Genomic DNA, 57,671 nt, shown 5'->3' on the forward strand with positions numbered 1-57,671 from the left:
CGGATGCTACTTCGGAGAAGCCGAACCACATCGCTGAGCACAAGGACATCAACGATAAGGATCAGACTGTGACCTCTGAGGGTTCTGAGAAGACCCCGAAGATTTCCACTAATGCTGACTTCGCTGATGGTTCCCACGAGGTTGTTGCTGGTGCCAAGGTTGTTGATGAGGTTTCCTATGAGGGTCTGGTTCCGGGTAGGGAATACACCCTGAAGGCTGAGCTGATTAGCAAGGAGGACGGCGAGTCTGTTCTGGGTACCGGTGAGAAGACCTTCAAGCCGGAGGCTTCTAACGGCAAGGTTGAGGTTGAGATCACTGTTAATGATGATGTGACGGAGCCGGTTGAGGCTGCGGTTGCCTTTGAGGAGTTGACCTCTGTCGAGGTTGATAAGAATGGCAAGGAGACTCCGGATGCTACTTCGGAGAAGCCGAACCACATCGCTGAGCACAAGGACATCAACGATAAGGATCAGACTGTGACCTCTCACGAGGTCCACGATCAGGACACGCCAGGCGGTTCCTCCAAGGGCAAGATTCCGTGGTGGCTCATCCTGATTCCGGGCATCGGCTTGGGCAAGATCATCAAGGATCACTTCGACCACAAGGATCATGGCAACCACAACGGTGGCCACGGTGACAACACCGGTAACCATGATGGTGGCAACGGTAAGCACACCGACGGCCACAATGGCGGCAATGGTCACGAGGTCAAGGGCCAGGACGCTCCTAAGGGCGGCAACTCTGACAATGGACACGGCCACGGCATCGAGGTCCAGGGTCAGCAACCTGAAGAGACTGGTAACGCACTGCCATCCAACGCTGACCGCGTTGAGATTAAGTCCGTACCGTCCGGCGCAACCGAGCTTGAGCCGGGTATGCAGGATTACATCAAGTAATCCCTGAGCATCGGTGAGGCGGCCTGCGGGTCGCCCCACTGGGGCTGAGACTTAAACACCAAAAATCCCCTCCAGGGTGTGATTGCACACGCTGGAGGGGATTTGCATATAACCTGCACAGGGTAGACAAATCGAGGAAGTGAAGGAAGCTAGCTATGGGAAAGCACAGGGAGCCAGAGCAGCCGGAGGAAAACGGCGCTTCGCAGTATCCGGCGAGTGGGGAAGAAGGGGGCGTCGGCAAGCGGGGCATGGGCCGTGGCAAGCTGATCGCTATTATCGCGGCCATCATTGTTGTGGCGTTGATCTTGTTGCAGGTAGTGCTGTATTTGGCGCGCGATGATGAGGATGAGGCTGGCTCGGCGCCGGAGACGGTGGCCAGCGAGAGCGCACCGGAGGAATCTGGACCGAAGTCTGATGCTTTCGTGGATGATTCGGGCCAGCAGGAGCACGAGTACGAAGCCGCGCCTGGTGAGTTCAAGGGCTTTGAGGGAATGTCCGTAGGGATTGATGGCGAGTACGCGGCCGTGGATCCCGTACAGGTCACGGACCAGGGCGTGCTGCTTCCGCCACACGACGTCACCCGCGTGGGTTGGTATTCCGCCTCCGCAGTACCGGGTGAGCCGGGCAATGTGGGCTCGAGTGTGATTACCGGCCACATTAACTACCAGGGCCAGGGCACTGGTTATGCGGAGAAGTTCACCAAGCTGAAGAAGGACCAGGAATTTACCGTGGTCATCGACGGCCAAGAGCGCACTTTCCGCGTGACCGAAGCGCCGTATCGTCTGCCCAAGGGTTCCGGATTCCCGGATGTGGTCAACGATAAGGAAGGCGAGAATCGCCTGGTTCTTATTACCTGCGGCGGCCAGTTTGTTGGCGGCGCGCTGGGTTATGAGGACAACATCATTACCGTGGCGGAGCCGGTAGGCGAGCCAGAGCAGCCCGCCGAGCAACCGGCCGGGGAGGCGCCGGCTGAGGCTCCTGCAGCCTAGGCGGAAATGTTTCAGGTGCCCTGTGGAATTGCCCACAGGGCACCTTTGCTTATCCGGCTTACCTGGCATGTAGGTGGTGGGGTTGGGGCCTAAATATGAAATAATTTAGGGCAGTAAACGCCGCTGCCTGCGGCTTAGAAGGAGCATTTTCATGGATAATCCAGGCGAGATCGCCGGTCATATTGGCACGCCGCTGACCAGCAATGCCACCAAGGTATTGCTGCTGGGCTCGGGCGAGCTGGGCAAGCAGCTGGCCATGTCCTTCCAGAACCTGGGCTTGGAGGTCCACGCGGTGGACTCGTATGCGGGCGCGCCGGCGCACCAGGTGGCGCAGTATAGCTACGTCGCCGATATTAAGGACACCGGGCGCATCCTGCAGCTGGCACAGGAGATTCAGCCGCACTTTGTGGTTCCAGAGGTAGAAACCGTTGCGGTAGAAGCCCTGGAGGAGATGGAAGCGCATAGCGACGCCATCGTGGTGCCTTCCGCTCGTGCCTGCGCCATGACGCAAGATCGCCAGTGCGTGCGCGAGGTGGCGGAGAATATCGGGCTGCCGGTTTCGGCATACCGCTTTGCCAGCTCTGTGGAGGAGCTGGAAGAAGCAGTCGGGGAGCTGGGCTTTCCGTGCATTATTAAGCCGGATGTGTCCACCTCCGGTAAGGGCCACATGATTGCCCGCGAGGAGGACGATGTACGGGTGGCCTGGGAGACCGTGCGGCGGGTGTCCTCGGACTCGCAGCGTGTAGTGGCCGAGCGCTTCGTAGATTTTGACTTGGAAGTCACCCTATTGGCCATCCGGTCCATCGACCCGGCCACGGGCAAGTTGGCCACGTGGTTTAGCGAGCCCATTGGTCACCGCCATGAGCGCGGTGACCTCGTGGAGGAGTGGCAGCCGACCGGCATGAGCGAGATTGCGCTGGAAAATGCCCGCTCGGTGGCCGCGCGCATCTCCAATGAGCTGGGCGGGCGCGGCGTGTACTGCGTGGAGCTCTTCGTTGCGGGCGATGACGTGTACTTTTCCTCCGTGTCCCCCCGTCCCGCGGATACGGCGATGCTGACCTGCTATACCCAGCGCTTTTCCGAGTTTGACCTGCATGCGCGCGCGATTTTGGGCTTCCCCATTGACGCCACCCTGGTCACCCCGGGTGCCAGCGTGGTCATCCACGCGGACGAGGAGCCGAATGAGGTGGCCTATACCGGCGTCGCCGCGGCCCTCAGCTATGCGGAGACGGACGTGAAGCTCTTTGGCAAGCCGGGGGCCTACAAGGGCCGCCGCATGGGTTTGGTCTCTTCTACGGCAGAAAATGTGGAAGAAGCGCGCGACCGCGCAGCACTAGCGGCACACAAGATCGAGGTGACCTCCACGCCGGGCCTGCTGGCGCAAGACGGCGCCCGCGGCATCGATCCAGAAACCGAGAATGTTCCCGATATTGAGGTCGTGGAGTACGAGGGCGGCGTGGAGCTCGACCCGAAGCTCGCCTCCGGCGTGGACGACGCCGACTAGTAGCCGGCTAGCTGGCTATGCGGCTAGCCGGCGGGGCGCAGCATCGGCTGGTGGGGGACTCCCTCGTCGTCGAATGGCTCTCCAGTCGGCGTGAAGCCGAAGGAAGCGTAATAGTCCACTAGGCCGGCCTGCGCCTCCAGATAGAGCGGCTGGCCTGGGCGCATGCGCTCGCCAAGGTCTATGGCCGCCTGGAGTAGCTCGCGGCCGAGCCCCGTGCCGCGTGCGGCCGGCGTGAGCGCGAAGCGGCCGATTTGTGCGCCGGTGGTCGGGGCGTTGGTAGGCGTGGCGTCGGAAAGCGCGGCGTCGTCGGCAGGCGCAGCCGGAAAGACGCGGGCCGTGCCGAGCAGCTCGTGGGTTTCCGCGTCCCAGGCCAGTAGGTGCACGGTCTGGGGGTCGGCGTCGGTTGAGTCAATCTCGGCGTACGGGCTGCGCTGCTCGTGCACAAAGACGTCTACCCGCAGCTTGTAGAGCTGGTGGACGTCCAAGGCTGCCAGTTGGCCCAAGGGCGCGGCGGAAATGAAATGCGGCAAGGTCTAGGCCTGCGGACCGGCGTGCTTGACCATTTCGTCCCACTCGACGATCTTGATGCGCTCGCGGCCGTGCGGTTCACCGGCGGCGCGCTCAGCGGCATCCAGGCGGTGCCAGCCTTCCCAGGTGGTCACGGCGATATCGCGGGAGGCCAGGAAGTCTAGGATGTCCTGCGGGTCGCGCTTGGTGGCAGGCTCCAAGTCGCCGGCCTTGTAATCGGCGATGAGCATGGTTGTGGTGTCCTTGGCATCGGACTTGGTATTGCCAATCAGGCCCACCGGGCCGCGCTTAATCCAACCGGTGGTGTAGAGGCCGGGCAGCTTTTCGCCGTCGACATTGGCCAGCACATGGCCGCCGTCGTTTGGCATGGTGGCCTTGGTCTCGTCGAAAGGCACGCCATCGACGGACTGAGGGTAGTAGCCCACGGCGCGGTAGACTGCCTGGACCGGCCACTCGGTGTACTTGCCGGTACCGGTTACGGTGCCATCACCGTTGAGCTCAGTGCGCTCGGTCTTGATCGCGGTAACGTGCCCGTCCTCACCCAGCACCTCTACCGGGGACTCAAAGAAGTGGATGTAGAGCTTGTGCGGGGCATCGCCCGGCTCGCGCATGGCGTAGGACTCCAGCGTCTGGCACACCAGGTCTGTGGATTTGGCGGCGCGGCGTGCCTCCTCAGAGGCGGCGTCATACTCGATGTCCTCGGGGTTGACAATGACCTCGATGGTCGGGGACTCGTCTAGCTCCTTGAGCTCCTTCGGCGTGTACTTGGCCTGTGCCGGGCCGCGGCGGCCGAAGACGTGGACCTCCTTGGCACGGTTTTTCTTGAGTGCTGCGTAGACGTTATCCGGGATCTCGGTAACAAGCAGCTCGTCGGCGGTCTTGGCCAGGATACGGGAGACGTCGAGGGAGACATTGCCCACACCAACTACGGCGACAGATTCTGCAGAGAGATCCCAATCGCGTTCGAAATTGGGGTTGCCGTCATAAAAGCCCACGAATTCGCCGGCGCCATGGTTGCCCTTGAGGTCCTCGCCCGGGATGCCCATGCGCTTATCGGCGGTAGCACCGGTGGCGAAGATGATGGCGTCGTAATATTCGCGCATCTCCTCGACGGTGATGTCCTTGCCCACCTCAATATTGCCCAGGAAGCGGATCTCTTCCTTTTCCATAACGTTGTGCAGGGACTGCACGATGCCCTTAATACGCGGGTGATCCGGTGCCACGCCGTAGCGGATCAAACCGAACGGCGTCGGCATCTTTTCAAAAAGATCGATCTGCACATCGAGGTCGGATTTCACTAGAAGGTCAGAGGCGTAAATGCCTGCCGGGCCGGAGCCGACCACGGCGACGCGCGCTGGGTTAGTCATGTGCTTAGGGTGTCCTTTCTTTCGTTGTGCTGCATATTCTACGCGGTCACTATGCGATAAAAACCACAGCATTACTAACCCCAGTTTAGGGCGGTCACGATGGGGCATAGGAGGGGGTAAATCGCGTACAGTGGAATAGTCACCGCGTGTTAATAACTGTGATGGCTGACATGAAGTTATGACACGCGTTAATTGTGTTCAAGTGACCGTGACTGAAAGGTAAATTGCATGTCTGCATCTCATTCCGCAGTTATTAGCGCTATCGGCCGTGGCTTCGATGGCCTCGATGTGCCCGCCTTGGCTAAAGACCTAGGCGCGGAGCTCATCCGCCTCGAAGACTTCGATGCCACCGTCGCCGCCGTACTTGCTGAGGCTCCCGCCGCTGAGAACATCGTGGCGCAGGGCACCGGCGATATCGCCTTCGATGCCGAAGTAGCTGCCGCCCTTGGCCTGCCGCTGGCCATCATTTCCGGCGCCCCGCAACGCACCGGCGAGCTGGCACAGCACAATGCGGAATCCTTGGGTGCCACCGTTGCTGGCATCTTCACCGACCTGGAAGCGGTTCCGGGCGCACTTGCTGCGCTTGGCGACGTCTCCCCGGTCATGTCCGCAGACCTCTTCCAGAAGCAGCTTATTGATCAGGCCCGCGCCGCCGGTTCGCACATCGTTCTGCCAGAGGGCGACGATGACCGCATCCTCGAAGCCGCTCATGTGCTGCTGCGCGATAAGGTTGCCAAGCTGACCATTCTGGGCAATGAGGCCGATATCAAGGCCCGCGCCGAAGAGCTCAAGCTCGACCTGGCTGGTGCCGAGATCATCAACCACCTCGAGTCCCCGCTGGCAGAGGAGTTCGCCGCCGACTTTGCCGAGCTGCGCAAGAAGAAGGGTGTCACCCTCGAGCAGGCGCGCGAGACGATGCAGGATATCTCCTACTTCGCCACCATGATGGTCCACAAGGGCTTGGCCGATGGCATGGTCTCCGGCGCTGCTCACACCACCGCCCACACCATCAAGCCTTCCTTCCAGATCATCAAGACCAAGCCGAATGCTTCCGTCGTCTCCTCCATCTTCCTGATGGTCATGCGCGGCCGCCTGTGGGCCTTTGGTGACTGCGCCGTCAACCCGAACCCCACCGCCGAGCAGCTGGGTGAGATCGCGATTGTCTCCGCACAGACCGCTTCCCAGTTCGGCATCGACCCGCGCGTGGCCATGCTGTCCTACTCCTCCGGTACTTCCGGTTCCGGCCCGGACGTCGAGCGCGCCGTGGCCGCCGTAGAGGCCGCCAAGAAGCTGGATTCCTCCGTCAAGGTGGATGGTCCGCTGCAGTTCGATGCCGCCTGCGATCCAGGCGTTGCTGCGAAGAAGATGCCGAATTCTGAGGTTGCCGGACAGGCAAATGTTTTCGTCTTCCCGGACTTGGAGGCCGGCAATATTGGCTACAAGACGGCACAGCGCACCGGCGGCGCGCTCGCCGTGGGCCCGATTCTGCAGGGCCTGAACAAGCCGGTTAACGATTTGTCGCGTGGTGCGACCGTTCCGGACATCATCAACACCGTTGCAATCACCGCTATTCAGGCTGGAGAGAAATAAATGTCATACGTTCTGGTCCTTAACTCAGGTTCTTCCTCCGTTAAATTCCAGCTGGTCGATCCCGAATCCGGCGCCACGGATACCCCGTTGGTTTCTGGTTTGGTCGAGCAGGTTGGCGAGCCCCTCGGCGCTGTCACCGTGAAGACCGGTGGCGAGAAGTACAAGGAAGAGCTGGAAATTCCTACTCACTCCTTCGGCCTTGAGCGCGCTTTTGCCATCATGAGTGAGCACAACGTGGGCCCGACCGACGTGGATGTCATCGCCGTTGGCCACCGTGTCGTCCACGGCGGACGCCTCTTCTCCGAGCCGCAGCTCATCGTGGACCAGATCGAGTCCATGATTGAGGACCTCATCCCGCTGGCTCCACTGCACAACCCGGCTAACTTGGACGGCATCCGCGTGGCTCGCAAGATGCTGCCGGATATCCCGCACGTTGCCGTCTTCGATACCGCCTTCTTCAACACCCTGCCGCCGGCAGCCGCGCTGTATGCCATCAATAATGAGGTGGCATCCAAGTACGATATTCGCCGCTACGGCTTCCACGGCACCTCCCACGAGTTCGTCTCTCAGCAGGTTCCAGGCCTGCTGGGCCGCGATCCGATGCACACCCACCAGATCACCCTTCACCTGGGCAACGGTGCCTCCGCTGCAGCCATCCGCAACGGCCGCGCCATTGATACCTCGATGGGCCTGACCCCGCTGGCCGGTTTGGCCATGGGTACCCGTTCTGGCGATATTGACCCAGGCATCATTTTCCACCTTGTCCGCCAAGCGGGCATGAGCGTGGATGAGATTGACAACCTGCTCAATAAGCAGTCCGGTGTCAAGGGCATCTCTGGTGTCAATGACTTCCGTACGCTGCGCGAGCGCATCGACAACGAGGACCAGGACGCGTGGCTGGCCTACAATATCTACATCCACCAGCTGCGCCGCTTCATCGGTTCCTACATGATTTCCCTGGGCCGCGTTGACGCCATCACCTTTACCGCCGGTGTGGGTGAAAACGATACCGAGGTGCGCCAGGACTCCCTGTACAACCTGGATATGTACGGCATCCACTTTGATAAGGAGCGCAACTTGGTCCGCTCCGATCAGCCGCGCATGATTTCCACTGAGGATTCCCCGGTTAAGGTCTTTGTCGTTCCGACCAATGAGGAGCTGGCTATCGCGCAGAAGTCTGCCGAAATCGCCGCTATGGCGCGTGAGGCTGGGCTTTACAAATAGAAAGGTTCCTCCCCGGCCAGCGAAAGCGGCCGAGCAGTGAACAAGGGGGCGTGCGGTAAAGAAGACCGCACGCCCCTTCTTTTGTTTTCTGCGCTGTGCGAGTAGATGAAAGAACGCAAGCTAGAAGGTGGTCACGGGGCGGACCTGGTTGGCAAGGTCCACGAGGGCGTAGCGGTGGCGGCTAAACGGTGCCTGGCGGGCGAGGGCGCGAAGGGTCTCGGACAGGCCGGTGCGCAGGCCGCGTTGGGTGAAGGCGTACTCGAAAAGATCGTTGGGGGAGGCAGCATGGGAAAGATCGGCGTTGCGCAGGAAGTTAAGGCCGGCGGAGATGACGGCGATCTTGATCTGGAGGAAGCGCGGCTCGTTGGTGGGGACCTCTTCGAGGCGTCGGGCAGCGCGGCGGATGCGGGACTCGGAGAGATCGTGGACGATGAGCTGAAGGATCGTCGTCAAGCGGGCCATGCGGTAGTGACGCGAGGCATTAGGAACCTTGTCTAGTACGGTGACGGCGACCTCCACCTCTCCCTCGGAGCGCAGCTGGCGGGCGAGGCCAAAAGAGGAAGACACGGTCGTGGGGTTGGTGGACCACACGATGCCGTAGAGGCGCATGGAGTTAAACCGCAGGGCAGCGGGGTCTTGAGTGACGTGGTTCCAGATTTCTGGCTGGCCCTCAAAGGCGGAGTTGGGGAGATCGGCCAAGGTGGAATGCATATTGGAACAGGCCCGGGCCACCCTGGGATCAATGAGCGAGATTTCGCTGTAGTCCAGTTGCTGCAGGATGAGCTCGTTGATGGCGGCGATGGCGAGTTTGGGTGCCGCCTCGCCCGGAAGGAGATCGAGGACGGCGGAGAAGTATTTCTGGGCGTCGCGGTAGTCATCTAGGAGCAGTTCCGTGATGCCGGCATACCACTGGAAGCGCCAGTCCCGGCCGAGGCGGTCTTCGATGGAGCTGAGCCACTGCCGCGCCTGGCCGGTATAGCCCAGGTCGATCATGGAGCGCACCACGCCGAGTGGGATTTCGGCCGAGTGCTCGTACTCGGGGGTCTGCATGGCCTGGCGGAGGGTTTCGAGGGCTTCTTGTGGCTCCGCGTAGGAAGCACCCTGCAGCAGGCCGGCGCCCACATCGTCGCGGTCTAGCAGCGGGGTGGGCAGGGCGGAGACTACCTCGGGGGCGGTGATCTGGACGGTGCGATCGATGCCGTCAATAAGCTGGTCGGTGCGAAAGACCAAGTGCTTGGTGCCAAAGGTGGTACGTTGCGGCGAAAAGAGCGAGTGCTGGGAAGGATATTGCAGGCCGTCGCGGATGGCAATGACCTCGCGCAGCACGCCGTAGAGCTGGGTGCGCAGCTCCTTGATGGAGGTAAAGCGGCGCTCCGGATCCGGGTCCGTGGCGCGCTGTAGCAGGCGGTATAAGGACAAGAAACGGCGCAGTTCCGGCTCCTCGGTGGGGGTGGGGATACCTGGCAGATAAACGCCGTCTTCGGTAGGAAGCTTGAGGCACAGCGAGGCTAAGGTACGGCCGATGGTGTAGATATCGCTGGCGATGGAAGGCCCCTCGGTGGCGACTTCCGGGGCCTGATAACCCTTGGTGCCGTAGATATAGCCAAAGGCGCCGATGCCGGAGACCGCGCCCAAGTCAATGAGTTTGACCTGGTCCTCGGTGACGATGATGTTATCGGGCTTTAAGTCGTTATAGACCACCCCGCGCGAATGCAGGTACTCCAGCGCGGGCAGGACTTCCAGGATATAAGCGATTGCGATATCGACCGGCAGTAGCTTGTCCGTCTGCTTTTTCCGCCTGTTTTTAAGCGACGGCCCGCCGACGTACTCCATGACAATAAAGCCGCCGGGTACCCGGGGGTCATCGATGAAGTTGAAAATCTTGACGATGCCCGGGTGGGTAATATCCGCGAGGAACTCGCGTTCTGCCACCGCAGCGGCGGTTTCATCGGCCGATTTTTGGGCCTGCATACCTTTGAGGACCACCACTCTTCCAGAAACAAAGTGGTCATTGGCCAGGTAAATCCAGCCCATGCCGCCATGGGCGATGACGCCCAAGATTTCATATTGGCCGGCCACCATGTCACCAGGCTGTAACTGCGGTGGCGGGATCTTTTTACCGGAGGATGCCTCGTGTGGGTCGATCAGGGCGTCGGTCGGCTCGGAGGGGGTGATAAACGGCAGCCGCACCATGCCATCGGCCACGCGGCGCTCGGTGCGGTGGGTGCCACGGCGCTCGCGGAAGGTATCGAGTGCGCGGCGGCGCGAGCGCTGCGAGGAGTCCTCCTGGGCCTGCTGGGCGCGCTGCTGTTCGCGCTTAGCCCGGATATTGTCTAGGTCCGCCAAGAGGCTAGAGATATGGTCCGGGTCGATGGAACCATCGCCATCCTCGTCATCGTCTGCGAAGGGATCGAAGGCTACCGCGGAGGTGCCGGTATCACCGTCTGCTTCATCCTCGTCAGCGAAGGGATCAAAGGCCACCGCCGCGGTTGCTTCCTCGTCTTCGTCCGCAAACGGGTCAAAAGCTACGGCTGCGGTGGCGGGGCCGTCGTCCGAGGGGGCATCGCCTAGCGCATCCGGCTCCTGCGCGGAATTGGTGGCATTGGTGGGCTGGCGGAAGGCACGCTGGGTATCAAGGTTTTCCGGCTCGATGTATTCGAGCTCATCATCGCTAAAGTTCGGGTTATGGCTCATGGTTTAGCCTCCTCCTCGATATACTTTCCGGCCGGCAGCGTGGGCTCTTCTAAGTAGGCACCGAGCCACTCCTCAAAAAGGGAAGACCACGTGCCATCGCGGCGTATGCGCTCTAGCGTGGAATTTATTTGGCGCAGCAGTGGGCGGGTGTCATGCTGCTTGCTGGGCAGGCGCACGGCCACGCCGTAGTTTTCGGTTTCCAGCGGTTCGCCCACGATGGAGGTATAGGAATCCTGGGCGGCCATGCCGGAGAGCAGGGCATCATCGACGACGATGCCATCGGCCTGGTTGAGCTGCAGTGCCATGAGGCAATCGCCCCAGGAACGGGTGACCAAGATATCGGCTTTGGGGGCGTGCTCGCGGATGGTATCGAGTGCGGTGGATTCGCCCACACCGCACAGCGTCTTCCCAGCGGTGTCCTTGATGGATTTGATGCCAGATTTGCTGAGCACCAGCATGCGGGTTTGGGTACGCATATAGGGGATGGAAAAGGCCACCTCCCGCTCTCGCTCCGGGCTAATGGTCATCGTGCGCACAATCATGTCCACCGCGCCGGAATTAAGGGCATCGACTCGGTTGGAGGATTCCACGAAGCGGAAGTCCACCTTATTGGGAGCACCAAAAATATCGCGGGCAACCTCGCGGGCGATATCTACCTCGAAGCCGCGTACTTCACCCGAGGCGGCGTCGCGGTAACTCAGCAAGTTATTGGAACGGTCCACACCCACGATGAGCCGGCCGCGCTTGACGATGTCCGGCACCCGTTCTTTCGCTTTCTTGTCATCTGGGCGGTAGCTGCCTTTAATGTCTTCACCAGAGGCGCGGTGCGCGGGGGTGGTTCCTGCCTTTTCAATCTTTGCCCCATCTGGCAGCGGCGGGCCCGGCTTTGCGTCAAGGGCCTGCTCGGCGGGCGCCTCCAGTGGCGGGGTAGAGCGGACATCGCAGGAAGCCAGAGGCAGCGCGGCGCAGACGCAGGCAAGCGAAGCGAGGACGAGGCGTGGGCGGCGCATTAGAGGTACTCCTGCAATCGGGGACGGATGCCCAGCCACACGGCGATAATGGCGCATAAGGTCAGCAAGAATACGGCCGAGGACACCGCGGTCATGGCGGTCAGGCCGCGTTCCAGGTAGCTGCGCATAGCGACGCGCGCCTGACTAATGAGATCGGAGAGCTCCGCGTCGAGCTCGTCATAGGAACGCGCCGTGGTCATCTCACCGTCCTTGGGCTCGGTGGCCGTGGCCTGGTAGATGGCTTCATCATAGTCGCCGTCTTTCAGCGCGCCCATGAGCTTATCGTGGGTGCCACGCCACTGCTCGGCGGCCGCCCGGGCGCTGTGGATGAGTTCGGGGTCGGTGACCTCCACGTCCTCATCATTGAGGGCATCCTCATAATCCTGCAAGGCCATTTCGATGGAGTTAATCGAGCTGGAAAAGCGCACCATCGTATCCTCCTCGGAGGAACGCAGCACCAGCGCCAGGGTTTCAGAGGTGCGCGCCTGCTGCGCCTCAATACGCGAGGCCGTCAGCGAATCCCATGGGCGCGAGGCTGTCTCAAAGCCCTGGTGGCCGGTGGACCAGGTAGCGAGGTTGGATAGTGCTACCCAAGAAATGGCTAGGAAGAGCAGCACGCTGGCCGTCAAAAAGCCACGATTAAAACGCCGGCGGGTCTGGCGCCACAGCCACCACTGGGCCACAACGAGGAAAAAGAGCGCGGCAAAGAGGCCGGAGAGCGGCACCCACTGCGGCGAAGTGAGCTTTTGCTGCTGCTGGTTTACCTTGGCGGTGGTCAGTTGGAAAAGCTCGGAGGCGGCCGGCAGGATATGCTCGCGCATTAGTGCAGAGGCATTGGACATATAGGAGTTAGCTACCGCATTGCCCGCCCGGTGATTAGAACGGGCCTTTTCCACCATCGCGGTATAGACGGGCAGCTCGCGCTGGATAAAGGTCACCAGCTCGCGCACACGGCCATCTTCCTGTGTGGTACCCAGCACGGATTCGGTGGCTGCCACCGAAGCGGCATCAATAGCTTCGTTATAGCTATCGCGATTTTGCTCTGATTCCACACCGGCCTGTACGAAGCCGGTGGTGGCCACGGTATCGGCCACCGAAAGCGAACTATAAAGGTGGTGCGCCGCATTCGACATCGGTTCGGTAGTGCTTAGCAGCTCGTCCAAATCGGAGTGGCGGGCGGCGGAAGATTGGGACATCGATAAGCCGGCAGCGCCCAGGGCCACGGTGAGGATGAGCGTGACCGTAAAAAGCTTGCCCGGGGTGGTGGAGGCAAAGTAGTAAAAGCGGCGCATCAGGCGCGCCGGGCCTGCGAACCATTGCATGGCGCGGCTGCTGAGCCCGCTGAAGGCCGGGCCGGTGGGCGCGGTGACCTCATCGAGCCAGTGATCGCTCGGGTGAGCGTGCTCGTTGTGCACGCTTTCTGCCCGGACTGCCTGCTCGGTCATTAACTCAGAATAGCGTCCGCAGTGTGCTGGGCGCCACCATATACCCGCGTGTGTGGCTAGGATAGGCAGCATGCATAATCCTCACAGTGGAGACGGCTGGGCGGCAGGTCCTGGCGGCATTCGGGTCTGGGGAAAATTCGGTGCCGCTGGCCTCTTTCTTGTTGCCGGGCGCAAGGTGCTTCTCCAACACCGTGCCGCGTGGACCAATCACGGCGATACATGGGGGATTCCGGGTGGCGCCCGTGATTTTACGGAGACGCCGACCCAGGCCGCGTTGCGCGAAACTCAGGAAGAATGCGCGATTGCGCCCCACGATGTAGAGGTACTCGATGCGCAAGTCACGGCCGGGCCTTATCCCGCAGCGGGGGATCTACCGGGGGAGTGGACCTATACCACCGTGCTCGCGCGCACGCGTACCGGTGTTCCGCTTCCTACTACAGCTAATGAAGAGTCCTATGAGCTGCGCTGGGTGCCTTTCGACGAGGTGGAGACCCTCCCATTATTGGCTGCCTTCCGCCGTTCCTTTCCCACCCTGCGGGAGAGTATGGAGGCATTGAACAGGTAAAGTTGCCAGATTTATGGCACTCTAGTGCCATGATCGAAGTAGAAGGACTGACTAAACAATATAAGTCTGTCCGCGCCGTTGATGATCTCACCTTTCAGGTAAAACCCGGCATGGTCACCGGGTTCCTAGGCCCCAATGGCGCGGGCAAATCCACCACCATGCGCATGATCCTCGGCTTGGATGCTCCTACGGCCGGCAAGGCGCGCATTAACGGCAAGCACTACCACGAGCTCAAGCAGCCCCTGCGTGAGGTGGGTGCCTTGCTCGATGCCAAGGCAGTGCACCGCAACCGCAGCGCCGCTAATCACCTGAAATGGATCGCACAGTCCAATGGCATTTCTACTTCCCGCGTTGACGAGGTCTTGGGGCTGGTAGGGCTTTCCGACGTCGCCGGTAAGAAAGTCGGCGGCTTCTCCCTCGGCATGGGCCAGCGCTTGGGCCTCGCCGGCGCACTGCTCGGTGACCCGGGCATCCTCATTTTGGACGAGCCGGTCAACGGCCTTGACCCGGAGGGCATTCGCTGGGTCCGCCAGCTGGTACGTGCCCTAGCCAAAGAGGGCCGCACCATTTTGATTTCTTCCCACCTGCTGTCGGAGATGTCCCAAACCGCAGATCACCTCGTGGTCATTGGTAAGGGCCGCTTGGTAGCGGACCAGCCCACCTATGACTTTGTGAAGGACCACTCGGAGTCCTCCGTGCTGGTGCGCTCCGATCACCTCGATGCCTTTGGCTCTGCTCTGCGCGCCGAGGGAATCTCCTTTACCGAGTCCACCGACGAGGAAGGCCGCCCCCGCTTGGTGATTGCCAACCAGACCACGGATTTCGTGGGCCAGCTGGCGTACTCCACCGGTGTGCCGCTTAATGAGCTAAGCCTCAAGAGCGCCTCCCTAGAGGACGCTTTCATGGAGCTTACTGGCGACGCCGTCCAGTACCACGGCTCCACTGGTGCCCCCACCGCCGGCGGTGCTACTGCCGGTGCCGGTGCTGCCACTCCGTTCGCTCGACCCACCCAGCAGGAGGTTTAAGTCGCCATGCTGAATACTTTGAAGTCCGAATGGACCAAGCTGCACACCACCCGCTCCTTCTGGTGGACCACCTTTATCTTCCTCTTCTTTGCGTGGGGTTGGGCCATCCTCAATGCCCGCCTGACAAAACCGGCAGAAACCCCCGAGGATGCAGCGTTTGGTATGGGTGTTATCACCCCGGATGGCGCGGTGTCTTTTCTTTTGGCCCTCGGCCTGCCCGTGCTCATGATCCAAGCCATTATGATCGTGACCACCGAGTACCGCTTTGGTACGCAGACCATCACGTACATGGCTACCCCGCGTCGCTGGTCGGTGGCCTTGGTCAAACTGCTCATGTACGCGGTCATCGCGGCCGCGCTCAGCTTCATCGCGGTGGCCGGTTCCTACTTGCTTACCGAGCTTTTTGCCTACGATGAGGTAGCCGCGCAATTCCAGCCTTGGGACGATGAGATGGGGCAGAAGCAGCTGTGGAAGTACCCACTGGCAGCGGCTCTTATCGTCCTTTTCTCCCAGGGGCTCGGCCTGTTATTGCGCTCTACCGCCGGCTCCGTGGCCATCGGGTTGATCCTCTTCCTTGGTTTGGACGGTTTCGTGTCTATGATCCCCAAGGTGGGCGGGAAGCTGGTGAACTACATGCCATTTAGCGCGTTTCAGTCGTGGCTAATGGATCAAACTCCCGCAGATGCTCCGTGGAAGGAATCCTGGGGATTTGGGCTGGTATTCCTCGCTTGGGCTCTCCTTTTGTGGGTCCTAGGCGTCATCGTCCTGCAAAAGCGCGACGCCTAAGCACCTTTAAAGCTTAAGCATTCCATTGCTTAGGCGCTTTACCGCCCCGGCCGGCAGCTCATTCGCTGCTCACCGGGGCGGTGTCTTGTTTCCGGACCGTTTTCGCTGCAGTCGTGATGGTCCGGGTGCGCTTTACTGCAGCGCGGAGGTAAGGCGCATGACATTATCCACGTAGCGGCGGATAAAGCCGCGCTCATTCCATTCCTCCAAAGTTAGCTCGTGGCACACGGCGCGGTAATTGGCTACGAGCTGGTTGAACTGATCAATGAGGTCTCCCTTGGCCACCAGCATGGTGGACTCATAGTTAAGGCCAAAGGAACGCGGGTCCATATTGGAGGAGCCGAACATACACAGCGGATCGTGGCCGGGATCGTCCGGGTCGGTGATAATGAACTTGGAGTGAAGCACAAAGGGGTAGGGGAATTGGTAGATGTGTACGCCGGCCTCTAGCAGGGCCTGGTAGTAGGAGGACTGGGCATGGTTGACCATAAATTGGTCCGCCTTTGCCGATACATAAAGCTCCACATCCACGCCGCGGTAGCAAGCGGTGGTCACGGCCTCTAGCAGGGACTCATCCGGGACAAAGTAGGGCGAGCACAAAACTAGCCGGTCCTTGGCGTGGTGAACCAGGGAGTTGAACATGCGCAGGTTTGGCTCAGTGGTATAACCAGGGCCGGAGGGGATTATTTGGAGGTGATTGGCGTCGGCAGTCTGGGCGTCGTCATAAGGCAGCTCATCGAGCGGAAGATTCTCGTCTGCCTCCAGGTACCAATCCACGGCGAAGACCGCGGACATAGAAGTCACAATTGGCCCAGACAGCTCCACCATGTAGTCGATCCAGTAGCGGTCCTTGGTTTTGTACTGGCGCTTAATCATATTTAGCGAGCCGATAAAGCCGACCTTGCCATCGATGATCACCAGCTTGCGGTGGTTGCGCAGGTCCGGACGCCGGAAACGGCCCTTGTGAATCTGGATAGGCAGCATGAGATGCCAGTCCACGCCTATCTCTGTCAGCTGCTTGCCCAGCTTGAAATAGCCCTTGTACTTAAAACTGCCGATCTGATCCAGCAGCAGCCGCACCTTCACGCCGCGGGCGGTAGCCCTGCGCAGGGACTCGAAGAAGACGTCCGTGACCTCGTCCCAAGACTGGATGTAGATCTCGATGGACACGTACTTCTCGGCGCGGTCAATGGCGGCGGCGATGGCGCGAATGGACTCGTCATAATCCGCGTGCAGACCCAGGTTGTGGCCCACCAACGCTGGGAAACCGGTCAGCTCGCGGTTGAGCCGGATGACCGACTCTGTTTCCGCCGAAAGGATACCCTGCGGGTGGTCCGGGGTGCGGGCCGTGACGTTTTCAATCTTCTCATTGGCCTCTTGCTGGATGCGGTGGCGGCGCCGGTTGATATACGGCGAGCCCATGAGCAAAAACAGCGGCAGCCCAATAAACGGCAGCACCAGAATTGCCAGCAGCCACGCGGTGGAGCTGGACGGGCGGCGGCCTTCGGGCACGAAGCCGACGGCAATAATCTTGATGCCGTAATCCAGGATTAGGAATAAAAGCTGCCAGAAGCTGAGATCAAGCGACCAAGACATTTATCGCACGGAATCGAAATCGGGCAGATCGAAATCTGCGAGAAGTGGGCAGTGATCGGAAGTTTTATCGCCGGCGCGCTCAACCAGGTCTACCTGTGCGCCGGTTACGTGCTGGGCAAGTGGGGCGGAAGCCAACTGGAAATCGATGCGCATGCCTTCGTTCTTTTGGAAGCGCATGCCCTTGTAATCGAAGTATGTATAGCGCTGGTCCTCCGTGAACCGGCGGGTGACCTCCTCGAGCCCGGACTCTTCCAGCATCTGGAATGCGGCGCGCTCTGGCTCGGTGACATGCGTCTTACCGCGGAAGGCTTCGATGTCCCATACGTCTTCATCGCGCGGAGCAATATTGAAATCACCGGTCAAAAGAAGTTTAGACTGCGCATTGTTTTCCGCATAGTGTGCCAGGTGATAGAGAAAGTCCAGCTTGTAGTCATAGTGGCGGTCCGTGATCTCGCGGCCGTTGGGCACGTAGAGGGACCACATTTCTACGCCACGGATGCGGGCCCCTAGCGCTCGGGCCTCCCGCTCTTGTGGTTTATCCGGATCCTTGGCAAAGCCGGGTTGGCCTGGAAAACCCACAAAGACCTCCTCGGGCGCATCTGTGGATACGATGGCCACGCCGTTCCACTGGTTGAGCCCGTGGCACGTGACGTGCAGACCCGCTTCCTCGAAGGACTCGCGTGGAAACTTATCGTCTTTCACCTTAGTTTCCTGCAGACACAAAACGTCGATGTCGTGCTTGGAGATAAGGTCCAGCGCCCGCTGTGTGCGGGTACGAACGGAGTTAATATTCCACGTGGCGATGCGCATGCCACATACAGTACCTGCCCGCTGCAGCGAGGTCAGCGGGCAGTCCCATAAGGCTCACCACCCAGTCCGAAAGGGCGCTGCCGCGGGGCCTAGCCCCGCAGGCGGGCGTAGATGCGGCGGTGTTGCTCAATGAAGCCGAGCTTTTCAGCAAGCCGCACGCCCGCGGTATCGGAGGCCGGAACGGTGAGGTAGGCATGCTCCGCGCCATTGTCGCGGCCCCAGCGCAGCAGATGCTGGCCTAGCAGAGTGCCGAATCCGCGGCGGCGGGAGTTCGCAGCTAGCTCCACATTAGAAAGGCCCAGCCACGCGGTGCCATCGCCGGATTCGCTAATGGCACCGCGGGCAATGGCGACGGTTTCGCCTTCGAGCGCTAGGCGGCCAAAGCCAAGTGTGCCCTCGATGGGGGCGCTCAGGTGCTTCAGTGCCTGAGGCGAAAGGGTTCCGCTGCGGGAGTGATACATCTCCAGCCACTTGTCATCGGGGTGGTCTTCGATGTGGACGGTGGGGGAAGCAGAGGGGGCTTCGGCAAGCGCGGGCAGACCGCGCAAGACCATAGCGAGCGTTTCTGGTTCGGTTTCCCACGCGGCGTCGGCAAGCAGGCGCTCGGCGGGTTTGCCAATGCGCTCTGGAACCAATAGGCGCACCGGCAGGTCGCGGCGGGCGAAGAAGTCCTTAATCTCTTCCATCGGCACCGGGGTGAAGCCGGCCGAAGGGCCCAAAGGCACAGCCGAATTGGAGCTGCCGGTAGCCCCGTCGCCGGCGCGCAGGAGCCAAGAACCATCGCTAGTCCAGGCGTGCTCCCCGCCGGGGAAAGCCGCGGCCGCCGCAACCTCCACGGCGCGGATATCGGAATTGCGGACCATGCGCGGGGAGAGCCGCTTGATGATTTTCAGCTGTTCCGGCGGGATCTCTACCGCATCCAGGTCAGAGGGGAAACCACCGACCTCCTGCGGGCGGATAACCAGCGGATTGAGGCTCAGCACGTGCCCGATGACGTCGCTATGCACGCCGCCGAAATCGCGCCGGGCCACCACGCGCTCGCCCACCTGGACGGCATCGGAGCGGAAAATACGTGACATTAGTCGTCGTGGCCGAAGGGATCGGCGTCCTCGCCCGGTACCCAGGAATAACCCGGCTCGGTCCACCCATTGCGTTTGATGGCCTTTTTGGCCTGGCGCTTATAGCGGCCGATGAGGGTATCGGTGTACAGGAAGCCATCGAGGTGGCCGGTCTCGTGCTGCAGGCAGCGGGCGAAGAAGCCATAGCCTTCGACGGAGATGTCGTTGCCGTTTTCGTCCTTGCCGGTCACGCGTGCCCAGTCGGCGCGGCCGGTGGGAAAGCCCTCGCCTGGAACGGAGAGGCAGCCTTCGTCATCGGAGCCGTCGTCAGCCGGCATGGTCTCCGGAATTTCAGAGGTCTCCAACACGGGGTTAATAACGCAGCCCTTGCGCATGCCTGCCTTTTCGGACGGCAGCTCGGTGCCATTGGGTCCGTCCGTATCAGGGCAGTGGTAGACAAAGAGGCGCTTGCCAATTCCTACCTGGTTTGCGGCTAGGCCCACGCCATGGGCGGCATCCATGGTTTCATACATGTCCGCGATGAGTTGCTGCATTTCCGGGGTGGAAATTTCGGATTCTTCCACCGGTTGGGTGGGGTTGTGAAGCACGGGCTCGCCGTGGATAACGATGGGGCGAATAGTCATGCCTTACAGTTTAGGCATGAACCCCTTGTCTGACCTAGACGCCGCCATTTTGGACTTTGAAGAAACCGCGCCGCGCAGCATCGGCCGCAAGGAAGAGGCCATCCGCGCGCAACTGGATATCTCCCCGGTGCGCTACCATCAGCGCCTTAACCTGCTTCTCGACGCCCCCGCGGCCGCCCAATCCCACCCGCTCCTAGTCGCCCGGCTGCGCCGCGTGCGCGAGGAGAGAGAAAACACGCGGCGCGCCGCGCGGGGAAATACCCCTTTTAGTTAATTCTGGGTACTAGTGTTGCGTATGTGACTAATGTGAATCCGGAAAAATCGACCGACAAGGTACCCGACGAAACCCGCGCCGGCTCCGCTGCCGGTGCGTCCGCTTCCCGTGCCGCTAAGCGCCCCGCTGGTGGCGGCGCGCACGCTAAAAAGGGCGGACTCCCGCTGCGCGGCCTGGCGATGGTCCTCATCGCGGTGGCCGTCATGCTCGGCCTCTGGGCTTTGTACTCCATAACCTCGGGCGACGATGATTCCACCGTGGCCTCCGAGAGCAAGCAAGAAAACTCCACCGGTTCCACCATTGGTGCCGCACCCGAAGGCTCCGCTGGTCCCGATGCCGCAGGTTCCCGTGCCCCCGGTGCCCCAGGCGCTTCCGAGGGCGCAAGCGCTCCTTCCCCTGCACCGGCGCCAGGAAAGGGCGATGCCCCACGTGATTCGGCTGCTTCCGGTGCTGCCGACGAGGCTGCTGCGCCTCAGGGCAATGACGCTGCAGGAGAGGAAAACGCCCACTCCGCCGCGCGCGACCGCAAAGATATTAAGGTCAGCGTCCTCAATAACTCCGGTGAGGTAGACAAAGCCAAGAAGGAAGCCGATTCCCTCAAAGGCGGCGGCTTCAAGGTGGGCTACGTGGGCAACCTGCCTGGCGATGTCCTTACCGTCCCGAAGACCACCGTCTTCTACCCGGAAGGCGATACCTCTGCTGAAGCACTGGCCAAAGAGGTAGCCGCTCGCTATCAGGCCGATATCGCGCCCATGAATCGCGACCTGCCTAAGGAAGCAACCGATGACGGCGCCGTCGTTGTCGCCCTAGCGGTGCCGCAGGCCTAAGCTAGCTGCGTACCTGACCTAAAGTCCAAGGGCATCCGGCCACAAAGAAACTTTATTGTTCTGTGGCCGGATGCCCTTGGACTTTTATGATCTGAGATATTGCCTACCCGCACGGCCGCCGCTGAGAATGGGTTAAATAAAATTCACGTCTTAATACCTGTCAGCCGTTAAGCTGAATGGGTGAAGATCCCGGCAGAACAATTCGCCCGCTCTCCCGAACCAACGCTAGGTGTGGAATGGGAGGTAGCGCTCGTGGACCGCGAAACGCGCGACCTCGTCCCGCGCGGTGCGGAACTTATCGATCTGGCCAATGCGACCTATCCCGATATCCATCTGGAAAAGGAATTTCTCCAAAATACGGTGGAGCTAGTTACAGGCATTTGCCACACCGTTCCGGAAGCAATCGCTGACCTGAAAAATTCCCTGAACGCGGTGGAAGAAGCCGCCGATAAGCTGGGGGTAGATGTCTGGGCATCCGGTGGGCACCCATTTACGGATTTCCGCGAGAATCCGCTTTCGGATAAACCCAGCTATCAAGAAATCATCGCGCGCACCCAGTACTGGGGCAAGCAGATGTTGCTTTGGGGCACGCACGTGCACGTGGGCATTAGCCACGAGGACCGCGTGTGGCCCATCATCAATGCGCTAATGACCAAGTACCCCCACTTGCTGGCCTTATCAGCGTGCTCGCCGGGGTGGGAGGGCCTGGATACCGGCTATGCTTCCAACCGCACCATGCTCTACCAGCAGCTGCCTACCGCAGGCATGCCATATCAATTCCGCGATTGGGCCGAGTGGCAGTCCTATATGCGCGACCAAGCGATTTCCGGCGTTATCAACCACACCGGCTCCATGCACTTTGATATTCGGCCGGCCGCCAAGTGGGGCACGGTGGAGGTGCGCGTGAGCGATGCGACGTCGAATCTGCGCGAGCTTTCCGCCATCGTTGCGCTTACTCACTGCTTGGTGGTCTACTACGACCGGCTTATCGACGCCGCGGAACCCCTTCCCACCCTGCAGCCCTGGCACGTGGCAGAAAATAAGTGGCGCGGCGCCCGCTACGGCATGGATGCGCTGGTAATTACCTCCCGCGAGACCGATGAAGCCTGGGTCAAAGACGAGCTAGCGCAGATGGTGGAAGAACTCGCCCCCATCGCCCGCGAGCTGGGATGCTTTAATGAGCTGCAGCTTATCCACGAAATTATTGATGGCGGCGCCGGCTATGAGCGGCAGCGCCGCTTGTTCAAAGAAACTGGCAGCTGGCGCGAGGTGGTTGAGGAGACCTGCCGCGAGCTGCGCACCTTCCGCCCGCTCTAAAGCGGGAGGGCAGGGGGCCGGTAGCCGCCTCGGGCTTAGTCCTCGGAGCGCGAGTGGCGCCCATAAGCCGGGGTATCGGGGATATCGGTGATGTCCTGGGACGCGGGGAAAGCGCGCGTTTCGGGACCCACCGCGGGCATTTCTGCCGTTTCATCGCTGATAGTGCGCGCTGCCCGTGAATGACCACCACGGGTCGTAGACTCGGTGTTCACTGAATGCGCCGGATGGGCCGCGGTCGTGGTGGCAGCAGGTTGCGCGGCAGCGGGCTGCTGGGGGCTACCAGGGGTGGTCGTTTCCTTGGCCGGTTGGGTGCCAGGGATAAATCCCCACACCGCGTAGAAGGCGATATAGATAACGCCGGCGCCGGTAAAGGCCAACATGCCCCAGGGCTGCAGATCCCAGTGGTTGAGCGAGCGGCTAGCAGCAGACAACCACACGGCTGCGGAAATGAACGGCATGGTTACCGCACACATGGCCAGCACCGATACAAAGCCAGCAAGCTGTGCGCCGAGGAAACCGTGCAAGCGCCTGCCCAGCGCCTGGTTAACGGAAACCAGTACGACGACGGCCAAAGGCACCGTCCATACCCAGTGGTGATACCAGGAGAAGGGGGAGACCAAGCAGGAACTGATACCGGCGAGCGCAAGCGCGGCCGAGTTATTACGGTGCTTCATCGCGGTACGCAGCGCCAAGCAGGTCAGAATAAAGACCACGACCACGGCGGCAAGCCATACCCAGCCGCCGTCGATGCCCCATGCGCGGACCATCACGGAGCGGATGGACTGCGCACCTGGGTTAGTGTGCTCGCCCACGCGGGAGGATTTAAAGATGGCATCGGTCCAGAATTCGGCGGCATCCGGGATGGTTACAAAGCCAATGGCAACGGTTACCGCGAACGTCAAGATGGCGATAATCGCCTGCCACCAGCGTTTTTGGAAGAGCAGAACCAGTCCCATATAAGCGGGGGTAAGTTTCATACCCGCAGCCAAACCGATGCCGATGCCCGGCAGGGCCCGCTTGCGCGGGAGGAGGTCCAAGGCAACCAGCAACATCAAAAAGATGTTGATCTGGCCAAAGAATAGGGTGCCGTGCACCGGTTCATTTGCCGGGGTGCAGCACAAAAGCAAGATGCCCAATAACCACATTGCCGGGGAGAGCTTGAGCCCGCGCTCGCGCAGAACCAGCATGATGACCGTAAACAGGGCAAGGGCGGTGCCGCCTTGCCAAAGGAGGATCAAAGGGTCGTCGGCAAGCGAGGAAAGCCACGTGAAAAGAGTGCCGGAAAAGGGCGGATAGGTAAAAGGCAGGTCACCAATATAGGCGTTATCGTACAAGTTTGCGCCCTGCGCTACCTCACCACCGGCGAGCCAATAAATCTTCAGATCTAGCGGAACGCGCCACACAAAGGCGCTATTGCCATCGTAGATGCTGAAGCGATAGACAATGACGCCGATGAGGGCGGCGAGCAAAGTCACCACAGTGGGAAGCCCATAAAGCTTTTTCACGGTGAAAAGCGTCTCCTACTTGCGGCGCAGCGACTTCGCGGCGGGGCGGTCGTTGCGGGACATGGTTTCCTCGGTGCCGTATAGGCCCTCACGGCGTGCAATACGTGAGGTGCGCTGCGCGGTTACCGGGCTAGTGAACATGGCAAACAGTACCAGCAAAATGAGCATTCCTAAATCCCCCCGCTCGGCCACGCTGAAGGATTCCGCGCCCGTGAGGCGGATGATCGCGCCCAGGATGGTGAGGATAAGACCGGTGGTCTGCGGCTTGCTCACCGCGTGTACGCGCGACATTGTGTCTTTGAATCGAGCGATACCGATGGCTGCGGCCAAGGTGAGGAGGCTGCCGCTAATAATGAGGATGAGCGAGAGTACATCAGCGATAAAGGACCAGCTCATTGGTTATCCCTCTTCCTAAACCTTGTAACCGACACGGTAGAGATAAAACCCAAGAGCGCAATGACCAGCATGGCCGAGGCCACCGTGGTGTTGAGCGACCAGCACATGTAGGTAGCAAGCGCGCACTGGAACATCGCGGTAAAGCCATCCATACCCACCAAACGGTCCAGCGAATTAGGCCCGGTGATAATGCGCCAGACGGTAATGAGGAAGGAGACGACCAGCAGCGCGGCGGCCACCAGCAAAATCGCATTGTAGATCTGAGGATCCATTAGGGGTGGCTCCTTTCAAAGATTTCGATGAATGAGACCTCCATACGGGCCACGGCATTGATCTCGCGCTGGATTTGCTCCTCATCGTGGGCATCTAAGATGTGGACGGTGAGCATGCGGTTAGCAATATCAATATCGGTTACCGTGCCACCCGGTTGCAGGTTGTACAGCGTCACCGCCAAAGAGATGGCAAACTCATTATCCAAGCGCATGGGCAGCTCCAAGATGGCGGTCTTGGGCACCGGCTGCGGGCGCACGGCCAGCCATCCCACCTTGAGCGAGGCGTAGAACAACTCCCAGAACCAGCGGAGCATAAAAGCAATGAGCTTGCCCCAGGAGACGTCGATGCCGGTAATCGGCATGGCCGGCAGCGGTAGGGCAAAGACAATAACGACGCCGATGATAAGTCCCGCCACCAAGTTTCCCACGGTGACCTCGCCCATCAGCATGCACCACATGATGATGAGCCAGACGATGAACCACGGACGGAAGCGGTGGTGCAGGCCGGAAAAGCGCGAGTTAGTCATCGCTAATATCCTTCCTCTTGGCGGCGTCCGGGGACTTTACGGTGGTGGAATGCGCATCGCGTCCACCGGCTTCTGGATCGGTGCGGGAATCCAGGCCCGGCGAGGCCGGGGGCTCCGCCTCAGGAGAGTGGCTGCGCCTATTTTCATAGGAATCAGCGCCGCCGGTGTAGCGCTCCTTCTGGTTGAGGTGGCGGGTGGGATCATCCGCGCGGTCGCCCAGCACGGCGTACTGGTAGATGGACGTATCCTGCGCGGATTCGGCCGCGCGCGAGGTTACACCGGAAATCGGTCCGGCCAGGAAAGTAATGGACGTAGACGCGGCCACCAGCAGGGTCGTAGAGGCGATCATGCCAAAGGGCACCCTGCCCACATCCTGGCGGGAGGAAAATTCCACCTCATCGGTGATATCGGAAAGCGGGGCCGGGCGGGCGAGCGCCACGTTGCCTTCAGGGGCATCGGCGCGGTCGCGTTGAAAGCCCTTAGCCCACACCAGCATCATCACGTAGAGGGTAAGCAGGGAGGTAGCCACGGCTCCAACGATAAGTACCCAGGCCATCCAGGATCCTTCATTCGCACCGGCTTGCAGCAAAATGACCTTGCCCAGGAAACCGGAGAACGGCGGGATGCCGCCCAGGTTGATGGCGGGGATGAAATACAAGATTCCGATGAGCGGGGCGGAATACATCAGCGAGCCCAAACGGCGCAGCGAAGATGTTCCGGCTTGGCGCTCAACCAGTCCGACCACCAGAAATAGCGCAGTCTGGACCAGAATGTGGTGTACGGCGTAGAAGATGGCGCCAGAAAGCCCCTGCGCGGTACCCAAAGAGACGCCGAAGATCATATAACCAATGTGGCTGACCAGGGTAAAAGACAAAAGGCGCTTAATATCGGATTGCGCGATGGCGCCCAAAATACCCACCAGCATCGTGGCGAGGGCTACCCACATGAGCACGGTATCGAGCCCACCCGCAGTAAAGACGGAGGTGCGGGCGCGGATGATGGCGTAGACACCCACCTTGGTCAGCAGGCCGGCAAAGACGGCCGTAACCAGCGAAGGTGCCGTGGGATAGGAGTCCGGCAGCCAGGCATCCAGCGGGACCACGGCGGCCTTAATGCCAAAGGCGACGAGCAACGTGGCAAAGATAGCGGTGCGAGTTCCTTCCGGAATGTCCTGCATGCGCTGGCCAATCTGTGCCATGTTCATCGTGCCCACGGAGGAATACACATACCCCAACGCGAGCAAGAAGATCATGGATGAGGCCATCGACACCATCACGTAGCCCACGCCGGCGCGCACTCGACCAGCCGAGGCACCTAAGGTCAACAGCACATAGGACGCCACGAGGAAGACCTCGAAGCCCACGTAGAGGTTGAAGAGATCGCCCGCCAAAAAGGAGATATTAACGCCCATGGTCAGCAGCATGTAGGTGGGCAAGAAGACGGCCACCGGTTCGTCCTTGGTGCCGTCGCGAACGCCCTGAGAAATGGCGTACCAAATGACAGAAAACAGCACCACGGAGGACGTAAAGAGCATGACCGCAGAGAGGCGATCCGCCACGAGCGTGATACCCACCGGGGCGTCCCAGCCTCCTACCTGCAGGGTTTGGATGCCTTCAAAATCTGCGATGAGGATGAGTACGGCATTGACCACGGCGGTAATGAGCAGTGAGAAAAATACGATCTGGCGCTGCACATTGGGAATGCGGCAAAAGATCAAGGCGAGGGCCGCGGCCACTGCTGGGATGATAATGGGCAGCGGAATGAGGTAGCCGATGTAGGGAAAGAGGGCATCGACAAGCGGCTGTACGGTCTCACTCATCGCGGGCCCCCTTTACTGGTTCCTCGAAGGATGCAGGGCCGAAGTTATCGCCTTGCTTGGTGGCGCGGCCGGTAGCCGGATCATTGGACGCATCGTGGTCCGGGCTGGCGGCCGCATTGCCGGGGCGCGCGGCCTTGGCGGCAATAGCGGTATCTTCCGCGTCATCTTCAATGACATCATCCGTGCGGTAGCGGTACTGGCGGTAGGCCAGGGTAAGGATGAAGGCCGTCAGCGCCATGGAAATGACGATGGCAGTCAGAATCATTGCTTGTGCCAGCGGATCTGCAATCTCGGTGCCGAAAGGTTCCGAGTCGCGGCCATCGATAGGCGGAGAACCGGCCGAACCGCCGGACTGCAGCAGGAAGAGGTTTGCGCCATTGCCCAAAAGCAGCAGTCCAAGCAGCATTTTGGTCATGGCGCGGTCCAGGAGCAGGTAGACGCCCGCGGCTACGAGCACACCGGCGGCCAAGAGGAGGAAGAGGTTGGCTTCCATTTATTTCTCCTTCCCTGTGGTGGCGGTTGTGCTTGCTGTAGCGGCTTGTTTCTTTTCCTTGCGTTGGGCCCGTTGCGCTTTTTGCTTGGCGGTGCGTTGGCGCTGCTGCCGGGCCAGCGAGCGGGCGCGATCGCGGGCACGTTGCTTACGCATATCCTCTTCTTCATCCAGCTTGGCGCCCAAGGAATTTAGGATGTAGAGCGTGAGCCCCACGACGATGAGGTAGACACCTGCGTCAAAGACCAACGCTGAAGGTAGCGAAACCTTGCCGATGAGCGGAATCTCCGGTGAGGTGTATCCGCTGGTAAGCGGCGGGTGACCAAAGAACATCGGGGTCACCGTGGCTAGTGCGGACAGCAAGAGACCGGTGCCCATGGTGCGGCCGGCGTCAATAGGCAGGGTTTCTTCCAGCTCCGCGCGCCCACCAGCCAGGTAACGCAGGATGAGTGCTAGCGCTGCCACGAGGCCGCCGGCAAAGCCACCGCCAGGAGCATTGTGGCCGGAGAAGAAGAAATAGAAGGACAGTGCGACCATGGACGGGAAGAGCACGCGGGTGGAGACATCGATCATCAGCGAGCGGTTGAGTGCTTGCTCAGATTCCACCCCGGCGGCCAGCCACCGCCGGCCGGTAACCCGCAGGGTGGGGCGGCGGCTTTCACGGCCGAAAGATTGGGTGCGATAAATCAGCGAGACCACGCCCAGTGCGGCAATGATAATCACCGTGATTTCGCCAAAGGTATCCCAGGCGCGCAGGTCCACCAGCAAGACGTTGACAGTATTGGCACCGTGTCCAATCTCTTTGGCCAGATCCGGCATGAACTCGGAGATGGGCTTGGACTGACGCGCGTTAATAGCAAACATCGCTACTACGGTGACGGTAAGACCCGTGCCCACGGAAAGCCAGGCACGCAGGCGGCCCATCTTGGGGTCCTGCTTCCATTCGGTGGAGGCCGGCATGCGGCGCAGAACCAGCATGAAAAGAACCATCACGATGGTCTCGGTCAACAGCTGCGTCAGCGCCAAGTCCGGCGCACCGTGCAGAGCGAAGATGAAGGCGAGCGTATAGCCAGTCACCCCGACGATGATGACGGCTGATAAACGATTATCGGTGACCGTGGCAGCCACGGCGGCCACCATGATGATGAAGGCGGCGACGATCTGCCAAGGATTTTCCGCCACTATCATGCGGATATCAGTGAGATCGCCTTTGATGATCATAGCCAGTGGCAGCAGCATCAACGTGGCAAAGATAACCGTCAAGTTCAGCTGCAGGGAGCCGCGCTGCGTGGTTGCCGTCGTGCGCAGCGAGAGCTGGCGCAAAAGAGCGATGACCGAATCGTAGGCGTCATCCGCATTGCCCAGTGCGGGGTAGGAGAATTGCCACTTGACCAGGACCTGGCGTTGCCAGTGCATAATAATACCGGCCACAATAATGAGTGCGGAGAGGCCCAGCGCCACCGTCAAGCCATGCCACAGGGCTAGCTCGCTATGCTCCTCCGGGCCGAAGGTGGAATTGAGGTGTTGGTCAAAGGCTGCCGAAAGCGGCTTGGGGAATACACCAAGTACCACTGTCAGGACGGTAAGTAAGACAGGGGAGAGCCATAGCCCCAGGTTGACCGGATGCATCTTGGCGACGGCCTCTGCCAGCTCCGTTCCATTGACCTCCTTCTTGGTGGCAAAGGCACCCCACAAAAAGCGCAGCGTATAGGCCATCGTGAGGATAGAACCGAGGACATAGGCCACAAGCATCATATTGCGCGGCATGCCGGCCAAGAGCTCTTCGTGCATGGTGGCTTCCAGCACGGCCTCTTTAGCCACGAAGCCAAACAGTGGTGGGACGCCGGCCATGGAGAACCCGGAAATGATCGCAATACCGAAAAGGAAGGGCTCCTTGCGCCCCAAGCCGGATAGCTTGGTGATATCCCTCGTGCCCGAGCAGTGATCGATAGCTCCGACGACCATAAAAAGCGCCGCCTTAAATAGCGAGTGCGCAAAGGTCAGCGCGAGGCCGGCCTGCATGGCTTCCCGCGAGCCTACGGCCATGATGGAGGTGATAAAACCCAACTGGGAGACGGTGCCATAGGCCAAAATCAGCTTCAGGTCGCGCTGTTTGAGCGCCATCCAGCCACCGAGCAGCATGGTAAATACGCCTAAGGAGATAACCACCACGTGCCAGGTTGCCACCTCATACATCGAGGGCGCCAAGCGCCCGACGAGGTAGATGCCGGCCTTAACCATCGCGGCGGAGTGGAGATAAGCGGAGACCGGAGTCGGCGCCGCCATCGCGCCGGGGAGCCAAAAGTGTGCCGGTACGATTGCGGACTTTGTCAGCGCGCCCGCCAAGATGAGCACGATGGCCACCGTGACATAGGGTGTTTGCGCAAAGTTCTCATAGGCGGAGATATCACTAAAGGTCCACGCCCCAGTTTGCCGCCCGAGCAAGATAAAGCCCATGAGCATGGTTAGCCCGCCCAGCGCGGTGACCATCAGCGCCTGCTGGGCCGCGCGGCGGGAGGAGGCTCGTTCCGCATAGTAGCTAACCAAGAGATAAGACAGCAGGGAGGTAATCTCCCAGAACACGTACATCAGCAGGAAATTATCCGCGGCCACTAGACCAAACATGGCGGTGGCGAAGCCCACCATTTGCGCCGCGAACATGGCCAAGCGGCGTCGCGTGCCGTCGAAGTAGCCCCAGCAGTAGATCAATACCAGCGCGCCCATGCCCAAGATGATGAGGCTAAACAGCGCGCCTAGTCCGTCTAAGCGGAGGTCAAAACTTAGGTTCGCGGAGGGCATCCATTCCACGGTATGCTCAACCGCGCCACCGTCTGCGAAGGTGCCGCGCAGAAAGTGCATGAGCGTCCACACAAAGCCTGCGCCGGGGACTAGGGCCAAAATTCCAAATGCCGGGCGACCCATTCGCATGATGAGCAGCGGTGCCACCACGGTGGCGGCGATGAGAGTACCTAGGAGTATTAGCACGTTGGTTACTGCGCTCCTTTTGGTTGTATCGCGTTCTCTTGCCCCGCTGCCGCGAACACCACGAGCATCACAACTACTGAGAGACGAGAACATTCACGAGCCGCACGCCGCTGAGTACGCCGCGGTGGCATAGTGCAAGCAACATGGCCGAGCGCGGGGCCAACTTTTTGCCACTTTACCGGCTTTTCTACGGCTTTGAAAGAACTATTTTTGGCGCTGTATTATATGCTGCTGTTTTGCGGCATAAAGAAACCCCGCTCCGTGGGGAGCGGGGTACGCCGCAGTGCCGCGGCAATAGCCAGGACCCAGGCTGGGCCAGGGGCGCAAGCCTTAGGAGTAGCGCTGCAGGAAGAGTGCCTCGGCTGCGGCAATATTTTCGATCTCGGTGGGATCCACCGACTCATTGGCGGAGTGAATGGTGCACTTGGGCTCCTCCACACCGTAGAGGGCGATCTCCGCGTTAGGATGCGCCTCTTGCAGCTCGGTGGTTAGCGGAATGGAACCGCCCATGCCCTGAGCGGCGGTCTCTGCGTTATAGGCCTCGGAAAGGCATTCGCCTAGCAGGGCAGCGGCTGGCTTTTCCGGATCGGTGGCAAAGCCGGCATTGGACTCGAGCACCTCGGCCTTGACGTGGGCGCCCCAAGGGGTGTGGCTGCGGAGGTGCGCACAGACGGCGTCGGCAATCGCGGCGGCATCGGCGCCAGCCGGAACGCGCAGGTTGAGCTGGGCGGAAGCGGTAGCGGGCACGGCGTTGACTGCTTCTGCAACCGGGGTAGAGGTAAAGCCGGTCACGGTAATGGCTGGGCGGGACCAGACCATATTCGCCACCGGGGTGGCGCCAGCCGGGTCATCTTCGCCCATGATCTTGGTGCCCTCCAGCAGCTGTGCATCGGCACGGAAGGCCTCGGCCGAGTATTCCTGGCCGGACCACTCGGCGGTGGTATCTACGCCATCGATAACGGTGCGGCCGTACTCATCGGATAGGGAGTCGATGGCGCGCATCAGGGCTTTGGCGGCGTCCGGGGCCGCGCCACCAAATTGGCCGGAGTGAACGCCGGCGGCCAGCGTATCGACCTGCACACCAATCTGCGCGCCGCCGCGTAGGGAAGTGGTCAAGGTCGGCTGGCCTACGGCGGAGTTGCCGGCATCGGCGATGAGGATGGCATCGGCCGCAAAAAGCTCCGGGCGGTCCTTGATGAGCTGGGAAAGGCCCTCGCCGCCGCGTTCCTCAGAACCCTCGATGAGGTACTTCAGGTTGACCTTGGTGCCGCCGTTATTGTCCACCGCGCGCAGGGCCGCTAGGTGCATGGCCACGTTGCCCTTGCAATCGGCGGCGCCGCGGCCGTACCAACGAGTAGAGCCATCGGCGGCCTGGCGCTCAGTAAGGGTAAAAGGATCAGAATCCCACGCTTCGCGGTTGCCCGCCGGTACTACGTCATAGTGGGAGTAAAGCAGGACGGTTTTGGCCCCCTCGTCGCCCTTGCGCTCGCCCAAGATGGCGGTGGAGCCATCGGCCGTGGTGATGGTTTCCACGCTCACTCCGGCTTCTTCGAGTGCGGACTTAACCCACTGGCTCGCGCCCTTGGTCTGGTCCTCCAAGCCTTCCTCATTGTGGACGGAGTTGAAGGCTACGAGCTCGCTGAGCTGGCGGAAAATGGTCTCGCGGTCGTTGCGGATGCTTTCATTAAGTGCAGTCATGTGTACTACCGTACCCGCCCTGCCCAAGCTATAGAGCAACCGGAATAGGAAAACGCTGGGGTGGTGAACTAAAATTTATTCATTCCACCCTGTGCGGATTTTGTCCGTTCGGACCCTATTCCGGCGAGGAATCGGGGCCAAACAGACAGGAACGGACGTGGCAGGCTGCGGTTTGTTACGCGGGGTGAAACGAGAAACTTTCATAGCCGAGAATAGAAAGGACCTGGCATGGCGAACGCATCATCCGCCGCAGGTTCCAAGGCCACCCTGCCCGAGCTGACTCTGCGCGGCATTATCATCGGCGGCCTGATTACCCTCATCTTCACCGCTGCCAACGTGTACCTAGGCCTGAAGGTGGGCTTGACCTTTGCTACCTCCATCCCCGCTGCCGTGATTTCCATGGCAGTCTTGCGCCATTTCAAAGGTCATAACATTAAAGAAAATAATATTGTCCAGACCATCGCCTCTGCTGCGGGCACCTTGTCCGCCATCATCTTCGTCCTCCCGGGCCTAGTGATGGTGGGGTACTGGCAGGGCTTCGGCTTCCTGCAGACGGCCGGTGTGTGCATCATCGGCGGCGTGCTGGGCGTGATGTATTCCATCCCGTTGCGCCGCGCTTTGGTAACAGGCTCCGATCTGCCCTACCCGGAGGGCGTGGCCGCGGCCGAGGTCCTCAAGGTGGGCGATGAAAATGCTTCCGGCGCCAGCCAGGAAGAAAATGCCAAGGGTCTGCGCATCATCGTCGCCGGCGGTATTACCTCGGCCGTCATGGCGCTGCTGACCGCAATGAAGGCGGCCGCCTCTGAGGTCACCGCCTATTTCAAACTCGGCGCCGGCGCGACCACCCTGGGCACGAGCCTTTCTACCGCCCTTATCGGCGTGGGCCACTTGGTGGGCCTGCCGGTGGGCATCGCCATGCTGGTTGGCGTAGTGATTTCCTATTTCATCTTGCTGCCCATTTTCACCACCGGTGATATTTCGGGCGCCACCGCTCTTGCCGACGTCGTCGATACCACCTTCTCCGATGATATCCGCTTCATCGGCGTGGGCACCATGGCCATTGCCGCTATCTGGACCCTGCTGAAGATTGCCGGGCCCATTGCGCTGGGTATCCGCCAGTCGCTAGCCTCCTCGCGCGCCCGTAAGTCCGGTTCCGCCGTGGATGTGACCGAGCGAGATATTCCCTTCCCCTATGTTGCCACCACCATCGTGGCGTTTATGGTGCCCATCGCGCTGCTGCTGTGGGACTTCGTGCAGGGTACCGATATCCATGACCATATGGCCGTGCTCATTACCGTCTCCGTGCTCTTTACGTTGCTGGTAGGCCTCATTATCGCCTCTGTGTGCGGCTACATGGCGGGCCTGATTGGTGCGTCTAACTCGCCGATTTCCTCCATCGGTATCATTGCCGTGCTTGCTGCCTCGCTGCTCATCGCCGCCGTTACCCGCGGCACCAGCGCTGATCCTTTGTCCTTGGTGGCGTATACGCTCTTTACCGCGGCCATTGTCTTTGGTATTGCCACCATTTCCAATGACAACCTGCAGGACCTGAAGACCGGCGCACTCGTTGGCGCTACCCCGTGGAAGCAGCAGGTAGCGCTCATTATCGGCGTGGTCTTCGGCTCCCTAGTCATCCCGCCGATTTTGCAGGTCATGCTCAACGGTTTCGGTTTCCAAGGCATGGAGGGTGCGGGCGAAGACGCCTTGGCCGCCCCACAGGCCGCCTTGATGTCTTCGGTTGCCTCCGGCATCTTCGATAGCTCGCTGGATTGGGACCTTATCTTTATCGGCATGGCCATCGGCGCTGTCCTCATTATTATTGACGAGCTCCTGCGCAAGTTCACCGATAAGTACTCATTGTCCCCGCTGGCAGCTGGCATGGGTATGTACCTGCCGGCCGCGCTGACCATCGTCATCCCCATCGGCGCCATCCTGGGCACTTTCTACGATAAGTGGGCCGCGAAGCAATCCCGCCCCGAGTTTGCCAAGCGCATGGGAACCCTCCTGGCTACCGGCTTGATCGTGGGTGAGTCCCTCTTTGGCGTGGTCAATGCCGGCATCATCGCCGCCGCTGGCGGCGAGAGCCCGCTGGAAATCTTTGAGGGTGGTGCCTCCGCCACCGTGGTAGGCGTGATCCTCTTCATTATCGCGCTAACGTTCATCTACCGCTGGACCAAGCGCACGGTGAAGAGCTCCTAGTTCCTGATCCATTCCTTATATAATGGCGTCCCTTCGCGGGGGCGCCATTTTTTCTTGCAGTCGCGATGGGAGAGTGCCAGAATAGTCGTTAGCACTCGCACAGTATGAGTGCCAGATAAATCTACATCGTTGTGGTTGAGGTTGGTTCACACTCACCAGCCATGCCGTCGCGGGCGTCCGCAGCGAGAAAGACGTGAGTGTCGTCCTCAATAAACCAAGGAGCACAAACACAATGGCAAAGATTATCGCTTTTGATGAAGAGGCCCGCCGCGGCCTTGAGCGCGGCCTGAACACGCTGGCCGACGCCGTCAAGGTCACCCTCGGCCCTAAGGGCCGCAACGTCGTCCTGGAAAAGTCCTGGGGCGCGCCGACCATTACCAACGATGGTGTTTCTATCGCTCGCGAAATCGAGCTCGAGGATGCTTATGAGAAGATCGGCGCCGAGCTGGTCAAGGAAGTAGCTAAGAAGACCGATGACGTCGCTGGCGACGGCACCACCACCGCAACCGTGCTGGCACAGGCTCTGGTACGCGAGGGTCTGCGCAACGTAGCCGCAGGTTCCAACCCTATGGGCATCAAGCGCGGCATCGAGACCGCAACCAAGAAGGTTGTGGACTCCCTGCTGTCTTCCGCCAAGGAAGTAGAAACCCAGGAGCAGATTGCTACCACCGCTGGCATCTCCGCTGCTGACCCGGCCATCGGCGAGAAGATCGCCGAGGCTATGTACACCGTGGGCAACGGCTCCGTAAACAAGGACTCCGTTATCACCGTGGAAGAGTCCAATACCTTCGGTGTTGACCTCGAGGTAACCGAGGGCATGCGCTTTGACAAGGGCTACATCTCCGGCTACTTCGCTACCGATATGGAGCGCCAGGAGGCAGTCCTGGAGGACCCATATATCCTGCTGGTCTCTTCCAAGATCTCCAATATCAAGGACCTCGTTCCGCTGTTGGAGAAGGTCATGCAGTCCGGCAAGCCGCTGCTGATCATCGCCGAGGACGTTGAGGGCGAGGCCCTGTCCACCCTCGTGGTGAACAAGATCCGCGGCACCTTCAAGTCCGTTGCCGTTAAGGCTCCTGGCTTCGGCGATCGCCGCAAGGCCACCCTGCAGGACATGGCCATCCTCACTGGCGGCCAGGTCATCTCCGAAGAGGTCGGCCTCTCCCTCGAGACCGCCGAGCTCGAGTACCTGGGCCAGGCACGCAAGGTCGTTGTCACCAAGGATGAGACCACCATCGTTCAGGGTGCTGGCTCCCAGGAGCAGATCGACGGCCGCATCAAGCAGATTCGCGCTGAGATCGAAAGCTCCGATTCCGATTACGACCGTGAGAAGCTCCAGGAGCGCCTGGCTAAGCTCTCCGGCGGCGTTGCCGTCCTTAAGGTCGGCGCCGCTACCGAGGTCGAGCTCAAGGAGCGCAAGCACCGCATCGAGGATGCAGTCCGCAACGCAAAGGCTGCCGTGGAAGAAGGCATCGTTGCCGGCGGTGGCGTAGCCCTGCTGCAGGCTGCTTCCGTCCTGGATTCCCTGGATGACCTCAAGGGCGATGAGGCTACCGGCGTCAAGATCGTCCGCGAGGCCCTGTCCGCACCGCTGAAGCAGATCGCACACAACGCTGGTCTGGAGCCGGGCGTTGTTGCTGACAAGGTTTCCTCCCTGCCAGCAGGCGAGGGCCTGAACGCTGCTACCGGTGAGTACGTCAACCTCATGGAGGCTGGCATCAATGACCCGGTCAAGGTCACCCGCTCCGCACTGCAGAACGCTGCTTCCATTGCAGCTCTGTTCCTGACCACCGAGGCCGTCGTTGCCGACAAGCCTGAGCCGGCCGGAGCCAACAACGGCATGCCGGACGCTGACGCCATGGGCGGCATGGGCTTCTAACGCCCTATACCCCATAGGCCGCCAATAACAACGGGCCTAGCATCAGCCTGAGCGCCCCGTTTCTGTGCTTTAGAGCGCATGAAACGGGGCGCTTCGGCGTGTCTGCACCATTTTCTTTAAGTGATGCGATATGTGAACGCTGCGTCTTTACGAGATGACTTTCCGAATGTGCTCGTCATAGTCGGTTTCAATTGGGGCTGGAGATCGGAGAGCTTTTGGGAAATTCACCGCGCTATATGGCTCGCGATTCTCCGCCACAGCTTTTAACATGCGAACCATGCACCCCAGTGACCCCGTATAGGGGTAGCTGAAGGGGCGGAATTTAAAAAGGTTTTTCGCTCTCGGAGAGTGGGTTTTGCGCCTACCTATCGTTCGTTACTCCGGAAGCGTTACAGTGTTAAGCCTGAGCTAACCTAGCTATTTAAAGCGTAATGTAAAAGCCCAGTTTAGTAGCCTTTCAGTTAAGGTAAAAAATTTTAATGCCTCCAAAAGCCATAAACTTATCCTTATCAAGTTGCCTGCGTGATGGGGCATCTATGCAAATTTGACTTGATTTCGTTCAAACTTGTGTCAAAATATCTTTTGTGACGCCCGCTGAGGGTGTCTGCAAACTGCAAACCCCTCCGCGGCAGTAGCTTCGGATCTATTTTAGGAGTTCAAACATGGATCTCTCCACCATTCAGATGCACTTGGATAACTTCGTAACTACCTGGGAAGGCTGGGGCAAGATTGTTCAGGGCATCCAGGACTGGAAAGGCGTCGCTGAAGGATTTGAGGCCCTGAAGGAAGCTTTCGAGACTTTCGGTAACGGCTTGGAAGAACTGAGCTCCAAGTAAGCAAGACCTTTCCATCAACCAACCTTCAATAAGGAGACACTAAAATGCAGGAACTTTCCTCCAACTTCGGCAGCTTCGTAGAATTGAGCAGCAATTTGTTCAACTCTATCCACGAGGTTCTTTCTCCGCTGCTGTCCATTGCTGAAGGCGCTTCCAAGCTGATCGGCATGTTCGTATAAGAACATCCTCCAGTTCTAAGCTTTAAAGCTCACTGAAGCAAGAAGGTCTACCGTCTCGGTAGGCCTTCTTTTCGTTTTGGTGGCTGTTTAGGGAAGGGATAACTTCTTAGGGAAGGGATAACTTCGAAAGTTTAACGCGCTTGCTGTCTATATTCGGGTTACACTTAATGCATGGCTGATATTAAAGACGACGATCTTCCCGAGATTGACCTGGCAAAAACAGACGGCTACGTCGTCGACGGAACCGATGAGGATGACCCTTCGCTGATCATGCCGGATGGTTCCCCGGTCCAGACTTGGCGTGAAAATTACCCCTACGATGAACGCATGACTCGCGATGAGTACGAGTCCGTTAAGCGTGCGCTGCAGATTGAATTGCTGAAGTGGCAGAACTGGACCAAGGAAACTGGTCAGCGTCATATTATTATCTTTGAGGGGCGCGACGCAGCCGGTAAAGGCGGCACTATCAAGCGCTTTAACGAACACCTGAACCCGCGCGGTGCCCGCACAGTGGCATTGGAAAAGCCGTCGCCGCGTGAGTCCACCTCGTGGTACTTCCAGCGTTACATCGAGCATTTCCCGGCCGGTGGTGAAATCGTCTTCTTTGACCGCTCTTGGTATAACCGTTCCGGGGTGGAGCGGGTTATGGGCTTTTGTACCGAAAGTCAGCACGCGGAATTCCTTCGCGAGGTTCCGATGCTGGAGAATATGATTCTGGGCTCGGGTATCTCCCTGACCAAGCTGTGGTTCTCGGTTACTCGTAAGGAGCAGCGCACTCGCTTCGCTATTCGCCAGATTGACCCAGTGCGCCAGTGGAAATTGTCCCCGATGGACTTGGCCTCGCTGGATAAGTGGGACGACTACACCCGTGCTAAGGAAGAGCAGTTCCGTTATACGGATACGGAAGAGTCGCCGTGGATTACCATTAAGTCCAACGACAAGAAGCGTGCCCGCATTAACGCTATGCGCTATGTACTGTCCAAGTTCGAGTATACGAACAAGGATCACGAGCTGGTGGGCGAGGTTGATGAGAATATTGTTAAGCGTGGTCGCGACCAGATTGGTGACTAAGCTTTAGCTGGATTAGCCATCACGACGGCGGGAAACTCGGAAACTTCGAGTTTCCCGCTTTTTGTATTAAGGGGGTAACGGGGGTGGATTTGGGCAATAGTTTTGGCAAAATTTGTTCTTCCTAAAAGTCCGTTTCCGTGCGGTTATTTTACGGAACCGTAGGTTACATAATTGGAAGTTATTTGTGCTTTATATCGTCGCGTATTTAGCATCACTGTTATCTCAATCTCATCCAGGAAAGCACTATGAGATACAACACTAAAGAGGAGACGGTGATGATGAAGAAGCATATAACCGCTTGCTTGACGGCGGCTGCTGTCATGGCGGCACCAGTGGCGGTATCTGGAACGTTTACAGTTGGCGCAGCTGCTCAAGAGGCACCGGCCCCAACGGCAGACCAGAAGCCAGATGTATTGGGACGCCCGACCGTCTCTGACAAGCAGGTTTCTGACGAGGATGGCTACTTCGATAGCCAGCGCGGTCAGGGTGTAAAGATCTACTACCGGAAGCAGAAGGTGGCAAGCCCACGCGGTGCGGTGGTTTTGGCGCACGGTGTATCTGAGCACTCGGGGCGTTACGATTACGTCGCCAAGCGCTTGCTCGATGCAGGCTACAACGTCTACCGCGTAGATCACCGCGGCCACGGCAAATCCGCCGGCGGCAGCGTACCGATGGGGCATATCGATAATTTCCAGTACATCCTCGATGATTTCGACCGTGTCGTGGACATGGCGAAGGAAGAAAATCAGGGAGTAAAGACCTTCCTGCTGGGCCACTCGATGGGCTCGCTGACCGTGGAGGCCTATGGCATTCGTGAGCCGGGCAAGGTCGATGGCATCATCACTAACGGTGGCGGCGCGCCGCTGAACCTTTCGGGCAAGAATGTTGCGGGAAAGAACATCACGCCGGATGATATTTCTGAGACCCAGAAGAAGCTGGATCCCACCATCTTTGAACGCTTGCCGCTAGCCCAACTCACCAGCTTTAATGCGAACTATGCGCAGAACCTGATTCCGCACCGCACCGAAATCGGCGCACAATCGCCGGAGTGGAGCAAGGACATTCAGCTGTCTAATCCATTTACGGATGGTATCTCCACTAACCAAGCGGTGAAGGACGAGTATGCCTCTAGCCCGCTCATTGCGCAGAAGACCAGTGCCGGCACGGCCTTGCAGCTGGCGGCAATTGCGAATTACGACGCCGTCAATGCGGACCTCTTCACCGCACCGACGCTCATCATGCACGGCACCAAAGACGGAATCGTTCCGCCGTACTTCTCCCAGGATTGGTATAACTCCATCTCCTCCAAGGACGTGGAGTACGTGACCTGGGAGGGGCAGAAGCACGAGGTCTTTAATGAGCCGGCTGCCGATCAGGCTCTCGATACCGTCGTGGACTGGCTCGACCGCCACGCCTAAATTCACGCGGACCTCAAAGTGAGGACTCTTGGCAGGCATGTAGTGCTTGCCAAGAGTTTACGTATATGTAACCGCGTCGTTGCCCAGGACGGATAGAAATTGAATTATGAAAAATAAACTCTGTGCTTTCTCATCTATCCTGGCGCTTACCGCAATAGTAGGCGCGCCCGGAGCTGCGGCCCAGTCCTCGCTTCCGGGTTCGTCCCATGGTTCTTCATTGGGGTCGTCATTCGGCTCTTCGCTGAGTTCTTCACCGAGCTCCTCCCACGGTTCCTCCACAGGAGACGATGTGCAGCAGGAGGACGCCACTGAGTCTCGGGTGCTGTGGCTGGAAAGCTTCGACGGGGTGGATACCCCGGCATGGTTTACTCACCGCGCGCCGGAGGGGTGGAAGACCGACGTGCACGGCGTGGACTCGGGCGAGGCCCGCTGGAAGGGCTGGACTTTTGGCGATATGCGCCATTGGACCTGGGCATCTGGTACCGATATGCGCCACTATTTCACCCAGGCGCATGACACCTTCGCCATCATCGACAACAAGCAGCAGCGCTTGGCCGAAGGCGATTCCATGACCGCGGGTCTAAAGAGCCCGGCCATCCCGGTGGCGGGGCAGGAGCGGGTGAATGTGGAATTCGACCACCATTACCGCCAGGGCAAGGACGGGCAAAATGCCACGGTGACTGTCTCCTTCGATGGCGGGGAAGCCCAGGAAATCGCCGTCTTTGATAAGGATGTCTTCTCCAAGCACGAGTCCATTGGCGTGGACGTGCCAGCCGGCGCGAAGAATATGCAGGTTAGCTTCAGCTACAACAACGGCAATGATGACTGGTGGTGGGCGGTGGATAACGTGGGCGTCGTCAAGCCGCTCGGTGAGCTTCAGGGCTCGCCGCAGGCTACCGTGGACGTGCTTTCCGACGTCCAGGGCGACCCCCAAGACTACAAAGACGCGGTCCGCCAGTTGAACGGTATGGAGGACAAGGCCGGGGCGCTGGTGCTCAACGGCGACCTCGTGGACGATGGCTCGCAGCAGCAGTGGGATGATTTCTTGGCCGCGCACAGCGAGGTGCCGCACGATTCGGGCAAGGAATTGTGGACCATCGGCAACCACGAAATGTATGGCAAGGAAGGCTCTAAGACTTACCTGGATCGCTTTCTCAAATACTCCGGCCAGGATAAACCGTGGAAGGAAGAAGTGGTGGATGGGGTGCCGCTCATTTCGGTAAATACCGAGTTTTATTCCGATATTCTGCGCCACGGCAAGGAGCCGTTCCAGCGCATCAGCAAGGAGCAGCTCGATTGGCTAGATGAGCGCCTGGCTTATTGGGATGCTAAGGGCACTCCGGCGTTGGTCTTTAGCCATCCGCTGCTGCCGCAGACGGTATCGATGTCTCATTCGGCGTGGTACCAGAATGACTTTGAGGACCTCGAGGCGCTATCCAACGTGGTCAATAAGTACAACAACATCGTGTGGTTTAGCAGCCACAGCCACTCTTCGCTGCGTCAGAATAACTGGTGGGGAACCCGCCGCTATGACGGCACTGGTGAGGCTGGCCGTACCGGCTTCCCCGTGGTCAACACCGGCGCCATTCTCAATGAGTACCTACCGGATGGCGATAACGACGAAAAAATTGTTAAGGAAAAGGAAGAGGCCTCCACCGGACTGCGGGTCAAGGTGTTTGCTGACCGTGTCCGGGTGGAGGCCTGGGACTTCAAGTCCGGCGAGATGATTAAATACCAGGACTTCGCGCGGTAGGGCGCAGATTATGGCCGGCGACCTATCGCTCCCACGGCTCGATGGGGTTGCCCTGCCATACGGCGTTGGTGGGCACGCGGTCACCGCGCATAACCAGCGAGCCGGGACCCACGGTGGATGCAGTGCCGATGAGCGAGGCAGGCAGCGCCACCGAGTGGGCGGCCAGGGTGGAGCCGTCCTGGATGGTGACGGTATCTAGGCTCATCACGCGGTCCTGGAAAAGGTGGGTTTGCACCACCGTGCCAGGGCCCACGGTGGCGGCCTCACCGACGCGGATGAGGTCCGTTTCCGGGAACCAGTAGGAATCGATCCACGCACCGCGGCCGATTTCCACGCCGAGGGCGCGCAGCCCCAGGTTGATCTCGCCGGAGCCGTAGGTGTGCTGGAAGAACCACGGCGCGGCGACGACCTCCACGAAGGTATCCTGCAGCTCATTGAGCCAGACAAAAGCGGACCACAGCGGGTGGTCAGCCGCGCGGTGCTTGCCCACGCAGATCCACTTCACCGCGACGGTGACGGCCATGGCCACCGCACCCATGCCCATGAGCACGAGGCCGGAGAGGAGCCAGGTCAGGGGGAAGCCGAGGGCGTCGAGAAGCAAGTCGTAGACGCTAAGGGTTGCCGCGAGCAACATGGCAGAAAACATCGGTGCCAAAAGGCGCATGGTTTCCACCACGCCGCGGGCGGCCTTGACGGCAAAGCCCGGGTTATAGGTCAGCGCCTCACCCGAGTTGGCGGGGGAGTCCACCTCTACGGTCACGCGGCGCATGCGCTCTGGCGGCGCACCCCACCAGTTAGCGCCGGCCTTCGTCTTCTTCGGGGTAGAAGAAAGAACGGCAACCAGCGAGTTCTTGGATAGTTTGCGGCCGGGTGCGGTGATGCCGGAGTTGCCCACGAAGGAGCGCTTACCCACCTTGGTCTCGCCGGTGCGCATCCAGCCGCCGCCGAGCTCGTAGCCGCCGATCATGGTGTCATCGGCCAGGAAGGCGCCCTCTTTGACCTCGGTGAGCTTGGGGATCATCACCGCGGTGGAAATTTCCACGTTAGTGCCGATCTGCGCGCCGAGCGCGCGCAGCCACGTCGGGGTGAGCTGCGAGGCATAGAGCGGGAAAAGCTTGGTGCGCGCCTCGTCCATGAGGCGTTCGATGGCCCACAGGCGCCAGCCCTTGACCGAACGCACAGGCGTTACGCCCGGGCTAATGCCGAGGGAGAGAATGCGCACGCCCAACCAAGTCTGCAGCATATAGGTGGCAAAGGCCGCCAGCGCACCTACAGGTGCGAAGAAGATCGCGCCGATAAAGCCATCGCCGCCGGTGGACTGCACGAGGGTGAGAACAAGGGCCGCGCCAACCGCCAGCGCCACGACCGGCTGGATGGCCAGCAGGACGGAGGTGGCGTCATAGATGGCCACCCACCACGGCCGACGCTTTGGCGTATGGGACGGGAAGCGGTGCTTGGAGCGGCCCACCTTTTGGGCAGGGGAGCCGGACCAGCGCTGGCCGTCCTTGATCTTCTTTCGGCCAGTGACGGTGGAACCGGCCTCCACGTGGGCGTACTTGCCCACCACGGTGCCAGGCAGCAGCGTGGAGCGCGCGCCCACGCGGGCGCCTTCCTTCACGTCGATGGCGCCCACGTGCAAGATATCGCCGTCTAGCCAGTAGCCGGAAAGATCCACCTCGGGCTCGATGGCGGCGTGCTTGCCCAGGGTGAGCAGGCCGGTAACTGGCGGCAGGGAGTGCAGGTCCACGCCGCGCTTGACCTTGACTCCGAGCGCACGGGCGTAGTTATTCACGCGCGTGGCACCGGCCAGGGAGCTCGCGCCAGCGGCATTAGCCCAGCGCTCAGCCGCCCAGATGCGTAGGTGCGTAGAACCGCCGCGCGGGTAGTCTCCAGGCTTAATGCCGGCCGTAATGAGCCGCGCACCGTAGCCGCCGAGGGGGATGCGCCCCACCGGGGTGACAAAGACAATGAGCATGGCGATGACCAGCCACCACGGGAAAGCAGTGGCCCACTCGAAGCCCAGTGATGCCGCCACGGTGGAGCCCAACATAAGCCAAGCCAGCCAGCTGGATGCGGCCAGGGTCATGACCGGAATCTGAATCAAGGTCTGGGCGAGGCGGGTGCCGAAGCCGACCTTGGTGACCTCGCGCATGGGGACGTCAGCAGCAGCGGGGCGCGGTTCGGCTCCCGCAATGAGCTCGGCCAGCGAGCCCAAGCGTGGGTGGTCGTAGAGGTCGCGCACGGCCACGGTGGGGTAGCGCTCCCTGATATGACCCACGAGGGTCGCGGCCGCGAGCGAGGTGCCGCCGAGAGAGAAGAAATCGGCGTTCTCGTCCTCCACGGATACGCCGAGCGTTTCTACCCACAGCTCCGCGAGCCACTTCTCGGTCTCGGTCAGCGTGGTCGATTCCACGCCCACTCCAGGCAGCGGCCACGGCAGGGCCTTCTTATCCACCTTGCCGGAGGTACGCACCGGCAGCTCTTCCATCACGCAGATGCGCGGGACGAGCGCGGCCGGCATGGTATCGGCCAGGCGAGCGTGCGCGGCCTCGTGATCGAAGCCCTTGGCCTCATCCTCGAGGGAGACATAGCCCACCAGAACGGACTCGCCGCCGGGAGTCTTTTGCACGGCCACGGCCGAGTTGTAGACGTTATCTAGCGCCGCAACATTAGCTTCGACCTCGCCGAGCTCGATGCGGCGCCCGCCAATCTTTACTTGGTCATCCACGCGGCCGACGAAGTACAGCCCGTCTTCTTCCAGGCGAACGTGGTCACCGGTGCGATAGGCGCGCTGCCAGCCCATGGACTCCAGCGGTGCGTATTTTTCCGCGTCCTTGGCCGGATCCAGATAGGACGCCAGTCCCACGCCGCCGATTACCAGCTCGCCGACGCCGCCCATTTCCACGGGCATGCCCTGCTTATCGACGACCACCAGGTCCCAACCGTTAAGCGGCAATCCAATGGACACCGGCCGGCCCGGCAGCATCTGCTGCGCACAGGCGACGACGGTGGCCTCGGTGGGGCCGTAGGTATTCCACATCTCGCGGTCCTCGGTGGCCAAACGGTCCACCAATTCTTGCGAGCAGGCCTCGCCGCCGACGATGAGTAGGCGGATATTGTCGAGAGCCTCGGCCGGCCAGAGGCCCGCCAGGGTGGGCACGGTGGACACGACGGTGATGTCGCGGCGGATGAGCCATGGGCCCAAATCCATGCCGGAACGCACCAGAGACCGCGGTGCTGGGACCAGGCAGCCGCCGTGGCCCCAGGCCAGCCACATCTCCTCGCAGGAGGCATCGAAGGCGACGGACAAGCCGGCGAGCACGCGATCCTCAGGACCTAAGGGCCCGTGCGGGTGGTTGACCAAAAAGAGGCTCGCTTCCGCGTCCACGAAGGCGGCCGCGGAACGATGGCTGACGGCCACGCCTTTAGGCTTGCCGGTCGAACCTGAGGTGAAGATGATCCACGCGGTGTCCTCTGGGCGCGGAGCATTCGTCTCCTCGGCAGGGGCGTCCGGGCGCGCGGAGTCCCGCAGGAAGCGGAATCCGTCGTCCGTGAAAACGCCATCGATATCGGCTTCGCCGAAAACCATCTCGGCGCGCTCGTCAGGGTCATCGGCGTCGACAGGCACATAGGCTGCGCCTGCCGCCAAGGTCGCCAAAATGGCGAGGTAGAGCTCGCGTTTGCCGGAGGTCATCCTAATGCCGATGCGATCGCCGCGGCGCACGCCATTGGCGTGCAGCTCGGCAGCCCATGCCTCGACCTCGTGGATGAGCTCGGAATAGGTGATGATTTCGCCGTCATCAAGCGCGGCGGCATCGGGGTTCATTTCCGCGGTGGTGGTAATGATGTCCCACAGCGTGCGCGGCCGCGGTGCCGCGCTTCCTAGAAGGTACTGCTGTGGGACGAGCGATTCGGGACCCGCCATTTATGCCTCTTCTTCGTCCGCGGCAATGATGGACTTAGCCAACTTTCGCAGATGCTTGAGCTGCTTATTGGTGGACTCATCCAATGCCTCGTCCTCGGCGGTAGCGACCAGCACCGCCAGGTCCTTGTGGGCCTTTGTGCCCTTTTTGGTGGAAGCGACGATCTGGCGGCGGCGATCCTTTGGGTCGCGTTCGCGCTTTGCCCAGCCGCGGTCCTCGAGGGCGTCGATAAGACGCACCATGTCAGAGGCGTCAATGGCCAGGGTTTCGGACAGATAAGACTGCGACGCGGCATCCGCGTCGACCAGACAGGTAAGGACCCAGTACTCGCGCAGCGTTGTCTGCTTGGTCTGCAAAGCAGCCTCTACGCCATCGCGGGTGCGGCGGCGGAGGCGCTCCAATTGGAACGACGGGGACTCGAGCAGGGTCGTTGGGATTACAGAATTATTCGTGGAAGCCATACCATCATCATAATCCCAAAAGATTGGTTAAGGCCAATTAATCCGTTTCGATGGGAAGCCCAGAAGCCTTCCACTTATCCGTGCCGCCATCCACATTGATGGTGTCCCAGCCCAGCGCATGTTCTAGATACTGGCAGACCTGCATGCTGCGACCGCCTGCGTGGCAGATTACGTAGATATCCTTATCTGGGTCGATTTCCTGGATGCGACCCGTAATCTCGCTCATCGGGATGTGGGTCGCGCCCTTCGCGCGCTCCACTGCCCACTCATCATTCTCGCGGACATCAATGAGCTGAGCGCCTTCTGGTACTTCGGTTGGTTGAACGTTTTTCATGCCTCATACCCTAGTCACGCATAGGTCCTTATGCTGCTCCGCGTGCCGCGTCCGAGAAGAGCCGTGAGGAACTAGGGACGGCGACAACATGCGAGCTCGGCCCGTTGCGTCAATTGTCTGTTCCAGCAGCTTTAGCTCTTGTCTCGCCAGATTTGTAGCCCAAACAGTTATCTGCTTCGGCGTTTAACCCCTTGTAGTCGAGGCTTAGAGTATGCCTTGGTCCAAATCCTTGGCATCCGCGGCGGATGTGCGCAGGGCATGAATTTCCAGCGGCAACTGAGATGAATTCAGGCGAACCCGTCTTGGTTGTGATTAGAGTGGCGTACAGCCCACGGTACGGCTTTCTGTTCATGGCGAGAGTGGGGCTTCTCCGCCACGCTTTCAACGCTCATCTGAATTGAAAGGGAAATTTTTGATGCAAAGTCTGGCAGAGATGCGGACAGAGCTTCGACAAGGCACGCTTGAAATCGATGGCATAACCATTGAAAGCGATATCGAGGTGAGCTTGGAGCCTCACACCGAATATATTGTCAACCTCGAATTTGAAGTTCGCCAAGGAACGGCTCCCACTGCAATGAGGCTTAGGACCTTTAGCGCTGAGTTCGTGCTCTTTGATAATGAGACAGAAAACAGCATTCGTCTTACCGATGGCGTTAGCAATAGCGCAGGCTTTCGTCTGCGAACCGGACAAAAGTCAGACTGGCTCAGTGTCTTTAACGAATACCTCCATAGTTACATGGAAGGAGTCGAACCTGGATACGAATGCATGACTGGTGATTCAGGAATTGTTATCACTGAGAGGGAAGGCGACACCATTCACTTTGCCTGCAACAACCGCAGTCCACGGGAGCAGCTAGCTTTTGAGGACGTCACCGGGACGCTGACACTTAGAAAAGTTGGTTCAGCGGAAGAGCATTCCATCGCTCCTGTAGAGGATGGATCGCCAATTCAACAATATTGCTTCATCGACAGCGGCGATGAAGCAATCGATGAAAAGAAGCTCGTTGATATTGCTACTGCGCTTTCGGGCAAGACCTCCCCGAGAAGCGAAGCGGTCACCACCTTAATTGACAGGCTTGAAGGGCTTAACTACACCATCATTTCTTCCGCAGGCAATGCTGTCACCATCGAAGTGGACATCTCGGATGAGGACACCACCGAATTCGCTATGGTCGATGAGGCTCGACTGTGGAATCTCAACCTAGTGAAGGTTAAAACTCGCACCTTGCTGAATCAGAGCACAAACCGGCCAGAAAGTTAGGCCACACCTGCCCGGAATAAAAATGTGAAGGACCGCGTGATTCGTCGTGTTGAAGAACGGGTTCTGGCGGAGAGCACGCAGGTGCAAGCCGCGGATCTGGCTGTGGCACTTAAATCGTCGGTTCGTGTGAGGAGTCGATGTCGTTTTCTGTAAATAGCGTCGGAAATTGGGGGGTTCGCGCTCTATTTACCGTGAGCGTCGTGCGGGCTGCCCGCGGCGATTCTTGTGTGGCGCATCGGGTCAAAGTGACACACACGGCGCTGGCCCCGCGGAGGTCTGCGTGCGCGTTTTAACGGTGCGCGGAGAGGTACTCCAGAATCGCCTTGACGCGGCGGTTGTCCTCGCTGGGGTCTAAGCGAAGCTTGGTGAAGATGTTGGAGACATGCTTGGCCACCGCGGCGGCGGATAAAACGAGCTCGGCGGCGATGTCCTTGTTGGACTTGCCGCGGGACATTAATTCGAGAACCTCGCGCTCGCGCGGGGTGAGCTCGCCCAAGCCGCTGCGTCCGGAGCTCATGAGAGCTTGAGCCACGGTGGGGTCGATGACGGTGCCGCCCTGGGCCACCACGTCCAGGCTGGCCAGGAAGTCGCGCACCTCGGAGACACGGTCCTTCAAAAGGTAGCCGGTGCCGGCCTCGGGGGAGTCGAAGAGCTCCACCGCATAGGCCGGGGCCACGTATTGGGAGAGCACCATGACAGGCAGGCCCGGGTAGGCGTTTCTCAAATTCACGGCGGCTTTCAAACCATCGTCGCCCATGCCCGGCGGCATGCGTACGTCCGTGATGACGATGTCTGGCAGGTCGTCGCGCAGTTTATCCACCACAGCCTCGAGCGAAGGGGCAGAGGAAGCCTGGTCCACTACAGAGTGCCCGCGGCGCTCCAACAGGCCGGCCAGGCCCTCGCGCAGAATGGCGGAGTCATCCGCTACCACAATCCTTAAGCTCATCTTTTACACTCCTGGCTGTCCGCGATCGAGAAGAAGGGGAATGGACCCGGCCACCCGGGTCGGGCCGCCAGGCGGTGAGGACAAAGACATTTCTCCGCCGAAGGCAGCAAGACGCTCGGCCATCCCCGCCAGGCCGCGCCCGGGGACGACCTGTGCGCCGCCGGGGCCCTCATCCACCACGGTGATGCGCAGCGAATCGTCCGAGGTCACCAGCGCCGAAACCGGCGCGCCCGGCGCATGCTTGGTCGCATTCGTCAAAGCTTCCGTGCCGAAGAAATAGCCGCAGGCCAGCACGGAGGCGGAGAGCTCAGGCAGAGAATGCGGGGCAAAGACGCTGACGTGGGGGCCGTGGGAGGAGGCGGCGTCGGCAAGCGCGGCGACCAGGCCGTGATCCTGCAGCACCTGTGGGTGAATACCGTGCACCGTGGCGCGCAGGGAATTCAGGCCGCGGTCCACGTCCTGCTTTGCGGCGGTGAGGAGCTCGGTGAGGCCAGCGGGGGCGTCGAGAAGAGCCTCGCCCAACTTCATGCTCGTGGCCACGAGGTATTGCTGCGCGCCGTCGTGCAGGTCGCGCTCGATGCGGGCGCGCTCGACCTCGTAGGCGTCCGCGATGGCGCGGCGCGAGGCCGTGAGCTGCGCAATCTGCTGCGCCTGCTGCTGCTCGTGCGTGGTGGGTTGGGGCTTCTTTCGGAACACGGTTCACAGCATATCGGGTGTCCCGAACTACAGGGGTAGTGCTGGCACTACCTTAAAGAGCAACGCTAGGGCTGTTCTTTCTGCGGGCCCGGCACGGTGAAATGAGAGACATGGCACAGATACTTTCCCTGACAGACATCACCAAGGACTTCGGCGGCGGCCCGGTGCTCGCCGGAATTTCCCTCGACATTGAACCGGGCGAGCTCGTGGCTGTCATGGGGCCGTCTGGCTCCGGCAAGTCCACGCTGCTGCACTGCATGTCCGGCGTGCTCACCCCCACGCACGGTAGCGTGCGCTACGGGGACGAGGAGCTCTCCGCGCTTTCCGACACCCCCCGCTCCCGCACCCGCCTGCGCAACTTCGGCTTCGTCTTCCAGGATGGTCAGCTGCTGCCGGAGCTCAGCAACGTGGATAACGTGGCGCTGCCGGCCATGCTTAACGGTATGGGGCGGGGTGCGGCCCGCAGGCGCGCGATGGAGCTTCTTGATCAGCTGGGCCTGGGTGGCCTGGCGGACCGCCGCCCGGCGCAGGTCTCCGGTGGCCAGGCTCAGCGCGTGACCATTGCGCGTGCGCTAGTGGCGAACCCAGGCGTTGTCTTCGCCGACGAGCCGACCGGTGCGCTGGATCAGTCCACCGGCCACGAGGTCATGCAGATGCTCACCACCATCGTGCGCCAGGCCGGGGCGAGCCTGGTCATGGTCACGCACGACCCGAAGGTGGCCGATTGGATGCAGCGCCGCGTGGAGATTCGCGATGGCATCATTCACGACGACCGCCGCCTGGGGGTGATTCGATGAACACCGCCACCTTGGTCTATGACCTGCAGCGCGAATCCATTCGCGCGCGCTCGGGCACGGGCATCGTCTCTCTATTGGCGATTGTGAGCCTGACCATCGGTTCCGCCATCGCCTTTTTGGTTGCGGGCGGTACCTGGATGTTTTGGGAGCGCGCCCAGCACGTCGAGGACGCCGCGCCCGCCCTCAAGGAGGCCTTTGGCAACGAGATGGAGGCCTTCCTCTATCCCTGGTTCGCCCTGGCTCTCTTTTCCTGCGCGTTCATCCTTCCCGCGCTGTTTAACCTCACCTCCCAGGCCGCCGTCCTGGGTGCGTCCGGAAGGGAGCAGCGCCTAGCCACCCTGCGCCTGCTGGGCTTAAGCTCCCGCCAGGTGGAGCGCATGGCAATTGTGGAAACCGGCCTCCAGGCGGTGATCGGCATCGTGCTCGGCGGGTTGATTAGCCTACTCGTCGCACCGGTCTTTACCCAGCTGGACTTCCAAATGCGGCCCATTGACCTGACAGAGATTCTGCTGCCCTGGTGGGGATATATAGCCGTGGCCGGCGTGCTCTTCCTCCTGGCCATCGGCGCGGCACTGTACGGCATGCGCCGCGTGCGGGTGAGCCCGCTGGGCGTGGCCAAACGCCAGATGCCCGCGGCCTACCGCTGGTGGCGCGCCATCGTCTTCCTCATCATCGTGGCAGTCGGCGGCGTGTTCCTCACGGGCAAGGCGGGCCCGCCCACCGCGATGGTCATCGTGGTCATGTTTGGCATGCTGATGAGCATCAACCTCATCGCGCCTTTCATCCTGCAGTTGGGCGCGCACGTCTTCTCCCTCTTCCCCGGAACCGCGCACTTCGTGGCCTGCCAGCGCGTGGCGGGCAATGCCCGCCCGGCATGGCGGCGCAGCGCTGCCATCGGCTTCTTCGGCTACCTGGCCGGCTTCCTCGTTGCCGCGCCCCTGGGCTCCGATGCCTTGGCCTCGGTGCTCGAAGAAGATCCCGGAATGAACGTGGTGTTCAAGGACATCTCCACTGGCGTTGTACTAACCCTCGTTTTCGGCTTCACGTTGACCACCATGTCCATCATCCTGGGTCAGGTTTCCGGCATCTTCGAGGACAAGGAGCTCATCCGCTCTCTGGATTTGATGGGCGTGCCGCGCGGCTTCCAGTTCCGCTCCGGGGCGCTGACCGTCATGGGGCCGGTCGTGGCCTTGAGCTCCTTCGGTTTTCTCTTCGGCGGCGGAATTGCTTCGCTGATGTTCTTCTCCAACGTCGAGCAAAGCGACGTCGATGTGAGCGCTCGCCTGCTTATGGCCTTCGGCTTCCTGGCGGTGGGCTGGGTGGTCACGCTTCTTGCCATTGTCCTTGTTGAACCGTTGCGCGGCTACGTGCTGCGCACAGGAGGTCGAAAAGAATGAAAAAAGAATGAAAACTGTACTGAAAATTCTTGGCGGACTCTTCAGCGTTGCCTTTATCGCGGTGTTCGCCGCCGTGTACTTCCTCGGCCCCTCCTATGGCGGGGCGCTGCTGGGCTAGCCCTATTTTCTTTTCAACGCCAGCGAAAAACACATCAACACCGCGGTGGTGGATACCGCAGCGTATACCGGAATCTATGGCGAGAGTGAAGAATTTCAGCGCGCCCGCGAGGCTTTGAAAGAGGACCCGACCAACGCGGAGCTCCTCGATGCCGCCATCGACGCCGCCTCCTCCGCCGAAGCCATCCTCCTGACCTTCCGCGGCCTGGACAACGTGCGCACCTTCGGCGAGCCGACCGCCGGCTACGCCTCCGCCAACGTGGTGCTGGATTACCCGGACGGCCGCTCGCTCATGCTCACTACTGCCAAGGACAAGGCGTGCACAGGTGAGGAGTTCGTCGAGGACCCCATCGCTCCTGATGCTCCGGAATCTGAGCTCGACGGCTGGCTTGCCTCCCATTGTGGCTTCTAAGGCGCGGTTTTCGTCCACAGGTGCCTTTAACGTTCACGGCAAATAACGCCCCGAAACACGCTATTTTTCGCCACTATGTACCGTGAACGACAGTGATTAGTCGGAAAACGCGAAAGGTACGCTTCGGCGCGCGGTGGGAAACCTCTTCGGTCCCCACCGTCTGCGGAAACGTACCTTCACAGTGCCGCCGTTAACGTGCGGCAGAAGCGCTTACTTGAAGCGAGCCTTAGCCTCTTCGAGGATCTTCTCTGCCTCGGCCTTGTCGCCCCAGCCGGAGCCGGATACTTCCTTGTTCGGCTCCAAGTCCTTGTAGTGGACGAAGAAGTGCTCGATTTCGTCCTTGATGTGCTGCTCCACATCGTCGATGTCCTGGTAGCGCTCCCAGCGCGGGTCATCGATGACGGCGAGTAGCTTGTCGTCGCCGCCGGCCTCGTCGGTCATCTTGAAGACGCCGACAATGCGGGCCTCAACAACAACGCCCGGGAAGACCGGCTCTGGCAGGATGACCAGGGCGTCGAGCGGGTCGCCGTCCTCGCCCAGGGTGTGGTCGATGAAGCCGTAGTCAGCCGGGTAAGCCATCGGGGTGAACAGGTAACGGTCGAGGTAGACCTTGCCGGACTCGTGGTCAACCTCGTACTTGTTGCGGGAGCCCTTCGGGATTTCAATGGTTACTTCAACGCTCACAGCGATGTCCTCCATGGGGGATTGGGTATCAATTACTGCCCATAGTCTAGCGCGTTGCGGATTCGCGCTAGGGTTAAAGGCAATGAAAACAAAGCATGTTTGGTGGTCAGCGACCGCGCTCGTGGTAGCGGCAGCGGTCGGAGGTACGGCTGCGCTGGGCGTTACCCTCCAGCGCGAATACGGCGATCTCTCACACGGAGAAGCACAGGCGGTGCAGGCTCCTGAGGAGCCTTTGCGCACCGCCGAGCCGGGGGAAGCGGACCTGGATGCGCTAAGCGCGAAGCTGGACGAGCTCTCTAAGAATAAGGACCTTGCCACGTTCGGCGGCGAGGTAATTGATACCGAGACCGGGGACGTGGTGTGGCAGCGGGACGCGGATAAGCGGCTGACCCCGGCCTCGTCCACGAAGGTGCTCACTACCGCGGCGGCGACGTTGGCGCTGGATGAGAACGAGAAAATCACCACTAAGGTCTACCGCGGTGCGAATGAGAAGAACGTGGTCATCAAGGCTGCGGGTGATGTATGGATGACCCACGAGCAGCTCGATGATTTGGCCGAGCAGATTTCGAAGAACGTCGAGCAGGTCGATGGCGTCTACGTCGATACCTCAGTGTGGTCCGGCGAGGCGCAGGCCCCAGGCTGGGATCCGGAAAACGTGGACGGCGGCTTCGTCGCGCCGATGGAACCGGCCATGCTCTACGGTGGTCGCTTGGGCGCGACGACGGGGGACGTGCCGAGGAGTCATGAGCCGGCTTTGGACGTCGCTAAGCAGCTAGGCGATCGCCTCGGCGCGGGCAAGGTAGGCATGGGCTCTGTGGCGGAGAACGCGCAGGAGGTGGCGAGCGTGGATTCGCCGCCGTTAGCGGACCGCGCCCGAGAAATGGTGCGCCATTCCGATAACGTCATGGCCGAAGCCATTGCGCGTGAGCTGGCGATGTCCCGTGGCAAGGAAGCCAGCTTTGAAGGCGATACGCAGGCCACGCTCGAGGTGCTGCGGGAGCAAGGATTCGACGTCGAGGGTGTCGACATTAAGGACAATTCCGGGCTCTCGGTGGATAATCGGCTCACGGCCGGGCTGCTGACGCAACTTATTAATGGCGCGGTCAAGGATCCGCGCCTGCGCCCGCTGGTGTCCTACCTTCCGGTAGCCGGCGGCGATGGCACGCTGTACGAGCGCTACGGCGATTCCGCGGCCAAGGGTTACGTGCGAGCTAAGACCGGCACGCTGACTGGGGTCTCGGCCTTGGCCGGCACCGCGCAGGGTGATTCCGGGCGCGTATATGCCTTTGCCTTCCTGGTGAATGACGGCGATATTTTGGCCGCCCGCAAGGCCCAAGACGCGTTGGCTTCTGCTCTGCATGAGTTCTAATAAGCCCTTTTGGCCGCGGGTTTCGCCGCACTTTCTGGCGTGTCGGCGCGGCGTGCGCGCCGCTGGCCTTGACCACGCAGTGGCGGTGGGGCTGTCCGGAGGCGCGGATTCGCTGGCTCTCCTGGCGGCGCTGGTGGCGGAGGGGCACGAGGTGCTCGCGCTGTGCGTGGACCACGGGTTGCAGGACGGATCGCGGGCGCAGGCCGAGCGCGCGGCCGACCAGGCGCGAACGCTAGGCGCGCGGGCGCAGGTGCTTAGCGTTGAGGCGGACGCTGCGGCGGGGGCGGAGTCGATGGAGGCGGCCGCGCGGGCGGCGCGGTATCGGGCACTGGCCGCCGCGTGCGCGGACGAAGGATTAGAGGTTGCCGTGGCGCATACGGCCGATGACCAGGCGGAAACGCTTTTGCTCGGCGCGCTGCGCGGACGGGTGGCCGGCATGAGTGAGCGCAGCGAGGTGGAAGGCGCCCGCGTGGTGCGGCCGCTGTTGAACGTGCGCCGCGCCGATACCGAGGGCGCCTGCGCGGAATTGGGGCTTTCGGTGTGGCAGGACCCGCAGAATGCGGACACGAATTTTCGCCGCGTGGCGCTGCGCCGCGAGGTAATCCCGCAGTTGAGCCGCATCATCGGCGGGGATGCGGTGCCAGCGCTGGCGCAAGCGGCACGTGACGCCGCGCTTGACGATGCCGCTCTCTACACCCCACCCACCACGGACTGCGCGGAGCTGGCGGCATTGGCAGAACCGCGGCGTCGGCGAGCGATCGCGGCGTGGCTAGTCAGCGAAGGGGTAGAGGTGACCCGGAGGGGAGTGGGGGACGTCGCTAAGCTGTGTACCCACTGGCGCGGGCAAGGGCCGGTGGCTGTGCGATCGGCGCGGCAGGTGGGGCAGAGGTTGGAAGTAGCCCGTATAGGTGGCAAACTGGCACTGTTGTCTGGTCATTAAAGGAGCCCACTCGTGCACGACAAGAAAGACTTCGCCGTTCCCGCAAACCGCTACGGTGAGGATGTAGAAGCAATCCTCATTGGAGAAGAGGAACTGCAAAACCGCGTCCAAGAACTCGCGGATATGGTCTCTGAAAAGTATGCCGACGCTGAGCAAGACCTGCTTTTGGTCTGCGTGCTCAAGGGCGCGGCCTTCTTCCTTACGGATTTCGCGCGCAAGCTATCTATCCCCTCTGAGTTGGAGTTTATGGCCGTGTCCTCCTATGGCGCCTCCACTTCTTCTTCCGGTGTGGTGCGCATTTTGAAGGACCTGGACCGCGATATTGCGGGGCGCAACGTGCTTATTGTGGAAGACATTATTGATTCCGGCCTTACCCTGTCATGGCTTATTCGGAACCTGAAGGGGCGAAACCCAGCCTCGCTTGATGTGGTCACGCTGCTGCGTAAGCCGGAGGTAGTAAAGGCCGATATCGACCTTTTGGATGTGGGCTTTGATATCCCTAATGAATTCGTCATCGGCTACGGGCTAGATTATGCGGAACGCTACCGCGATCTGCCCTACGTGGGCACCCTTCACCCTGATGTCTACACCACCGACTAAAATCGCGCAGTAATGAAAAACAACAAGATTATTCGCTACGGCGGGATAGCGGCACTTATCCTTATCGTGCTGTACGCCTTTACCTTCTTTAGCAACGATGCCCGCGGCTACGTGCAAGCGGATACCTCCGTTGCACTGACCCAGCTTAAAGACAAAAACGTCGATGAGGTGGAAATTGATGACCGCGAGCAGCGCTTGCGCATCAAGCTCAAGGACGAAATCACGGTAGATGAGCGCGAAGGCGTGAAGGAGATTGTGGCCAAGTACCCGGCCCGCGCCTCCGAGCAGGTCTTTAACTCTGTTAAGGATTCTGGTGCCCAGAAGTACCAGACCAATGTCACGCAGGAATCCTTCCTCGGCTCCATGCTCAGCATGCTGCTGCCTATGCTCATCCTCTTCGGCGTGCTCTTCTGGCTCATGTCCCGCATGCAGCAGGGTGCAGGCGGCATGTTTGGCATCGGCGGTTCCAAGGCTAAGGAACTGACCAAGGATATGCCGACCAATACTTTTGAGGACGTGGCCGGCGCGGACGAGGCCGTAGACGAGTTGCAGGAAATCAAGGACTTCCTGGAAGACCCCACCCGCTACCACGATCTAGGCGCCAAGATCCCGCGCGGCGTGCTGCTCTACGGCCCTCCCGGCACCGGTAAAACCTTGCTTGCCCGCGCCGTGGCCGGCGAGGCCGGCGTACCGTTCTACTCCATCTCCGGCTCTGACTTTGTGGAGATGTTCGTTGGTGTGGGTGCCTCCCGCGTGCGCGACCTGTTCAAGCAGGCGAAGGAAAACAGCCCCTGCATTATCTTCGTTGATGAGATCGACGCCGTTGGCCGCCAGCGCGGTTCCGGCACCGGCGGCGGGCACGATGAGCGCGAGCAGACCCTCAACCAGCTCTTGGTAGAAATGGACGGCTTTGGTGACCGCGAGGGCGTTATCCTCATCGCCGCTACCAACCGCCCAGACATCCTCGATCCGGCGCTGCTGCGCCCAGGCCGCTTCGACCGCCAGATCCCGGTTACCAACCCCGACCTAGCCGGCCGCGAGCAGATCTTGCGCGTGCATGCGAAGAATAAGCCGCTGGCAGAAGAGGTCGACGTAGCGCAGCTGGCTAAGCGCACCGCCGGCATGTCCGGCGCGGACCTGGCCAATGTGCTCAACGAGGCCGCCCTGCTTACCGCTCGCATCGGCGGCAACGTCATTACTTATGACGCTTTGGAAGAGGCCACTGACCGCGTGGTGGGTGGCCCGCGCCGCCAAGGCAAGATCATCTCCGAGCACGAGAAGAAGGTCACTGCTTATCACGAGGGCGGGCATACCCTTTCCGCGTGGGCCCTTAAGGATATTGAGCGCGTCTACAAGGTCACCATCTTGGCCCGCGGTCGCACCGGCGGCCACGCCATGACTTCGCAGGAAGATGACAAGGGCATGTACACCCGCGATGAGCTTTTCTCCCGCCTGGTCTTTGCCATGGGCGGTCGCGCGGCCGAGGAACTGGTCTTCGGTGCGCCGACGACCGGTGCGTCCTCCGATATCGAAAACGCCACCAAGATCGCTCGTTCCATGCTCACCGAGTACGGTTTCTCGCCGGAGCTCGGCACCGTGAAGTACGGCAAGGAGCAGGGCGATCCCTTTAGCCAGATGGGTGGCGGCGGCTCCATCGAGTACTCCGATGAGGTTGCTTCCAAGATCGATGAGCAGATGCGCTACTTGCTGGAGCGCGCGCACGAGCAGGCCTATGACATCCTGCGCAATAACCGCTACTACCTGGATAAGCTGGCAGAGGCCTTGCTGGAGAAGGAAACCCTGCGCCGCCCCGACCTGGAGCGAATCTTCGATGGCATCGAGCCACGCGAAGCCTTCGACGTTTTCCCAGGCGAGGATGATCGCTTCCCCCGCCAGATTGGTTATGCGCCGGTCAAGACCCCGGTCGAGCTGGCTAAGGAGCGCGGCGAGGAGCTGCCTAAGCGCATGACGCTTCTCGATGCCTCCCGGGCCGCCCGTGAGCGCCGCCTCGCCGGTGAAGAACCGAAGGGTGAAGTGGGCTTCAACTTTGGCCAGCACGCTGGCGATTACGTCGATCCGGACACCGCCCGCGAGTTGGGAAGCACCCCAACAAACCAGGGCAAGGAGTCCACAGACACCAAACGAGCTGGCGCACAGCCTGATCGGCCGGCTCAGCCTTCCGAACCCGCTGAGCGTCCGACGGCACGCCCTGCCGCACGCCCCGCTACGGGCGGCGGTAAGCATCACAAGCCGGATGCCGGCGCGGATGCTGAGGCTGAGACCAGCCAGTGGTTTAGCCCTGGCTGGGACGAGAAGGATCGCCGCAAGAATCCCTATGCGCGCGAGGACGACAAGCAAGAAGATAACTAATGCCTGATAATCACATTCCCGCCCGTGCCCCCTTCGACCAGGACCGGGCGGAGGCGGCGGTACGCGAGTTGCTCCTTGCAGTGGGGGAGGACCCCGACCGCGAGGGTTTGCGCGAAACCCCGGCCCGCGTAGCCCGCGCCTACCGCGAGGTCTTTGCCGGTCTGCACGAAGACCCAACCGAGGTCCTG

The 57,671-nt window shown here is 60.6% G+C and carries 50 protein-coding genes (1 of these 50 running past the window's edge); 27 read left to right on the forward strand and 23 right to left on the reverse strand.

What is annotated here, in order from left to right; translation table 11 throughout:
• The 3 genes from WMP97_RS08255 to purT form a co-directional block, all read left to right on the forward strand.
• Window positions 1-896 (forward strand): VaFE repeat-containing surface-anchored protein (locus tag WMP97_RS08255; RefSeq protein WP_340440270.1); only part of this gene is annotated, 896 nt, incomplete at its 5' end.
• Between the two features lie 155 nt (window positions 897-1,051).
• Complete coding sequence (locus WMP97_RS08260) at window positions 1,052-1,885, forward strand: class F sortase (protein WP_248100049.1); 834 nt, start codon at window positions 1,052-1,054, stop codon at window positions 1,883-1,885.
• Between the two features lie 151 nt (window positions 1,886-2,036).
• On the forward strand, window positions 2,037-3,389 hold the full coding sequence (purT, locus tag WMP97_RS08265) for a formate-dependent phosphoribosylglycinamide formyltransferase (protein WP_340440272.1): 1,353 nt from the start codon (window positions 2,037-2,039) through the stop codon (window positions 3,387-3,389).
• 23 nt (window positions 3,390-3,412) lie between these two features.
• Here the strand turns inward: purT and WMP97_RS08270 are convergent, their stop codons facing one another.
• A complete protein-coding gene (locus WMP97_RS08270) occupies window positions 3,413-3,919 on the reverse strand; it encodes a GNAT family N-acetyltransferase (protein ID WP_317001476.1) in 507 nt (168 codons plus the stop codon).
• A gap of 3 nt (window positions 3,920-3,922) precedes the next feature.
• On the reverse strand, window positions 3,923-5,284 hold the full coding sequence (locus WMP97_RS08275; RefSeq protein WP_269953920.1) for an FAD-dependent oxidoreductase: 1,362 nt from the start codon (window positions 5,282-5,284) through the stop codon (window positions 3,923-3,925).
• A 228-nt stretch (window positions 5,285-5,512) separates the two neighbouring features.
• Here WMP97_RS08275 and pta point away from each other — a divergent pair, with 228 nt between their 5' ends.
• Both pta and WMP97_RS08285 read left to right on the forward strand, forming a co-directional pair.
• Complete coding sequence (gene pta / locus WMP97_RS08280) at window positions 5,513-6,874, forward strand: phosphate acetyltransferase (RefSeq protein ID WP_317001477.1); 1,362 nt, start codon at window positions 5,513-5,515, stop codon at window positions 6,872-6,874.
• Window positions 6,875-8,098 carry an acetate kinase gene (locus WMP97_RS08285; protein ID WP_023019978.1) on the forward strand — a complete coding sequence of 408 codons (1,224 nt, stop codon included), beginning with the start codon at window positions 6,875-6,877 and terminating at the stop codon, window positions 8,096-8,098.
• A gap of 120 nt (window positions 8,099-8,218) precedes the next feature.
• Here WMP97_RS08285 and WMP97_RS08290 read toward each other — a convergent pair whose 3' ends face one another.
• The 3 genes from WMP97_RS08290 to WMP97_RS08300 are packed head-to-tail and all read right to left on the reverse strand — an operon-like array spanning window position 8,219 to window position 13,247.
• Window positions 8,219-10,792: a serine/threonine protein kinase gene (locus WMP97_RS08290; protein ID WP_317001478.1), complete on the reverse strand. Its 2,574-nt coding sequence runs from the start codon at window positions 10,790-10,792 to the stop codon at window positions 8,219-8,221.
• Window positions 10,789-11,802: a glutamate ABC transporter substrate-binding protein gene (locus WMP97_RS08295; protein WP_200288605.1), complete on the reverse strand. Its 1,014-nt coding sequence runs from the start codon at window positions 11,800-11,802 to the stop codon at window positions 10,789-10,791. The genes WMP97_RS08290 and WMP97_RS08295 overlap by 4 nt, the downstream gene beginning before the upstream one ends.
• Window positions 11,802-13,247: a hypothetical protein gene (locus WMP97_RS08300; protein WP_023019975.1), complete on the reverse strand. Its 1,446-nt coding sequence runs from the start codon at window positions 13,245-13,247 to the stop codon at window positions 11,802-11,804. Before WMP97_RS08300 ends, WMP97_RS08295 begins: the two co-directional genes overlap by 1 nt.
• Before the next feature lie 70 nt (window positions 13,248-13,317).
• Here WMP97_RS08300 and WMP97_RS08305 point away from each other — a divergent pair, with 70 nt between their 5' ends.
• The 3 genes from WMP97_RS08305 to WMP97_RS08315 are packed head-to-tail and all read left to right on the forward strand — an operon-like array spanning window position 13,318 to window position 15,623.
• Entirely contained in the window at window positions 13,318-13,812 is a 495-nt protein-coding gene (locus WMP97_RS08305) for an NUDIX domain-containing protein (protein WP_023019974.1), read from the forward strand.
• Between the two features lie 29 nt (window positions 13,813-13,841).
• Window positions 13,842-14,837, forward strand: coding sequence for an ABC transporter ATP-binding protein (locus tag WMP97_RS08310; protein ID WP_239208106.1), 996 nt, complete (start codon window positions 13,842-13,844; stop codon window positions 14,835-14,837).
• A gap of 6 nt (window positions 14,838-14,843) precedes the next feature.
• Entirely contained in the window at window positions 14,844-15,623 is a 780-nt protein-coding gene (locus WMP97_RS08315) for an ABC transporter permease (protein ID WP_200288607.1), read from the forward strand.
• A 132-nt stretch (window positions 15,624-15,755) separates the two neighbouring features.
• Here the strand turns inward: WMP97_RS08315 and cls are convergent, their stop codons facing one another.
• The 4 genes from cls to WMP97_RS08335 all read right to left on the reverse strand — a co-directional run bounded on the left by cls (window position 15,756) and on the right by WMP97_RS08335 (window position 19,731).
• Complete coding sequence (gene cls / locus WMP97_RS08320; RefSeq protein WP_200288608.1) at window positions 15,756-17,219, reverse strand: cardiolipin synthase; 1,464 nt, start codon at window positions 17,217-17,219, stop codon at window positions 15,756-15,758.
• Entirely contained in the window at window positions 17,220-18,029 is an 810-nt protein-coding gene (locus WMP97_RS08325; RefSeq protein ID WP_200288609.1) for an exodeoxyribonuclease III, read from the reverse strand. It abuts the gene before it with no gap.
• Window positions 18,030-18,118: 89 nt separating this feature from the next.
• Window positions 18,119-19,108, reverse strand: coding sequence for an N-acetylglutamate synthase, CG3035 family (locus WMP97_RS08330; RefSeq protein WP_200288610.1), 990 nt, complete (start codon window positions 19,106-19,108; stop codon window positions 18,119-18,121).
• Window positions 19,108-19,731: a peptide deformylase gene (locus WMP97_RS08335; protein ID WP_023019968.1), complete on the reverse strand. Its 624-nt coding sequence runs from the start codon at window positions 19,729-19,731 to the stop codon at window positions 19,108-19,110. Before WMP97_RS08335 ends, WMP97_RS08330 begins: the two co-directional genes overlap by 1 nt.
• Between WMP97_RS08335 and WMP97_RS08340 the strand changes: the two genes are divergently transcribed.
• The 3 genes from WMP97_RS08340 (at window position 19,730) to WMP97_RS08350 (ending at window position 22,149) form a co-directional block, all read left to right on the forward strand.
• Window positions 19,730-20,005, forward strand: a complete 276-nt coding sequence (locus tag WMP97_RS08340; protein WP_086588240.1) for a DUF3263 domain-containing protein — start codon at window positions 19,730-19,732, stop codon at window positions 20,003-20,005. The genes WMP97_RS08335 and WMP97_RS08340 overlap by 2 nt on opposite strands.
• 23 nt (window positions 20,006-20,028) lie before the next feature.
• Complete coding sequence (locus WMP97_RS08345) at window positions 20,029-20,832, forward strand: LytR C-terminal domain-containing protein (RefSeq protein WP_284835472.1); 804 nt, start codon at window positions 20,029-20,031, stop codon at window positions 20,830-20,832.
• Between the two features lie 180 nt (window positions 20,833-21,012).
• Window positions 21,013-22,149 (forward strand): glutamate--cysteine ligase, encoded by a 1,137-nt coding sequence (locus WMP97_RS08350; RefSeq protein ID WP_023019965.1) that lies wholly within the window; start codon window positions 21,013-21,015, stop codon window positions 22,147-22,149.
• A gap of 35 nt (window positions 22,150-22,184) precedes the next feature.
• On the opposite strand, the gene WMP97_RS08355 is transcribed toward WMP97_RS08350, so the two are convergent.
• The 8 genes from WMP97_RS08355 to WMP97_RS08390 all read right to left on the reverse strand — a co-directional run bounded on the left by WMP97_RS08355 (window position 22,185) and on the right by WMP97_RS08390 (window position 31,841).
• Window positions 22,185-23,654 carry a glycosyltransferase 87 family protein gene (locus tag WMP97_RS08355; RefSeq protein WP_200288611.1) on the reverse strand — a complete coding sequence of 490 codons (1,470 nt, stop codon included), beginning with the start codon at window positions 23,652-23,654 and terminating at the stop codon, window positions 22,185-22,187.
• Window positions 23,655-23,669: 15 nt separating this feature from the next.
• Window positions 23,670-24,050 carry a monovalent cation/H(+) antiporter subunit G gene (locus WMP97_RS08360; RefSeq protein WP_023019963.1) on the reverse strand — a complete coding sequence of 127 codons (381 nt, stop codon included), beginning with the start codon at window positions 24,048-24,050 and terminating at the stop codon, window positions 23,670-23,672.
• Window positions 24,047-24,322 carry a monovalent cation/H+ antiporter complex subunit F gene (locus WMP97_RS08365; RefSeq protein WP_023019962.1) on the reverse strand — a complete coding sequence of 92 codons (276 nt, stop codon included), beginning with the start codon at window positions 24,320-24,322 and terminating at the stop codon, window positions 24,047-24,049. Before WMP97_RS08365 ends, WMP97_RS08360 begins: the two co-directional genes overlap by 4 nt.
• On the reverse strand, window positions 24,322-24,849 hold the full coding sequence (locus WMP97_RS08370) for a Na+/H+ antiporter subunit E (RefSeq protein WP_023019961.1): 528 nt from the start codon (window positions 24,847-24,849) through the stop codon (window positions 24,322-24,324). Before WMP97_RS08370 ends, WMP97_RS08365 begins: the two co-directional genes overlap by 1 nt.
• A complete protein-coding gene (locus WMP97_RS08375) occupies window positions 24,842-26,668 on the reverse strand; it encodes a Na+/H+ antiporter subunit D (protein WP_023019960.1) in 1,827 nt (608 codons plus the stop codon). The genes WMP97_RS08370 and WMP97_RS08375 overlap by 8 nt, the downstream gene beginning before the upstream one ends.
• Window positions 26,661-27,161, reverse strand: a complete 501-nt coding sequence (locus tag WMP97_RS08380; RefSeq protein ID WP_200288613.1) for a Na(+)/H(+) antiporter subunit C — start codon at window positions 27,159-27,161, stop codon at window positions 26,661-26,663. The genes WMP97_RS08375 and WMP97_RS08380 overlap by 8 nt, the downstream gene beginning before the upstream one ends.
• Window positions 27,162-30,143 carry a Na+/H+ antiporter subunit A gene (locus tag WMP97_RS08385; RefSeq protein WP_200288614.1) on the reverse strand — a complete coding sequence of 994 codons (2,982 nt, stop codon included), beginning with the start codon at window positions 30,141-30,143 and terminating at the stop codon, window positions 27,162-27,164.
• 330 nt (window positions 30,144-30,473) lie between these two features.
• Window positions 30,474-31,841, reverse strand: coding sequence for a M20/M25/M40 family metallo-hydrolase (locus WMP97_RS08390; protein ID WP_239208098.1), 1,368 nt, complete (start codon window positions 31,839-31,841; stop codon window positions 30,474-30,476).
• A gap of 228 nt (window positions 31,842-32,069) precedes the next feature.
• On the opposite strand from WMP97_RS08390, the gene WMP97_RS08395 reads away from it, so the two are divergent.
• From WMP97_RS08395 to WMP97_RS08425, 7 genes are all read left to right on the forward strand, one after another.
• Entirely contained in the window at window positions 32,070-34,040 is a 1,971-nt protein-coding gene (locus tag WMP97_RS08395; protein ID WP_239208097.1) for an OPT family oligopeptide transporter, read from the forward strand.
• Window positions 34,041-34,272: 232 nt separating this feature from the next.
• Window positions 34,273-35,919 (forward strand): chaperonin GroEL, encoded by a 1,647-nt coding sequence (gene groL, locus WMP97_RS08400; protein ID WP_023019954.1) that lies wholly within the window; start codon window positions 34,273-34,275, stop codon window positions 35,917-35,919.
• A 662-nt stretch (window positions 35,920-36,581) separates the two neighbouring features.
• The gene (locus WMP97_RS08405; protein ID WP_023019953.1) at window positions 36,582-36,755 is read left to right on the forward strand and encodes a hypothetical protein; all 174 of its coding nucleotides are present in this window, start codon (window positions 36,582-36,584) and stop codon (window positions 36,753-36,755) included.
• Window positions 36,756-36,799: 44 nt separating this feature from the next.
• Window positions 36,800-36,934 carry a hypothetical protein gene (locus WMP97_RS08410; protein WP_023019952.1) on the forward strand — a complete coding sequence of 45 codons (135 nt, stop codon included), beginning with the start codon at window positions 36,800-36,802 and terminating at the stop codon, window positions 36,932-36,934.
• Window positions 36,935-37,105: 171 nt separating this feature from the next.
• Entirely contained in the window at window positions 37,106-38,005 is a 900-nt protein-coding gene (ppk2, locus tag WMP97_RS08415; RefSeq protein ID WP_023019951.1) for a polyphosphate kinase 2, read from the forward strand.
• A 245-nt stretch (window positions 38,006-38,250) separates the two neighbouring features.
• Entirely contained in the window at window positions 38,251-39,423 is a 1,173-nt protein-coding gene (locus WMP97_RS08420; protein ID WP_023019950.1) for an alpha/beta hydrolase, read from the forward strand.
• Window positions 39,424-39,529: 106 nt separating this feature from the next.
• The gene (locus tag WMP97_RS08425; RefSeq protein ID WP_248100080.1) at window positions 39,530-41,176 is read left to right on the forward strand and encodes a metallophosphoesterase family protein; all 1,647 of its coding nucleotides are present in this window, start codon (window positions 39,530-39,532) and stop codon (window positions 41,174-41,176) included.
• A 22-nt stretch (window positions 41,177-41,198) separates the two neighbouring features.
• Here WMP97_RS08425 and WMP97_RS08430 read toward each other — a convergent pair whose 3' ends face one another.
• The 3 genes from WMP97_RS08430 to WMP97_RS08440 are packed head-to-tail and all read right to left on the reverse strand — an operon-like array spanning window position 41,199 to window position 45,894.
• Window positions 41,199-45,101 (reverse strand): Pls/PosA family non-ribosomal peptide synthetase, encoded by a 3,903-nt coding sequence (locus tag WMP97_RS08430; RefSeq protein WP_248100083.1) that lies wholly within the window; start codon window positions 45,099-45,101, stop codon window positions 41,199-41,201.
• Entirely contained in the window at window positions 45,102-45,560 is a 459-nt protein-coding gene (locus tag WMP97_RS08435; protein WP_023019947.1) for a MarR family winged helix-turn-helix transcriptional regulator, read from the reverse strand. It abuts the gene before it with no gap.
• Window positions 45,561-45,597: 37 nt separating this feature from the next.
• Window positions 45,598-45,894 (reverse strand): rhodanese-like domain-containing protein, encoded by a 297-nt coding sequence (locus WMP97_RS08440; protein ID WP_023019946.1) that lies wholly within the window; start codon window positions 45,892-45,894, stop codon window positions 45,598-45,600.
• A 397-nt stretch (window positions 45,895-46,291) separates the two neighbouring features.
• Between WMP97_RS08440 and WMP97_RS08445 the strand changes: the two genes are divergently transcribed.
• Window positions 46,292-47,155, forward strand: a complete 864-nt coding sequence (locus WMP97_RS08445; RefSeq protein ID WP_156912587.1) for a hypothetical protein — start codon at window positions 46,292-46,294, stop codon at window positions 47,153-47,155.
• Between the two features lie 289 nt (window positions 47,156-47,444).
• On the opposite strand, the gene WMP97_RS08450 is transcribed toward WMP97_RS08445, so the two are convergent.
• Together WMP97_RS08450 and WMP97_RS08455 are read right to left on the reverse strand one after the other, a co-directional pair.
• Window positions 47,445-48,101, reverse strand: coding sequence for a LuxR C-terminal-related transcriptional regulator (locus WMP97_RS08450; RefSeq protein ID WP_023019944.1), 657 nt, complete (start codon window positions 48,099-48,101; stop codon window positions 47,445-47,447).
• Between the two features lie 3 nt (window positions 48,102-48,104).
• Entirely contained in the window at window positions 48,105-48,797 is a 693-nt protein-coding gene (locus WMP97_RS08455) for a sensor histidine kinase (protein WP_340440276.1), read from the reverse strand.
• 110 nt (window positions 48,798-48,907) lie between these two features.
• On the opposite strand from WMP97_RS08455, the gene WMP97_RS08460 reads away from it, so the two are divergent.
• The 3 genes from WMP97_RS08460 to WMP97_RS08470 all read left to right on the forward strand — a co-directional run bounded on the left by WMP97_RS08460 (window position 48,908) and on the right by WMP97_RS08470 (window position 51,520).
• Window positions 48,908-49,594: an ABC transporter ATP-binding protein gene (locus WMP97_RS08460; RefSeq protein WP_023019942.1), complete on the forward strand. Its 687-nt coding sequence runs from the start codon at window positions 48,908-48,910 to the stop codon at window positions 49,592-49,594.
• Window positions 49,591-50,991, forward strand: coding sequence for an FtsX-like permease family protein (locus WMP97_RS08465; RefSeq protein WP_023019941.1), 1,401 nt, complete (start codon window positions 49,591-49,593; stop codon window positions 50,989-50,991). The genes WMP97_RS08460 and WMP97_RS08465 overlap by 4 nt, the downstream gene beginning before the upstream one ends.
• 163 nt (window positions 50,992-51,154) lie before the next feature.
• Window positions 51,155-51,520, forward strand: coding sequence for a S41 family peptidase (locus WMP97_RS08470; protein WP_023019940.1), 366 nt, complete (start codon window positions 51,155-51,157; stop codon window positions 51,518-51,520).
• Between the two features lie 210 nt (window positions 51,521-51,730).
• On the opposite strand, the gene WMP97_RS08475 is transcribed toward WMP97_RS08470, so the two are convergent.
• Entirely contained in the window at window positions 51,731-52,204 is a 474-nt protein-coding gene (locus WMP97_RS08475) for an inorganic diphosphatase (protein WP_023019939.1), read from the reverse strand.
• Between the two features lie 82 nt (window positions 52,205-52,286).
• Between WMP97_RS08475 and dacB the strand changes: the two genes are divergently transcribed.
• The 5 genes in view from dacB to folE are tightly spaced (at most 12 nt apart) and all read left to right on the forward strand, a layout consistent with a single transcriptional unit that may run on beyond the window.
• Window positions 52,287-53,573, forward strand: coding sequence for a D-alanyl-D-alanine carboxypeptidase/D-alanyl-D-alanine endopeptidase (gene dacB, locus WMP97_RS08480; RefSeq protein WP_340440278.1), 1,287 nt, complete (start codon window positions 52,287-52,289; stop codon window positions 53,571-53,573).
• A complete protein-coding gene (tilS, locus tag WMP97_RS08485) occupies window positions 53,563-54,513 on the forward strand; it encodes a tRNA lysidine(34) synthetase TilS (RefSeq protein ID WP_317001502.1) in 951 nt (316 codons plus the stop codon). The genes dacB and tilS overlap by 11 nt, the downstream gene beginning before the upstream one ends.
• A 12-nt stretch (window positions 54,514-54,525) precedes the next feature.
• Window positions 54,526-55,113: a hypoxanthine phosphoribosyltransferase gene (gene hpt / locus WMP97_RS08490; RefSeq protein ID WP_248100091.1), complete on the forward strand. Its 588-nt coding sequence runs from the start codon at window positions 54,526-54,528 to the stop codon at window positions 55,111-55,113.
• Window positions 55,114-55,125: 12 nt separating this feature from the next.
• Window positions 55,126-57,483 carry an ATP-dependent zinc metalloprotease FtsH gene (gene ftsH / locus WMP97_RS08495; protein ID WP_340440280.1) on the forward strand — a complete coding sequence of 786 codons (2,358 nt, stop codon included), beginning with the start codon at window positions 55,126-55,128 and terminating at the stop codon, window positions 57,481-57,483.
• Window positions 57,483-57,671, forward strand: the beginning of a protein-coding gene (folE, locus tag WMP97_RS08500) for a GTP cyclohydrolase I FolE (RefSeq protein ID WP_023019934.1). Its footprint extends 405 nt past the window's final position; only the first 189 of its 594 coding nucleotides appear in the window; its start codon is at window positions 57,483-57,485; its stop codon lies off the right edge, out of view. The genes ftsH and folE overlap by 1 nt, the downstream gene beginning before the upstream one ends.

This window comes from Corynebacterium sp. KPL4072 (genome assembly GCF_037908395.1).
In the GTDB taxonomy this organism is placed as follows: domain Bacteria; phylum Actinomycetota; class Actinomycetes; order Mycobacteriales; family Mycobacteriaceae; genus Corynebacterium; species Corynebacterium kefirresidentii.

Excerpts from the sequence above, each read along its gene's own strand:
- WMP97_RS08260 (WP_248100049.1), top strand. The coding sequence starts at position 1,052 with ATGGGAAAGCACAGGGAGCCAGAGCAGCCGGAGGAAAACGGCGCTTCG.
- purT (WP_340440272.1), top strand. The coding sequence starts at position 2,037 with ATGGATAATCCAGGCGAGATCGCCGGTCATATTGGCACGCCGCTGACC.
- WMP97_RS08275 (WP_269953920.1), bottom strand. The coding sequence starts at position 5,284 with ATGACTAACCCAGCGCGCGTCGCCGTGGTCGGCTCCGGCCCGGCAGGC.
- pta (WP_317001477.1), top strand. The coding sequence starts at position 5,513 with ATGTCTGCATCTCATTCCGCAGTTATTAGCGCTATCGGCCGTGGCTTC.
- WMP97_RS08285 (WP_023019978.1), top strand. The coding sequence starts at position 6,875 with ATGTCATACGTTCTGGTCCTTAACTCAGGTTCTTCCTCCGTTAAATTC.
- WMP97_RS08290 (WP_317001478.1), bottom strand. The coding sequence starts at position 10,792 with ATGAGCCATAACCCGAACTTTAGCGATGATGAGCTCGAATACATCGAG.
- WMP97_RS08295 (WP_200288605.1), bottom strand. The coding sequence starts at position 11,802 with ATGCGCCGCCCACGCCTCGTCCTCGCTTCGCTTGCCTGCGTCTGCGCC.
- WMP97_RS08300 (WP_023019975.1), bottom strand. The coding sequence starts at position 13,247 with ATGACCGAGCAGGCAGTCCGGGCAGAAAGCGTGCACAACGAGCACGCT.
- WMP97_RS08305 (WP_023019974.1), top strand. The coding sequence starts at position 13,318 with ATGCATAATCCTCACAGTGGAGACGGCTGGGCGGCAGGTCCTGGCGGC.
- WMP97_RS08310 (WP_239208106.1), top strand. The coding sequence starts at position 13,842 with ATGATCGAAGTAGAAGGACTGACTAAACAATATAAGTCTGTCCGCGCC.
- WMP97_RS08315 (WP_200288607.1), top strand. The coding sequence starts at position 14,844 with ATGCTGAATACTTTGAAGTCCGAATGGACCAAGCTGCACACCACCCGC.
- cls (WP_200288608.1), bottom strand. The coding sequence starts at position 17,219 with ATGTCTTGGTCGCTTGATCTCAGCTTCTGGCAGCTTTTATTCCTAATC.
- WMP97_RS08325 (WP_200288609.1), bottom strand. The coding sequence starts at position 18,029 with ATGCGCATCGCCACGTGGAATATTAACTCCGTTCGTACCCGCACACAG.
- WMP97_RS08330 (WP_200288610.1), bottom strand. The coding sequence starts at position 19,108 with ATGTCACGTATTTTCCGCTCCGATGCCGTCCAGGTGGGCGAGCGCGTG.
- WMP97_RS08340 (WP_086588240.1), top strand. The coding sequence starts at position 19,730 with ATGCCTTACAGTTTAGGCATGAACCCCTTGTCTGACCTAGACGCCGCC.
- WMP97_RS08335 (WP_023019968.1), bottom strand. The coding sequence starts at position 19,731 with ATGACTATTCGCCCCATCGTTATCCACGGCGAGCCCGTGCTTCACAAC.
- WMP97_RS08360 (WP_023019963.1), bottom strand. The coding sequence starts at position 24,050 with ATGAGCTGGTCCTTTATCGCTGATGTACTCTCGCTCATCCTCATTATT.
- WMP97_RS08365 (WP_023019962.1), bottom strand. The coding sequence starts at position 24,322 with ATGGATCCTCAGATCTACAATGCGATTTTGCTGGTGGCCGCCGCGCTG.
- WMP97_RS08370 (WP_023019961.1), bottom strand. The coding sequence starts at position 24,849 with ATGACTAACTCGCGCTTTTCCGGCCTGCACCACCGCTTCCGTCCGTGG.
- WMP97_RS08375 (WP_023019960.1), bottom strand. The coding sequence starts at position 26,668 with ATGAGTGAGACCGTACAGCCGCTTGTCGATGCCCTCTTTCCCTACATC.
- WMP97_RS08380 (WP_200288613.1), bottom strand. The coding sequence starts at position 27,161 with ATGGAAGCCAACCTCTTCCTCCTCTTGGCCGCCGGTGTGCTCGTAGCC.
- WMP97_RS08390 (WP_239208098.1), bottom strand. The coding sequence starts at position 31,841 with ATGACTGCACTTAATGAAAGCATCCGCAACGACCGCGAGACCATTTTC.
- WMP97_RS08395 (WP_239208097.1), top strand. The coding sequence starts at position 32,070 with ATGGCGAACGCATCATCCGCCGCAGGTTCCAAGGCCACCCTGCCCGAG.
- groL (WP_023019954.1), top strand. The coding sequence starts at position 34,273 with ATGGCAAAGATTATCGCTTTTGATGAAGAGGCCCGCCGCGGCCTTGAG.
- WMP97_RS08405 (WP_023019953.1), top strand. The coding sequence starts at position 36,582 with ATGGATCTCTCCACCATTCAGATGCACTTGGATAACTTCGTAACTACC.
- WMP97_RS08410 (WP_023019952.1), top strand. The coding sequence starts at position 36,800 with ATGCAGGAACTTTCCTCCAACTTCGGCAGCTTCGTAGAATTGAGCAGC.
- ppk2 (WP_023019951.1), top strand. The coding sequence starts at position 37,106 with ATGGCTGATATTAAAGACGACGATCTTCCCGAGATTGACCTGGCAAAA.
- WMP97_RS08420 (WP_023019950.1), top strand. The coding sequence starts at position 38,251 with ATGAGATACAACACTAAAGAGGAGACGGTGATGATGAAGAAGCATATA.
- WMP97_RS08425 (WP_248100080.1), top strand. The coding sequence starts at position 39,530 with ATGAAAAATAAACTCTGTGCTTTCTCATCTATCCTGGCGCTTACCGCA.
- WMP97_RS08430 (WP_248100083.1), bottom strand. The coding sequence starts at position 45,101 with ATGGCGGGTCCCGAATCGCTCGTCCCACAGCAGTACCTTCTAGGAAGC.
- WMP97_RS08435 (WP_023019947.1), bottom strand. The coding sequence starts at position 45,560 with ATGGCTTCCACGAATAATTCTGTAATCCCAACGACCCTGCTCGAGTCC.
- WMP97_RS08440 (WP_023019946.1), bottom strand. The coding sequence starts at position 45,894 with ATGAAAAACGTTCAACCAACCGAAGTACCAGAAGGCGCTCAGCTCATT.
- WMP97_RS08450 (WP_023019944.1), bottom strand. The coding sequence starts at position 48,101 with ATGAGCTTAAGGATTGTGGTAGCGGATGACTCCGCCATTCTGCGCGAG.
- WMP97_RS08460 (WP_023019942.1), top strand. The coding sequence starts at position 48,908 with ATGGCACAGATACTTTCCCTGACAGACATCACCAAGGACTTCGGCGGC.
- WMP97_RS08465 (WP_023019941.1), top strand. The coding sequence starts at position 49,591 with ATGAACACCGCCACCTTGGTCTATGACCTGCAGCGCGAATCCATTCGC.
- dacB (WP_340440278.1), top strand. The coding sequence starts at position 52,287 with ATGAAAACAAAGCATGTTTGGTGGTCAGCGACCGCGCTCGTGGTAGCG.
- tilS (WP_317001502.1), top strand. The coding sequence starts at position 53,563 with ATGAGTTCTAATAAGCCCTTTTGGCCGCGGGTTTCGCCGCACTTTCTG.
- ftsH (WP_340440280.1), top strand. The coding sequence starts at position 55,126 with ATGAAAAACAACAAGATTATTCGCTACGGCGGGATAGCGGCACTTATC.